The sequence below is a fragment of the Maribacter zhoushanensis genome, from assembly GCF_029350975.1.
GTDB lineage: Bacteria > Bacteroidota > Bacteroidia > Flavobacteriales > Flavobacteriaceae > Maribacter > Maribacter zhoushanensis.
The window spans coordinates 115344-173014 of sequence record NZ_JARKMR010000002.1 but is presented as its reverse complement, the minus strand read 5'-3'; the positions used below and the strand labels follow the sequence as shown (position 1 = coordinate 173014).

The following is a 57671-nucleotide window of genomic DNA, read 5'->3' as shown; positions in this document are numbered from 1 at the left end:
TTCTCCTTTTAATGTTACCACGTCAATTCTCCTTTAAATACTTGTTTTGCCTCACCCTTTAGAAAGATATTACTATAAACACCCTGCTCTTCTTGAAAAGTAACTTCTAGATTGCCACCTAATGCATTAATGGCAATAGTTTTATCTTGTGTATTTCCTAAATGGTACATACTTAATGCAACCGCCGTTACCCCTGTACCACATGAAAGTGTCTCATCTTCTACTCCACGTTCATAGGTTCTAATATCAAAAGCGCCATTGGCATTCGCTTCAACAAAATTGATATTACTACCTTTTTTGCCATAAATACCATATCGCATACGCGCACCTTCTTTTACAACATTAAACGACTTTAAACCTTCTACCAATTGTACGTGGTGCGGTGAACCCGTATTCATAAAAAGAGCATTTGACTTCTCTTTAATTTCGCTAACATCTGTCATCTTAAGACTAACGACATCACCTATGATAGTAGCTTCATGAAGCCCATCTACCGCTATAAAAACCGTATCCTTTTTAATGATATCTAAAAAATGGGCAAAAGCTACAATACACCTTCCGCCATTACCACACATACTTCCTTCATTTCCATCGGCATTATAATACACCATTCTAAAATCGGTATTACCGTCATTTTCCAACAAAATAAGTCCGTCAGCACCCACACCAAATCTTCTATGACAAATCTTGGCTATTAATTCTGTATCGTCCTTAGCAAATTGTTCGTTGCGATTGTCTATCATCACAAAATCGTTACCTGTACCCTGATATTTATAAAACGTATTTTCCATGTTATATTAAAGCCTCAAAGATAGTATATAATTAGGTTTTGCCTGGTAGTTAAAAACTAGTTAAACGCTTATGAAATAGCATAAAAACGAGTAATTTTGTTCAGAATACGTTAAATCTTTAATGAATATGAAAAGAATAGCAAGTCTCTTGTTGGTATCTGTATTTGCTGGTGCAATTACTTTGGGTGCTTACAAACTATTTTTCGAGAAGGAAAATTTCACCATTATTAGCCAAGAAAACAATGGTGGTGTTGTTAACGCAAGTTATACCCCAACCTCTGCCAGAGGTGCCGGTATCAATGAAGTTGATTTTACCATAGCTGCCGAGAATACGGTAAATGCCGTAGTACACGTAAAAAATATAACAATCAGCAAGACACCTACCACCATATTCGATGTATTTTATGGCACAGGCAGAAGTGCGGTACCACAAGTAGGAACTGGATCTGGTGTGATTATATCTTCTGATGGCTATATTGTAACCAACAACCATGTTATAAATAAAGCTACTCAATTACAGGTCACTTTGAACAATAACAGAACCTATAATGCCGAATTAATTGGGACCGACCCTAATTCTGACATCGCTTTAATTAAGATTGAACCAAAAGAAAAGTTACCCTATTTAGCTTTTGGAGATTCTGACCATACTAAAATTGGTGAATGGGTTCTAGCTGTGGGCAACCCATTCAATCTAACATCAACGGTTACAGCTGGTATTGTGAGCGCCAAAGCACGTAACCTTGGTAAAAATCAATCTTTTATACAAACCGATGCCGCAGTGAATCCAGGGAACTCTGGTGGGGCACTAGTAAATACAAACGGAGATTTAGTGGGCATCAACACCGCCATTACATCACAAACAGGATCCTATGTTGGTTACTCATTTGCAGTACCCAGCAATATTGCAAAAAAGGTTGTTCAAGATATCTTGGAATACGGTAATGTTCAAAAAGGGTTTATGGGTATTAGTCCTGCGCCGGTAAATACCAGAGATGCCATTGCAAAAGGCATCAATAATATTGACGGAGTATTCATTGAGTTGGTAGAAGAAGAGTCTGCAGCACAAGAAGCAGGAATCGTTGTCGGTGATATCATTAAAAAAGTCGATGAAATTGATGTGCATAAATATCCTGATTTAACCGGATATCTATCTACAAAAAGACCCGGTGACACTTTAGAATTTGTAATCGACAGAGACAAAGAGCTACTTAAATTACCGTTAGTACTAAAAGAAAGACAAGCTTTAGTTGTACCTGAAATGGGCTTAGAAGTAAGAAACCTTACCGAGCATGATAAGAAGGTATACAAAACAACATCTGGAGTTAAAATCACCGGCGTGCCTGAAAGATACAGAGGTTACGGTTTATCAGAAAAAGTAATTGTCAAGGTAGACGACCATGAAATAGGAAATATTGACGACGCCTACACAGCATTTGGCAGTATTTCTAAATACGGAAAAACTGTTATTGTAATGGTAGGTTCCAATGGCGAAAGAGACCGATTGATCTTTCAATAAAAAACCAAACAAAAAATACAGCCTTCGTAAAAACGAAGGCTTTTTTTTGAAAAATATTTATTTTAAGTGCTTAATTTTTCTAGTTTTGTGCGAATTCTAAAAATAATCAACTAATTATGGCTCCACAGACCACATTTGAAAAAGAGCTGGCATTTCAAGCAGATCGTAGAAAAGCTACGACAGAATTTATTAAAATCGTAAGTGATTTATGGTATGATAAATCTATTGAAATTGTCCTTTTTAAAAATCAGGTTATTGACAAAAATGTAAGCGACATTATACACTTACATGAATACGCAGGCGAATTTGTCCAAAAACCAATATCTATTTTTGATTCGGTAGAAATTCTTCGTTCCATATCAGATATGTCGCTGCCACCGTCTAAACTTGATATTGGTAAATTGACTTACGAATATCACTCTGACACCAATATTCTAAACAATGTAAAATCTTTTGTCATAGATAAATTAAAGTCTGCGCAAGACTTTAAAAGTATAGAGCCTAAAGATGTTGTCCTATACGGTTTTGGAAGAATCGGTAGATTAGTTGCCAGAGAGCTAATGTCCAAAACTGGAAAAGGAAACCAATTAAGATTAAGAGCGGTAGTTGTTAGAGGAAAACCGAGCATTGAAAATCTTGAAAAAAGAGCCAGTTTATTAAGAACAGATTCTGTTCATGGTATATTCAACGGTACTGTAAAAGTTGATTACGCCAACCTTAAACTTATTATCAACGGCACAACGGTACATGTTATATATGCAAACATGCCCGAAGAAATAGATTATACCGAATATGGTATAAACGAAGCACTGGTTATAGATAATACCGGTGCCTTTAGAACAAAAGAACAATTAGAAAGACACCTGCAGGCAAAAGGAGCATCAAAAGTGCTATTGACCGCACCTGGCAAAGAAGTAGCAAATATTGTTCACGGTGTTAACCATTTAGAATATAGCCCAGATGATACAGAAATCTTCTCCGCAGCGTCTTGCACAACAAATGCAATTACACCAATATTAAAGGCTATAGAAGAAACTTTAGGTATTGAAAAAGGACATCTAGAAACTATCCACGCATATACGAATGATCAGAATTTGGTGGACAACATGCATGGAAAATACAGAAGAGGTCGTGCAGCAGCATTAAATATGGTCATTACCGAAACCGGAGCAGGAAAAGCTGTTACCAAAGCATTACCATCTTTAAAAGGTAAATTAACCTCTAACGCAATTAGAGTTCCTGTACCTAATGGTTCTTTGGCAATTTTAAATCTTGATATAAATCAAAAAACATCTCTTGAGGGCGTTAATAGCATGATTAAAAAATATGCGCTTGAAGGTGACTTGGTTGAACAAATTAAATACTCATTAGATAAAGAATTGGTATCATCTGATATCATAGGTACCTCTGCCCCATCTATTTATGATAGTATGGCAACAATTGTATCAGAATCTGGTAAAAATATTGTTCTTTATATATGGTATGATAATGAGTACGGCTATTCGCATCAAGTTATTCGCTTGGCAAAATACATTGCTAAAGTTCGTCGTTTTACGTACTATTAATAGTCTTGTAGCAAAACATCTATTTAATGATTACTTACGTAATTAAATAAACAGTTTTATGCTTTGTACTTTTTTTTCATATTTCAAGAATTATAAAGTACTTTCGTCAACTCTAAATTATTCAAATTAACCTAAGAATCTATTACATGAAGTTTTATAGAATACTATTGTTGCTAGCCTTTCTTTTAGCTAGTAATGTAAATTTTGCACAAGACACTGAAGAAGAAGGAGATAAACTATCTCTTGACGAAGGTCCAATCAGTAATCAGTTCGATTATATTGCGAAGCGTTCAGGAAATTATAGAGCAGATGGTGTTAGGTATGAAGTGGTAAAAGAAACTAATCTTTTTAAAATTAGAAAGAATGTTTTAGATTCTATTGCCGCTATGAACAAAAAAACAGGCGAGCTAAAATCTACAATTGCAGAACATGAGACTACAATTACATCCTTAAATAAAAAACTAGAGGAAACTACTACTAATTTAGGTGCAGTCACGGAAGAAAAGGATAGTATGTCTTTTTTAGGCTTACCAGTTTCTAAAGGAACATATAATTTTGTTCTTTGGACTATTATAGGAGCGTTGTTTTTAACTCTAGGTTTGTTTATTTATAAATTCAGAAATAGTAATATTTTAACTCAAGAGGCTAAACAAAACCTATCTGAACTTGAAGTCGAATATGAGGATCATAGAAGAAGAGCCTTAGAGCGAGAGCAAAAAATAAGTAGACAGCTACAAGACGAGATTAATAAACAGAAGAAAACTAAATAATTAAAAGCTCCTTACGGAGCTTTTTTTTTGATATGATACGTATTAAAAGAATTACAATAGCAGAGATTAACGAAGTTGCTCCTCTTTTTGATGGATACAGAGTGTTTTACAAAATGGAATCTGATCTTGTTGCTGCTGCGGAGTTTTTGAAAAACAGAATTGCAAAAGAAGAATCTATTATTTTTGCAGCTTACGAAAATAACAAAGCGGTAGGTTTCACCCAGCTTTACTATACTTTTTCTTCCGTAAGCCTACAAAAATCTCTTATTTTAAACGATTTATATGTTGATGCCAATTATAGAAAACAATCTATAGGAGAACAATTACTATTGAAAGCACAAGAGTTTTGCAAAAAGAACACTTACAAAAGACTGGCACTAGAAACGGCTATTGACAATCCTGCCCAAAAATTATATGAGAAATTAGGATGGGAAAAAGATTTCCATGCTTTTCATTACTTTTGGCAGGTTAAATGATGATGCAAAATCAAAAGATGCGAATAGATATTATTACCGTATTACCTGAATTACTAACCAGCCCCTTTGAAGCCTCTATTTTAAAAAGAGCCATTGACAAAGGATTAGTCGAAGTTCATTTTCACAATATAAGAGATTACACCTCTACCAAGTACCGTAATGTAGATGATTATCAATTTGGTGGTGGTGCCGGTATGGTTTTAATGATAGAACCAATTGATAAATGCATAACCGAATTAAAATCGCAACGAGATTATGATGAAGTTATCTATATGACTCCTGATGGTGCTACCTTAAATCAGAAAATGGCGAATACACTTTCTATGGTAGAGAACATCATTATTCTTTGCGGTCATTATAAAGGTGTTGATCAGCGTGTTAGAGATGCATTTATTACTAAAGAAATTTCTATTGGTGATTATGTTCTTTCTGGTGGAGAGCTAGGAGCTGCAGTACTTTGTGATTCTATTATAAGGTTATTACCCGGTGTGCTGAACGATGAAACCTCTGCCCTAACAGATACTTTCCAAGACGGACTATTAGCTCCGCCCGTTTATACTAGACCTGCGGAATATAAAGAAATGAAAGTGCCAGAGATTTTACTAAGTGGTAATTTCGGAAAGATTGAAGAATGGCGTGAAAACAAAGCATATGAACGTACAGAAAAGCTACGTCCGGATCTACTTGAATAGCCTAAACATATATATTGAAGAAAATTCAAATAAATACTTGTGTGTTTTAATTTAAATATTATTTTTGCACCCTGTTAGAACAACCTCTGACGATAATCGTGAATGTTGCTTTAATTTAATTCCAATTAACTATACAATGGAATCATTAATAAAATTTGTACAAGACGAGTTCGTAACTAAAAAAGATTTTCCAAAATTTTCTGCTGGTGACACAATTACTGTGTACTACGAAATTAAGGAAGGTGAAAAAACAAGAACTCAGTTCTTTAAAGGTGTTGTAATACAACGTAGAGGTTCTGGTTCAACAGAAACTTTTACTATCCGCAAAATGTCAGGTACTGTAGGTGTTGAGCGTATCTTCCCTGTAAACTTACCTGCACTTCAAAAAATTGAAGTTAACAAGCGTGGTAAAGTACGTAGATCTAGAATTTACTACTTCCGTGAATTAACCGGTAAGAAAGCTAGAATTAAAGAGATAAGAGGATAAATTTCTCTTCCTTATAATATGAAGCATTGTATCATTTTTGATACAGTGCTTTTTTTATGAACAAAAGTGAATAACACATGTTCATAATGTGTTGATTAATAAAAGTTTACAATTTTTAATTTTGAATTGTATTTTTTCGTAAATTGTAGTGTAGTTAAAAAATTGGAAGGACGAAAAATCCAATTTTAGACTGCTACGGAGTTTACGTTCTGTCGTATTGTTGTTAGACCAAATCTTTTAATACTTATTAAAAGAGGTAAATCTTAAGTCTACAAGCTGTCGCTTATAGCCTTTAAGACAATTGAATTATAGAAAGACTATATACTAGGTTTCTATTTTACGATAAAGACAGCAAAAAGAAGTGATGTGTAGATGTTGGGTTACGTACCTGAGAATCGAAAAACATTTTATAACGTTGAATTAGTGAAGCGGGTGCAATCAAGGGTTGCCGTTCTAATGAAAAATTAGAACAAACTGTCCGTAAACTTTTTCTAAAAAGCCATATCATTGTATGCGTACATTGATATGGCTTTTGTTATTTAACAAAACTTCTTCCCAAGCCTGAAATATTAAGGCATTTGCACGTTTTAAAACTTTTAGAAAATCGTATATTTGTTCCGCTTAAATTAAAACAAACTGCACATGTCCAAAATTTTTTATACCAAAACAGACGAAGCGCCAGCTTTGGCAACGGAGTCTTTTTTACCTATTGTAAAAGCGTTTACTAAATCTTCAGGAATTGAAATTGAAACTAAAGATATTTCTTTAGCCGGTAGAATTGCCGCAACATTCCCTGAGTTGTTAACGAAAGAACAACAGGTGTCCAATGATTTGGAAGAATTGGGCAACATGGCTAAACAGCCAGAAGCTAACATTATAAAATTACCTAATATTAGTGCTTCTGTTCCTCAATTGAACGAAGCCATTCAAGAATTACAGTCTAAAGGCTATAAATTACCTAACTACCCAGACGAGCCTAAGAATGACGAAGAAAAAGAAATTAAGGCTAAATACGACAAAATTAAAGGTAGTGCAGTTAACCCGGTATTACGTGAAGGTAACTCTGACCGTAGAGCACCTAGAGCTGTAAAAAACTACGCAAAGCAAAATCCGCACAGTATGGGCGCTTGGAGCTCTAGCTCTAAAACTCATGTTGCTACAATGGGTAATGGCGATTTTCAAGCCAATGAAAAGTCATTGACATTGAACGATGCTACTTCTGTACAAATTAAACTAGTTTCTGAAGGAAGAGAAACTATCCTAAAAGATAAATTAGCTTTACTGAAGGGTGAGATTATTGACGCCACGGTAATGAGTAAAAAAGCTTTATTAGATTTCTTACAAAAGGAAATTAAAGATGCTAATGATAAAGGGGTTCTTTTCTCTGTGCATTTAAAAGCTACCATGATGAAAGTTTCCGATCCAATTATTTTTGGTCATGTAGTAGAAACTTTTTTGAAACCAGTTTTTGTAAAATACGCTGAAACTTTTGACACATTAGGCGTTAGTCCTAATGATGGTTTAGCTAGTTTATATCAAAAGATAGATAAACTTCCTGCTGCCGAAAAAGATGCTATCAATAAAGATTTAGATGAAGCTCTAGCAAACGGACCAGATTTAGCAATGGTTAATTCTGATAAGGGAATTACCAACCTTCACGTTCCTAGTGATATTATAATTGACGCTTCTATGCCAGCTATGATCAGAAACTCTGGTCAAATGTGGAACAAAGAAGGGAAAGCTCAAGATACTAAAGCCGTTATACCAGATAGTAGCTATGCAGGTATTTATTCTGCTACTATAGATTTCTGTAAGGAACATGGTGCTTTTGACCCAACTACAATGGGTACTGTACCAAATGTAGGTCTTATGGCTCAAAAAGCTGAAGAATACGGTTCTCATGATAAGACTTTCGAAATTAAACAAGACGGAAAAGTTCAAGTTGTTGATTCAACTACCGGAAAAGTTTTAATAGAACACGATGTTAACGATGGTGATATATGGCGTATGTGTCAAGTAAAGGATGCACCTATCGAAGACTGGGTAAAATTAGCCGTATCAAGAGCGAAAGCAACAAATGATCCTGCTATTTTCTGGTTAGACGAAAACAGAGCTCATGATGCCGAACTTATTAAAAAAGTAAATACTTACTTAGCAAAAGAAGACACTGCCGGGTTAGATATTCAAATAATGTCGCCAATTAAGGCTACTGAGTTTACACTTAAAAGAATGAAGGCCGGTAAGGATACTATTTCGGTATCGGGTAATGTATTAAGAGATTACCTTACAGATCTTTTCCCAATCTTAGAAGTTGGTACGAGCGCAAAAATGCTTTCTATTGTTCCTTTAATGAACGGTGGCGGACTTTTTGAAACTGGTGCAGGTGGTTCTGCTCCAAAGCATGTAGAGCAATTTTTAGAAGAAGGACACCTTAGATGGGATTCTTTAGGCGAATTCTTAGCATTAGGAGTTTCTTTAGAATTCTACGGAGAGAAAAATTCAAATGCTGCAGCTAAAGTTCTTGGTGACACCTTAGATAGCGCAACAGAGAAGTTTTTATTGAACGATAAATCCCCTTCTAGAAAAGTGAAAGAAATAGATACTAGAGGTAGCCACTTCTTTTTAGCTAAATATTGGGCAGAGGCTTTAGCACTTCAAGATGATAATGCAGAGCTAAAAGCTATATTTTCTAAAGTAAGCTCAGAAATTAATTCTAAAGAATCTCAAATTCTTACCGAATTAATAGATGCTCAAGGTTCTAAACAAGACGTTGGTGGTTATTACAAGCCAGATCCAACGCTAGTTGCCAAAGCAATGAGACCAAGCACAACGTTAAATGGCATTTTAAACTCCATTTAATCCTATAAATTTATATTACAAAATACCCTCAATGAAAATTGAGGGTATTTTTTTGTCTTTTAATTAGTTGTAGGAGTATCTCGTATTTCTAAGTATTTTTACTAAAAAAAATTGATGAAAGGATATTTACCGTTTATTCTTATTTCATTGCTTTGCTTCTCCTTTTCATCATGGGGACAACAAAAATATACTTTAAGTGGCTCTATTGCTGAATCTAGTAGTAATGAAACACTAATTGGGGTTACAGTTGCTATTCCTGAATTGAGTACGGGGGTCACCACAAATGAATATGGTTTTTATTCTATATCCTTACCTGAAGGTACCTATAAGGTACTTATTAGTTATTTAGGTTTTGAAGATATCATTCAAGAAATTGAACTTACCGAAAATAGACGTATAGATTTTTTATTAGAAGAAGAAGCTGAACAATTAGAGGAAGTTGTGGTTACCGAGAATGTGGAAAAAATGGATATCAGAAAACCACAAATGAGTGTCAATACTCTATCCGTAGGTACCATCAAGAAAATACCGGTAATATTAGGTGAAGCTGACGTCATCAAATCTATATTGTTATTACCCGGCGTTACCAATGCCGGTGAGGGCGCATCTGGTTTTAATGTGCGTGGTGGTGCCGCAGACCAAAATCTAATTTTGTTAGATGAGGCTATCATCTTTAATTCATCGCACTTATTCGGATTCTTTTCTGTTTTTAATCCTGATGCTATAAAAGATGTAAAACTTTATAAAGGTGGTATACCTGCACGTTACGGTGGTAGAGTGTCATCAGTATTAGATATTTTTCAAAAAGAAGGTAACAGTAAAGAATTTAAAATGAACGGTGGTATAGGTGCCGTTGCAAGTAGGCTTTTAATTGAAGGTCCTATTAAAAAGGATAAAGCTGCGTTTCTTATTGGCGGTAGAGCTTCATACGCCCACCTTTTTCTACCTCTATTCGATGTGGACAATACGGCTTATTTCTATGACCTGAACACAAAATTGAACTACAGGTTAAACGACAAAAACAACATTTTTCTTTCTGGCTATTTTGGTCGTGATGTCTTCGGTATCAATGATAGTTTTGTTAACACCTACGGGAATACTGTTGGTAATTTTAGATGGAACCATTTATTTTCAGACAAACTATTCTCCAACCTATCCCTAATTTACTCTGATTATTATTACGGCTTAAAATTAGATTTCGTTGGCTTCAATTGGAATTCCGGTATTAGAAATTTCAATATTAAATATGATCTTAAACACTATGCTACAGATAAATTACAAGTTAACTATGGTGTAAACAATGTCTACTACCAATTTAACCCTGGTAAAATAGAACCTAGTAATTCCGAATCAGGAATTGTTGAAGAACAACTTATTCAGAAATACGCTAACGAATTTGCCGCCTATGTAGATTTTGAACATCGGGTAACCGATAATCTTAGCCTTGGTTACGGATTACGTTTTAGCCATTTCACGAGACTAGGTCAAGATGAGCTAAACGTGTACGCCGATAACAATCCTGTTGAATTTGACCCCTTATTATTAATTTACAAAGAAGCTGACCCTATTGATGTTATTAACCCGGGTAGAGGCACTACACTTTCCAACTTCAGCAATTTTGAACCAAGAGCATCATTGTCGTACACGCTGAACGAGACCAGCTCAATTAAAGCTAGCTATACAAGATTGGCTCAATACTTACACTTACTTTCAAACACCAGCTCCCCTACTCCTTTAGATGTTTGGACACCAAGTGGACCTTTCACTAAACCTCAATTATTAGATCAATATGCCTTCGGTTATTTTAAAAATATAAATGATGGCGATTATTCATTTGAAACCGAAGCATTCTATAAAGACGTTCAAAATAGAATAGATTATATTGATGGAGCTAATTTAATTGCGAACAATACCATAGAACAGGTTATTTTAAATGGCGAAGCAAGAGCTTACGGATTAGAAGTTTTACTTAGAAAAAACGAAGGTAAACTGCAAGGTTGGCTAGCATATACCCTATCTAAATCTGAGCAGCGTACACCGGGCAGAACCTCTACCGCAGACAATGGTCGCAGCAATATTGAAACCGGAATTAATTTTGGTGACTGGTACAACACTCCGTATGACAAAACCCATGACGTTTCTATGTTCTTAAGTTATGACCTCAATGAAAAATGGAGCTTTGGCGGTAATTTTACTTACCAAACCGGGCAACCCACCAACTACCCTATTGGGCAATTTGAATTCGAAAATTTGACAGTACCTTATTACGGGCTGCGTAATACACAACGATTACCAGCTTACAATCGCTTAGACCTTTCTGCCACATTGACTCCCAGAAAGAATAAAACTAGAAAAATGAAGGGAGAATGGGTATTTAGCCTATACAATGTTTATAATAGAAGAAATGCTGCTTCAGTTAGTTTTAGACAGAACGATGATACCGGAGTAAACGAAGCGGTGCGAACATCAATATTCGGCATTGTTCCAGCAGTGACCTACAATTTTAAATTATAAGCCATGAAACGCTATTTAATAATTTTATTAGCCATATCATTTTTTACATCATGTGAAGATGTAATTGATGTAGAGCTTCCAGAAGATGTCAGCAGACTAATCATTAACGGAGTTATTAGAGTAGATGAGAACGAAGAGTACCTACCTATTGAAATAGTAGTTACCGAGAGTAGTTCCTTCTTTGAAGAAAACACGGTTGCATCTATAAAAAGTGCTATCATATATTACGGTACACCCAGAGAAGACGCACCTGAAATATTGGAGGGTGGCGGAATATCAAATTTAGCAGAAGTTGAACTTGGAAGCGGAAAATGGGTACCTGACCCATCATTTGATAGCGACCAAAGAATTAGGGTTAGCAATATTAATGAAGGTGATGTTTTTCAATTGTTGATCACCACTGATGACGAACAATATTTAGCTACAACTACCTATGTAAAATCAGTTCCCATCGACTCTTTAGAACAAGGCGACGAAACCTTGTTCTCTGGTGATGAAACAGAGGTCATTGTTTCATTTACCGACCCTGGCGATAGTGATGATTTTTATCTTCTAGATTTAGATTTTGGAGAATTTCTGGTAACTGAGGATGAATTTTACCAAGGGCAGACATTTGTATTCTCTTATTTCTATGATAATGAACTAGAATTGAATACCAGCTCTGTGGTAGACGTTAGCCTTATTGGAGTAGATGAACCCTTTTACAATTACATGAACCAGATTATAGTACAATCTGGTGGTGACCAAGGTCCTTTTCAAACACCTGCCGCTACCGTACGCGGTAATGTTATTAATATTACCGGTATTGATAATGATGAAGTTGTTGACAACGTAGAACGTACAGATAATTATGCTTTGGGATACTTTGCGATAGTAGAAGAATATAAAGACAGTATAACTATAACAGAGAATGAGACGAACTGATAAAGATATGCTTGTTACCGGTTTAAAAAAGCTGGCAATAACCGTAGTACTTATGTTTACGGCTCCTATAGTATTATGGCAAGCATTTAAAAATCAAGAGCACTTTTTATTCTGGCCCGTTTGCATTGTTGGGGTAATTCTTGCATTCTTTGCCGTAAGAACAGGGTTCAAAGGTATAATGACCATAATGGATTCAATGTTTGGCAAGAAACCTAAAAAATCTTAATCTTTAGGAATTTTTGTGGTCTTCTTCCATTTATTATACAACTGATCGTAGTCATAATCTAACACAGTTTCTTGTCGTTCTAATTTACCTTGAGAAAAAGCGCGTTGTAAAATATCTTCGATTAAATAATCCTCTTCGATCATATCAGGATGAAATTCTTCTTTGATACTTATACTAAACAGCTTGGCTGTGGTATTATACCAAAATGCACGCCAACCATTTCTTAAATCTTTTACCAAATCAAAAGCTGTTGTTCCTGTTTGCCTGTAAATTAACTTCACCAAAATTTGACCTTCTGTACGTGTTAGTTTTTTAAGTTCTTCAGAAAATTCTTCTTCAATAAACTTCTGTACTTTTTTGGTATACTTTTTTCGCTTTCTATTGTTTTTCATGTTTGCCAAACTATCGTTTAGCTCAACCAATCGCTCAGCCGCCATCTTTGCATACGGATACACTTTCTGAGTTTTTCTACGTAAAATATAATACCGCAATTTTTCATCATAAGATGAGAATTTGAGTTTACCAAATACATAAGCTTCTTGTAAGGCTATTGAACTTTGAACCAAAGAATCACCAGCAACTATAATCATCTTTTCTGTAATAGAATCAAGTTCCTGTTCTTCAACCTGGGCAGTACAAATAGAAACACCGCTGAAGAGTAAAAAAAGAAGTAAAAAGTTATATTTCATTACCATAGGCTTAACAAAAGTCCTGCCAAAATTAACGATTATTAAAGAAGGTTATTATTAATACAACGCTAATATTGTTAAGTTTGTATCTTAAACTTACATTGATGGCTGATAAAAAAATAATTACCAAAAAGTCACAAGACTTTTTTGAAAAATACTTGAATAATGCCGCTCCAACCGGTTATGAGTGGGAAGGGCAAAAAATATGGATGGACTACCTAAAACCTTATGTAGATACGTTCATTACGGACACATACGGTACTGCAGTGGGCGTTATAAACCCTGATGCCAAATATAAAGTAGTTATTGAAGGACATTCTGATGAAATTTCTTGGTATGTAAACTACATCACCGATAATGGTTTAATTCATGTCATTAGAAATGGCGGAAGTGACCATCAAATAGCTCCGTCTAAATGGGTAAACATCCACACTACTAAAGGTATTGTAAAAGGTATTTTTGGCTGGCCTGCAATACATACCAGAAAAGGACCTAAAGAAGAGACTCCAAAAATTGAGAACATCACGGTTGATGTTGGTGCTACAAATAAAGAAGAAGTTGAAAAACTTGGCGTTCACGTAGGTTGTGTAATCACTTACCCAGACGAGTTTCAAATTTTAAATAAGAATAAATACGTTTGTAGAGCAATAGACAACAGAGCTGGCGGATTTATGATTGCTGAAGTTGCTCGTTTACTTCATGAGAATAAAGTTGAGTTACCATTTGGACTTTACATCACTAATTCTGTACAGGAAGAAATAGGTTTACGTGGTGCAGAAATGATTACGCAGACCATTAAGCCAAATGTTGCTATTGTAACAGATGTTTGTCATGATACAACTACACCAATGATAAATAAAGCAGTACAAGGTCATACTGAAATTGGTGCTGGTCCGGTTATTTCATATGCACCTGCGGTTCAAAACAAATTGCGAGAACGTATTATTAAAACAGCTGAAGACAACAAAATACCATTTCAAAGAATGGCGGCTTCTAGATCAACTGGTACAGATACCGATGCTTTCGCATATAGTAATGGCGGAGTTGCTTCTGCATTAATTTCATTACCATTGCGCTACATGCATACAACGGTAGAAACAGTTCATAAAGACGATGTTGAAAATGTTATTCGTCTTATTTACGAAACATTGTTGACAATCAAAGAAGGAGAAACTTTTAGCTACTTCGAATAAATTTTAATAATCCCTCTTTCATCGGAGGGATTTTTTTTGTTTTATGGACGAATTAATTGACATTTTAGATGCTGATGGAATAATGACGAATACTACCGCTATGAAGTCGGAAGCACATAAAAATGGATGGTTTCACCAAACTGTTCATATCTGGTTCTATACTTCGGACGGAAAAATTCTAATGCAGCAACGAGGAAAGGATAAAGATATCTACCCTTTACTTTGGGATGTATCCGTTGCAGGACACATAGGTGCTGGGGAAGATATCATTACATCTGCTTTAAGAGAAATACAAGAAGAAATTGGATTAAAAGTATTCGCTTCAGATTTGAAAAAAATAGGCATTTTTAAATCTGTCAAAAATCATTCTGAATTATTGAAAGATTACGAGTTTCATCACACATTTATCGCTAAGCTAAAATCATCATTTAGCACACTTCAAAAGCAAGACAGTGAAGTTGAAGCCTTAAAACTGATTTCTATAAATGAATTTAGCAAAGCATTGAAAAATCCTATTAAATACAGCTATGTTCCTCATGATAATTCTTATTACAAGACTATACTTAAAGAAATACACAGTAAAGAAAACAATTTGTAAAAGCTATACTCTTCTTTAAAATCCAGATTCTTCAGCCATTTTTACAACGCCAACGGTTAAAATTAAATTTGCAAAACGTCTTTGCTCACCTGTCTGAATAATTAAGGTCGTATTTTGGTCTCTAATTTTATCATAAAAAGCCCATCGCTCCATTTCATCCCAAGTGACATCTCCAAGTAACTTTTTGTATGCATTATGAATCTCTGCATTTGCTTCAGCAGGTTTTTCCATAACTATAGCACCTTGTACAGGGCAAACTTCTAAAATTCCTTCTAAAACAGTTAGTGCATCTAATAATCCCGGACGAAAATTTAAATGTACCGTAGTAGAATTAGGACCCGTCATAGCCCCTACTGGTAAATTACCATCTGCAATGACCACTTGTGTAAAATGACCTGAGCGCCCAAGCGCCTCCATAATTTGTGGATGTATAACCGGAGTCTTAAGCATATGTATATTTTTTTTTAAAGAGTATGAGAATAAAACCCTAGTCAATTAAAAAAGTAAACTAGGGTTTCTATAAGTTTACGAGCTTCTACATATTGTAGACACCTCCATTAATATCAAGTGTAGCTCCTGTAATAAACCCATCATATTCAGATGCCAAATACAATACAGCTCTAGCTACGTCATCTGCATTACCTGCTCTTTGAATAGGAATTCCTTTAGTCGTTTCTGCCGCAGATTCTTTTGTGGTATGTGTATTATGAAATGAGGTACCTAAAATAAGTCCTGGCGCAACAGCATTAACCCTTGTACCCTGTGGTCCTAATTCTGACGCAAGAGCTCTCGTATAGGTTAATATAGCCCCTTTACTGGTAGAATATACCAAAGAACCCGGGTGACCTCCTTTACGCCCGGCCAATGATGCTAAATTAACTATACTGCTGTTTTCATGCTTTGCCAAATAAGATGCCGCCGCACGTGTAACAAACATCATTGATGTTAGATTAATATCCATGACCTTGTGCCAAAATTCTGTTTCCATTTCGCTAAGTAACTTTCTAGCAACTAAAGAACCGGCATTATTTACAAGAATATTTAGACCGCCTAAAGCTTCTACTGTTTTTTCAACTAAGGTATTAGCATCTTCTTCTTTAGTTAAATCTCCAGAAATTGCAATAGCTTTCAGCCTTTTATCTGTGGCATATTTCACCAATTCGTTTGCAGAATCTGCGCTAGAAAAATAATGAATAGCAACATTGGCTCCACTATCGATAAAATGCTTGGTAATTGATTCTCCAATTCCCTGAGCACCAGCTGTAATCAGTATATTTTTTCCAGATAATTTGTTACTATTTGTCATGATGTTTTTAATTATAAACTTAATTTAATTTTGATTTAAATGCATTTTAATCATACAATACAAATTGCACAACCAAATTGGTTAACCAAATATAATCAAAAATGACTCAGTAAAAATATATCTGATTTTGAATCTATTAGCTCAAGTTGCTTACAAAATCTGAAGCCTTATCCAAGCTATACTCCTTTTGCGTTCCTTCTTTCATGTTTTTGACAACGAATGAATTATTATCCAACTCTTGTTCACCTATTAGAATGACATAAGGCACATTACGATTATTAGCATATTTCATCTGCTTTTGCATCTTGGCGTTAGAAGGATAGATATCTGCCTTTACCCCAGATTTACGTAATTGAGTAACCAATTTTAAAGCAGCCAAAGCTTCTTTATCTCCAAAATTGACACATAATACTTGAAGAGATTGGTCAATTGCCTCTGGAAAAAGTTCTAAATCCTCTAAAACCAAATAGATTCTATCAAGACCAAATGAAATACCAACACCACTTACATTTTTTAAACCAAAAATACCTGTAAGGTCGTCATAACGACCGCCACCACCTATGGATCCCATTTTCACACCTTTTGGTGCCGCTACTTCAAAAATAGCTCCGGTGTAGTAATTTAATCCGCGGGCAAGAGTGACATCTATAGATAAATTTGCAGACCGAAGACCTAGAACAGAAATAGTCTCTAAAATAAAACGAAGCTCTTCTAGCCCTTTCTTACCTTCCTCAGAATCTTTTAATAAAGCATCTAAACGCTCTAATTGTTCATCGTTATTACCTTGTGGCAAAAATAGTGGAGACGCTTTTTCAATTGCTTCTTCGGTAATTCCTTTAGCGAGCATCTCTTTTTTAACACCCTCTTCCCCTATTTTATCTAACTTATCTAACGCAACAGTGAAATCTATCAATAAATCTTTAGCTCCGATAACTTCTGCTATACCAGCTAAAATTTTTCTATTGTTCATCTTAATGATAGCACCTTCCAATTTTAAATCAGAAAATACAGCATCATACAACTGAATTAATTCCACTTCTTGCAATAAAGAGTCTGATCCAACAACATCGGCATCACATTGAAAAAACTCTCTAAATCTACCTTTTTGAGGTCTATCAGCCCTCCACACGGGTTGAATTTGATAGCGCTTAAACGGAAAATCTAATTCATTTTGATGCATTACCACGTAACGGGCAAATGGTACGGTTAAATCGTATCGTAATGCTTTTTCGGTAATTTTAGGAGCTATACTATTAGCGTTTTTTTCAGCATAAGTAGTATCATCTACCTTTCTAAGAAAATCTCCAGAATTTAAAATCTTAAATATAAGACGGTCACCTTCTTCTCCATATTTACCCAATAGTGTATCTGAGTTCTCAAAAGAAGGGGTTTCTATGGGTTGAAAACCATAAGTCTGAAAGTTCTTTTTGATGATGTCAAATATATAATTACGCTTTGCAATTTCTGATGGATTAAAATCGCGAGTTCCTTTTGGTATAGATGGTTTCTGTGCCATTAATTTTTTTATTGTATTGCAAATATAACCTTCCATAAAGTAAGGCCATATTTTACCGGTATGGATTTTAGATTTTTAGAGTTTTATTTGGTAACGATGACTTTCTCGAACCATTTGTACAATTCACCCTTTGTTATTACCGCACCTTGTTGCAGCAGCAAAAACTTATCTAGGTTTTTATCTTCGGTATATGCCTTTGCAGCGGTCAAATATTCTACAAAATCAGATTGCCAGTTTCTCTTGAACCAATCAAAACCAATAGGCGTAGTCAAATCAATTTCTGGATTCATCACTTTCACCGATATCAGTTTCATCTCTTTATCGGTTAAATGAAATAGGTGCATTTGTTTATCTGAAATATTTTCTAAATAAGAAACTTTACTCAACACACCTTCCCATACCAAATCGCTAAAAACATCTAACTCCTCTTCTGCTACTTCTGGCTTATCTTTCTTTATGGTATCCCACTCATCACCAGTAATAGATTGTGTTGCCAGAAAGTTTATAAACTCTGGGTGCAATTCCTCTAATTGTTCTTTTGTAAGCCTCGTATATTTCATTTTGCAAAAATAAAAAGCCCTAACATATTTGCTAGGGCTTTTACAACTTAATTTTCTAAACTTAGAAGATATATCTTAATCCTACTTGTGCTTGCCATCTAGATAACAAGCTAGCATCATATCCAAAAGTTTCTGTTAATTCAGGATTGAACGTGTAAGTTGGTACACTTGAATCTGGATCAACCGTTACACCTACTGGCTGAATGTTGTTTGGCTGTTGAACCAATCCCCAATCAGAACTGATCATATTACCAATATTCAACACATCTACACTAAATTGAATAGTGTTTGTCTTACCTTCAGAAACAGTGATTTTATAATCTTGTAAGAATTTAACATCCCAACGACCTCTCCATGGTGTTAAAGCTCCGTAACGCTCTGCATACTGACCTCTACGACCACTTAAGTAATCATCTTGAGCAATATAAGAATCAAAAGCAGCGCCTTGACCAGCCCCTGAAAATTGCATTTGACCTATTTCAGCAGATGTTGGTACATAAATAAGATCGTTGATACCTGAGCCATCTCCGTTTATGTCTCCTCCATATGTATAATTGAATCTACCGCCTTGAGCATATTCAAAAAATGTTGACAAAGTGGTAGCCCATTTTCCATTACCGTACTCCCAATTTTTACTAGCCACACCAATAAATCTATGTTTATCACCATATTTTGATGGCGCTAAGATATCTGCATTAGCATCATTTACAATTGGGTTACCTGCAAAAGCATCTGAAGTAATCTCAGCTTCAATAGAATTTACATCTTTTGCATCTAAGTAGCTATAAGCCATCATTGCATATAAACCATTATTGAAATTTTTCTGAGCCTTTAAAGATGCATTCCAAATTCTACCTTTGTTAGAATTTGTAAAAACATATGGTCCGGCTCCTAAACCAAAACTATTTAATAAATCGCCTTCAGTATAGGTTGCTCTCGTATCTACACCAGATAAAATACCTGATGGAGATGTCAATGCCCAGTTTTGTACATGTGGTCCATTGATATCTTTAGTATAAGAAACATCCGCCGTAAGCACCATACCATTATCTAAACGTTTATCTGCACCCAAATTAGTTCTCCAAACCTGTGGAAATTTGTAATCTGGATCAACTGCCTGCAAGAAGAATACATCTGGAGAAGAAATCTGATTTCCTAACCACACGAATGGAAAACGACCTGTAAACAAACCTGAACCACCACGTAATTGTAATGATTTATCATCATAAACATCATAATTAAAACCTACTCTAGGTGATATTAACCAATCATTAGAAGGCATCTGCGTATTATCTATAAATACGGTTTCACCTGTATTTGGATTTTGGTATGGCTGATCTGCAATTACAAAACCTCTATCAATTACATCTTGTGCTTTTTCAGCAGAATCAAAAAACAACGGCTTATCAAAACGAACACCGTACGTTAATTTAAATTTTTCACTTACACTCCACTCGTCTTGCACATAAAACGCTAATTGACCAACATTAGTTTCTGCCAAGGCCCAACCTTCACCGTCTGGCACTGCATTATTTGCATTGAACGTAGCTTGTGGACCTGCAAAATCATATGTAGTTGCATCAAACTCATTAATATCTACACTCCCAAATTTGGAAAAACCATATGAAGTTAGATTAAATGAATTATCGAACATAAATTTCTCTAAAGAAAAACCTACGGTATATGTATGGTCGCCTTTGTAAAAATTTAAGTTATTCGTAATCTGAAACACTTTTTGATCTAACCTATTGTTAGCCGAAAATGGTTCGTGACCTGCTATGATATAATTAGAACCATCTTTTGAAATATTAATAGAAGGCGCAGGTGTAGAAAATGGATTTCTATAATCGTTAAAATGAGTATATCCTACTTGTAACTTATTTGAAGCTGTTTCAGATAGCGTTGAATTTAATTCAACTTGCACCGACCTAATCTCATTATTTATTTCATAACCAGAGTTTTGAAATTGCAATGTATTTGCATTAGGTCCTCTAAATTGTATTGCCGATGGGTGAGCCGGCTTTTGTTTAGATGCATTTAAAAAATTATAAATAACTGCTAAACGATTGTTATCATTTATATTCCAGTCTAATTTAAAAAGTCCTTTTGTAGATTCAGCATCATGCGTAAACCCTTCATATGCTCCCGGATCATAACCTACCGCCAATAATTGATCTCTAACAGCTATTAAATCGCTTTCTAGCACTCTAGATTCATTAATAGCACCAGAACCTGTGTTTGGAACCCATCCATTGGTTCCCAAATCTGTACGTTCATCTCTTTCAAAATTAGCGAAGAAGAAAAGTTTATTCTTTACTATTGGTCCACCGATACTAACGCCGTATTGACTTTGGTCTAATTTAGGCTTAACAATATCGTCTCCTTTAATCTTTCCTCCGGTCATATCTTCATTTCTGAAAAATCCATAAACCGTACCATGAAATTCATTACTACCACTCTTAGTTACAGCGTTCACTGAAGCCCCTGTAAATCCTGATTGGGTAACATCATATGGTGCAGTAGATACTTGAATTTGATCAATTGCATCTAATGAAATTGGTTGTGAATCTGTTTGACCACCAGGAGTAGCCGCATCTAAGCCGAAAGGGTTATTAAAAATTGCTCCATCCAATGAAAAGTTATTGAATTGGTCATTTCTACCACCAAACGAATTTCCACTAGCCGTTGGCTCTAAACGCGTAAAATCTGCAGCAGAACGTGAAATTGTTGGTAAGCGCGTTAATTCTCTTCTACCCACACTAGTTTCTGCACCGGTACGATCACTACTAAAAGTACCAGAACGATCAGATACTACGGTAACTTCGTCCAATGCCTGACTTTCACTTGCTAATTTAATATCAATATTGAACGTTTGCCCTAATGACAAATTAACATCGGTAAGTTCGTAAGGTTTAAACCCTACATAAGAAATTTCAACCTTGTAAGGACCACCAACACGAAGGTTAAGTAGGTTAAACCTACCATCTTCATTGGTAATAGACCCGTACTTAGTACCTGTTGGGGTGTGGACAGCAACAATATTTGCGCCAAATAGTGGTTGATCTTGATCGTCCATTACCAAACCTCTAATATTAGAGGTAGTAACTTGACCATAGGTTGCACTTACAAAAAGTAGCAACAGCAATTGAAAAAACAAGTTGTTTTTCATTTTTATTGGTTTTGAGTTATTTATGAGTTCTTTAACAAAAATACCAATAAAAAAAGAGCTATGCACGCATAGCTCTTTTAAATATATCTACTAGATAGTTATTTATTTTTGTTCCGCAACTACTTCGAAACCAAAATCAACAATCACCTCACGGTGTAATCTAATTTGTGCATTATAAGGTCCAGTTCTTTTAACTGCACCACCTTGAATGTTAATGAATTTTTTGTCAATTGAATGACCTTCTTTTTCAATTGCATCAGCTAAATCACCATTAGTAACAGAACCGAATAATTTATCGGCAGCACCTGTCTTAGCAGTAATTTTCAATTCTAAAGCTTTTAACGCTTCTTCTACTTTCTTAGCAGCGTCAACAACTTTTTTATCTTTATGTGCTCTTTGCTTTAGATTTTCAGCTAAAACTTTTTTAGCAGAAACTGTAGCCATAGTAGCTAAGCCTTGTGGTATAAGGAAATTTCTTCCGTAACCGTTCTTAACATTTACTACGTCGTCTTTAAAACCTAAATTTTGTACGTCTTCTTTTAATATAAGCTCCATGATTCTTTTCTTATTATTTTAATAAATCAGCAACATATGGCATTAACGCCAAATGACGAGCTCTTTTTACGGCTTGTGCCACTTTTCTTTGATACTTCAATGAAGTTCCTGTAAGTCTTCTAGGTAATAATTTACCTTGCTCGTTTACCAACTTCAATAAAAAATCAGCATCTTTATAATCTACGTACTTAATACCAGATTTTTTAAAACGACAATACTTCTTCTTAGTGTTGGTTTCAATGTTTAATGGAGTAAGATATCTGATCTCTCCATCTTTCTTTCCTTTTGCCTGTTGTTGTAATGTTGCCATAATACTTAAGCTTTAGCGGTTTTGTTTCTTGTTCTTCTTTTTTCTGCCCATGCAACAGCGTGCTTGTCCAACTTAACGGTCAAGAAACGCATAACACGTTCATCTCTTCTAAACTCTTGTTCGTAAGGTGTAACTACCTCACCAGAGTTCGTAAATTCAAACAAGTGGTAAAATCCACTTTTTTTGTTTTGAATAGGATAAGCTAACTTCTTTAGCCCCCAATTCTCTTTAGCTACCATTTTGGCGCCATTGTTAATTAAGAAATCTTCGAATTTCTTAACTGTTTCCTCTATCTGAACATCAGATAGAACGGGATTCAAAATGAAAACAGTTTCGTAATGGTTCATATTATATTTGTTTTTAAGGAGTGCAAAAATAGATATTTTTTTAAAATAAATATAAGAAATACGAATATTCTTCGTTATTGAAGGGTAATAACATTGAAAATTAATCCAAATCTTAAACATATCATCATTACCAATTACACGATCAACAGTGCATTGTTCACATCTTTTGTTGCAGTTCAGCTTGTTTTTTCGGTTCTTTGTCGATGATTTAACCCCACAAATCAACCCTTATGAAGTTAAGAAGTATCATCGTTGACGACTCATCTATGCAAAGGATGGCCGTTGCCAAGTTGGTAAACAATCATCCGAATTTAACTATGGTAGCCGAATACAGTAATGCTATCGAAGCTAAAAACGGAATCAAGAACCATGAGATAGATCTTATTTTTCTTGATGTTGAGATGCCAATTATCACAGGATTTGACCTACTCGAGTCCCTAGAAAACAGTCCTCAGGTAATTTTGATTACCGGTAAACCAGATTATGCACTTAAAGCATTTGACTATGATGTAACGGATTATTTACATAAACCGATTACCATGGCACGTTTTGATGCATCTGTTAAAAGAGCTGTAGCCAATTACGAACAATTGCACAGAGTCAATGAAGACGAAGAGCATATTTTTGTAAAGAGCAACCTTAAGAAAAGAAAGGTTATTTTAAATGATATTAAGTGGATAGAAGCACTTGGCGACTATATCAAACTAGTAACTGACGAAGCCAATATCGTAATCTTATCAACAATGAAATCTTTTGAAAAGCAATTACCAGAAGACAAGTTTTTAAGAATTCACAAATCTTACATCATTAACCTTGAAAAGGTTGAAAAGTTCAATAGTAAGAATGTAGAAGTTAGCGGTAGATCAATACCTCTAAGTAGAAATAAAAAGACAGAATTAGCCGAAGCGCTAAGTAACGTATAATATATGGTATAATTTTACTTTCAAAAAAGACCGCTTAATAGCGGTCTTTTTTATTTTATATATGGTCAACATTATAAATGACCCTAACACTTCTATACATCGCTACTGCTTTAAACGATTTTTCTATTCGTCTAATATTGGCCTTTGTCTGTGCCAATGAATGTACTTTTTGTACTTTGATAACGATATGTTTTAAATATTGATTTCTTATCCTTGCTACCGGCGGATATTCAGGCCCTAAAACCGTACCACCAAAATTAGTACGCAATGCACCTGCAAACCAATCTGCAGCTTCATTAAGCACATTATAATTTTTATGCTTGAACGTTACTTTGATAATTCTATTGACGGGCGGATATTTAAATTGCTCCCTTTCATACAACTGCTCAGTATACATACCCTCATAATCACCCGTTGTTACCTGTTTTAATATTTGGTGATATGGATTATACGTCTGAATAATTACACGACCTCTTTTTTTAGTACGCCCTGCCCTACCCGATACTTGGGTTAATAATTGATACGTTCTTTCATGAGCTCTATAATCTGGAAAATTCAATAAAGAATCTGCATTCATGACACCTACCAAATTCACATTTCTAAAATCTAGACCCTTGGTCAACATCTGAGTACCTACCAAAATATCAATTTCTTTTTGCTCAAAAGCAGTAATTATTTTTTCATAACCGTGTTTGCCACGGGTAGTATCCAAATCCATTCTACCAACTTTGGCTTCAGGAAATAAGCCAGACACTTCTTTCTCTATTTGCTCTGTTCCAAAACCTTTGGTATCTAACTCTGGGCTACCACATGCAAAGCAAACTTCTGGTAACGCTGTATGATGACCACAGTAATGGCAGCGTAATTGATTTCTATATTGGTGATATGTTAAACTAACGTCACAATTAGGACATTGCGGAGAATGACCACATGTTAAACACTCCATCAACGGAGCAAAACCTCTTCTATTCTGAAAAAGTATGATTTGCGCACCTTCATTCAACGTCTCTTCCATTTCCATAAAAAGGCGTTCAGAGAAATGACCTTTCATCTTTTTCTTTCTAGACGCCTCTTTTATATCTACCAATTCCATCTCTGGCATTAAGACATTACCATAGCGTCTAGTAATTTCTGCATAGCCATATTTACCTGTTTGAGCATTATAGTAACTCTCTACACTTGGTGTTGCCGAACCCAGTAGAATATTTGCTTTATGCAAATGTCCCAAAACTATTGCCGCATCTCTTGCATGATACCTAGGCGCCGGATCAAATTGCTTAAAAGAACTCTCATGCTCCTCATCTACAATTACCAACCCTAATTTACTAAAAGGTAAATACATTGCAGATCTAGCTCCAATAACCAATTGTGCCTTAGGTTTTGCCTGTAAAACATTTTGCCAAACTTCTACACGCTCTTGAACATTATATTTAGAATGGTAAATTGCTATTTTATCTCCAAAATATTCTTGAAGCCTACCAATTAGCTGTGTAGTCAACGCAATTTCAGGTAGCAAATACAATGCTTGTAAGCCTTTTTCCAGACATTCTTCTATCAACTTTACATAAACTTCAGTCTTACCAGAAGATGTAACACCTTTTAACAAGGTAACCTTCCCTGATTTGAACGATGATTTTATATCAACCAGTGCCGATTCTTGATATTCGTTTAAATCTTTAGTTTCAGAATTATCAGCTTCACCATCATAATTAACCCTATCGGTCTTAATAAAATACTCTTCTAAAACCCCTTTATTTACAAGTGATTTTATCACAGCTTTAGAAGTATTGCTAGATGCCTCAAGCTCTGAAACTTTAATAGGATTTTGACTTTTTCCCTGTAATTGAAACAGCGAAAGCACCACCTGACTTTGCTTTGGCGCTCTGGTCAAAGTTTTTAAAAGCTCTTCTAGTTTTTCGTCTGATGTATGTTCAGCTCCCAATTTAACGTACCTGACCAATTTTGGTTTGTACTGTTCATATACTTCTTCTTTTAATACAATTACTTTTTTCTCTAATAATCGCTGTAGAATTGGCAATACATTTTTACGCTCTATAATAGCAGAAACTTCTTGTACTTTTAATATTGCTTGATGCTGCAAAGCTTCGAACACCAAAAATTCATCGTCTAACAGGGTGCTTTCATCTATCTCATATTCGGTATTCCTAAGTACCAATGTCTCGCTCTCCAACAGAAATGCTCCTGGCAATGCACTACGCACCACTTCCCCTAAAGTACACATGTAATAGGAAGCTATCCATTCCCAATGTTTTAATTGAGTAGGATTTACAATAGGATAATCATCTAATAACTCATGAATTTCCTTTGCTTCATAGACCTCTGGCGGATTCTGGTGAACACCTTGAACTATACCGGTATATATCTTTGATTTACCAAAAGGTACCGCTACGCGCATACCTGGCCGAAGTAGTGCCGCTTCTTCAGCAGTAATACTATAAGTAAAACTTTTCTCTAGCGGAATAGGTAATATTACATTAATAAAGTTCGCCATAGTTAGCCTTCAACCCGTAGCCATGTTTGGGTTCTATAGATAAATGCCAAATAACCACGTACTTTCAACTCATCTGGATTATCTGGATTGAGCCAAATTTTAAAACGAAAGGTCATAGCCTGCTCAGGATCAAACAAACGCTTTCCCTTCCATTCTCCATCATCGTGCAACTCACCACCAGTAATGATTTCCATACCGGTTACCGGTTTATCTTTTAAGTCCCCATCACATTTATCACAAATTCTATCTTCTTGTCCTTCTTCCAAAATCTTTACGACCTTACCGTACATTTTGCCATCTTTCTTATAGATTTCAATAACACCCTTTGGCAACCCTGTTCGGTCATCTATTGTTTTCCATGTACCAAAGACAGATTGAGCAGAAATGCTCATTGAAACAAATACTATGAATAAAATACTTAGTTGTACGGTTTTATTTATCATTCTTTTTTAGTGATTTTACGTAAAGTATTGAGTGATGCGTTCAGCTCAAACCCAAGTAGCAATATATTAGAATTTAACCATATGTAGACCATTAAAATCAATAATCCTCCTAACGCTCCATATAATTCATTGTATCTAGCGAACTTTTCAACGTAAATTCCAAATAAATATGAGGTCAACAAAAACAATGTTGTTGTCATTAAAGCGCCAAAAGAAAAGAATTTTGCTTGCTTACCCTCTTGTGTACCAAAATAATATAGAATGGCTGTTGTAAAATAAGACAGAATTATAAAAAACAGCACTTTTGCTATTTGTACGCCCACCACTTCATCTTCACCCAATATATACCCGCCTCGTTTAGCCGCAAACTCTGACAAATAACCAAGTACATAAAACTCAAAGTAAATATAAGCTACAAAACCTACTATTATCAATATCGCCAAAATCAACCCTACCATTAAGGCGTATAAATATTGTCTAAAAAAATGTCTTGTTAATTCTATATGATAAGATGTTTCAAAGCCACCAAAAATAGAGTTAACCCCGTTAGCAATCAAAAAAATAGATAATAAAAAAGCCGATGACAACAAACCACCGCGTTTTTGATCTTTTATTTGCTGAAATACCTCACCAAAATAATCACCGGTGGCGCTAGGTAAAAAGGATTCTAAAAATAGCTGAAACTGAACATCGAAATCGCCATGTTCAATACTAATGTAAGACACTAAAAAAGGTACCAGGGTAACCATGAAAATCAATAACGGAAAGAGTGCCATAAATAAACTAAAAGCAATTGCACTGGCGCGTGTTGACAACGTACCTCTTAATATACCAAGTACATACATTTCAATAAGGTCATAAACAGAAAGCCCTTCAAAACCAGGTAGCCTGATTTGTTTTAACAACCTGACGAACCAATTTACAATAGGAATTTTTTCTAGCTTTTCTTCGACCTCTAAAGACATTAAACTGCTTTTAAACTCAAATCCAAATTATAAACCGAATGCGTCAATGCCCCTGAAGAAATATAACCCACTCCGCATTCCGCATACTCACGAATAGTTTTTTCATTTATACCTCCAGAAGATTCAGTTAAACAGGTGTCTCCTATTAATTTTACCGCAGTACGTGTATCTTCATAATTGAAATTATCTATCAATATACGATATACGCCTTCAGACTCTAAAATTTCTTTGATTTCATCTAAATTTCTAGCTTCAACGATGATTTTTAAATCACGACCTGTTTCTTCTAGATAGTTTTTAGTCTTATCTATTGCCTTGGTAATTCCGCCAGCAAAATCAATATGGTTATCCTTTAGCATGATCATATCATACAATGCGAATCTGTGATTTTCACCACCTCCAATTTTTACCGCCCACTTCTCTAACGCACGAATACCTGGTGTTGTTTTTCTAGTATCTAGAATCTTTGTACCCGTCCCTTGCAAAAGATTAACGAACATATTGGTTTTTGTAGCAATGGCGCTCATTCTTTGCATTGCATTTAATACCAGTCGCTCCGCCTTTAAAATACTTTGAGAGCTACCTTCTATATAAAACACTATATCACCGTGACTTACAGGTGTACCATCTTCTATTAATTTTTCTATTTTCAAATTTGGGTCAACAAAATAAAATACAAGTTCAGCAAAATCTACCCCAGCAATTATCCCTTCATCTTTTACCAACAATTTGGCCTTGCCTGTTGCAGTATCCGGTATACATGCCAGTGAACTGTGATCACCATCACCTACATCTTCTCTAATGGCATTTGCTATGATTAATGTAATCTCTTCTTTAAATTGTTCTTCTGAAATCATATATATTAAATCTATTGTATTGCTAATTTACAAATCCATTTGCGAAATTGATTTACTTTTGACGTATGACTATAAAACTTTTAGCCATTGGCAAAACCGATAGCTCTCAATTACAAGAACTCATTGAGGTATATCAAAAGCGATTAAAGCATTATATCAATTTTGAAATTGAATTGATTCCTGATCTTAAAAAGACCAAAAACCTATCTGAAGACCAACAAAAAGATAAAGAAGGTGAACTTATTCTTAAGAGGCTATCCTCTACAGATGTTTTAATACTTTTTGATGAAAAAGGAAAACAGTATACCTCTGTTGAATTTTCTACCTTTTTACAGAAGAAAATGAATTCTGGCATTAAGCAATTGGTATTTTTAATAGGAGGACCTTATGGATTTAGCAGTGAAATTTATGCGAAAGCTGCCGGAAAGATAAGTTTGTCTAAAATGACCTTTTCCCATCAAATGGTGCGCTTATTTATTACTGAGCAAATTTATAGAGGGTTTACTATTTTAAAAAATGAACCCTATCATCATCAATAAAACAAAGCATATGCACAATTATCTCTGATTAATCTTGCTTTTCAAGTGATCTTACCATGTTCTCAGAAACACCTTCCAAATCTGTAAGTTCTTCCATTAGAAAGGAGATGAGCTCTTCTTTATGGTCCAAATTCTTTTCAATTTTAAGAACATGATTATAATTCTTTATATTTTTCATGTGAGAATTAAAAGCATGTGTTTGGTGCCAAGCTATTTCTTTTAATTTCTGATTTTGAATTGTTATTTTCTTAATAGATGGATTGATAAAAAAGAATATTTCTACAATTAAAATCAATAAAGAAAAAACAGCCAATTCCAGCTCAATGATCATCAAGGTACTAATATCTTCTTCTGAAGCTTTTTGAAATTGATCTACAATAATATCCATGACCACAAGAAATTTATCGGCTTCAGCAGATAACCTTTCTAAATCTACCGATTCTAATTTTTGGAAGTTATTGGTTGTTTCTAAAATAAAATTTAAGTGTGGTTGCAACCTATCAAAGTTTTTTTGAATTTCATCATTATCTAACTTTGGAATTCCGGTGGCGTCATTGCCTTCTTGCAATGCTTTGTTGGCATTTGAAAATTTATTCATTGCCAAACGTAACTGCCCATAGTCACAGGTGCCAAATCTACATTCGTATATACTTTTAACAATTGACTGAGACAACATTCTTTGCCTACCTGCCACATTTATTCTTAAAGCATCTTGCTGTTGCCTAGCCAGAGAATACTGTATTATAGACTGTATTACTATCGTTAATACAATTACAGTAAAAACCAACAGGTAATAGTTATTGAAACTTTTACCAGATTTTAATTTCGATAAAATCTTTTTCCACATAGTTAAAGATATTTCCTACAAACGATAATTCTGTTACTATCATAACCTTTAAGAATTGGAAATGTTGTAAAACCTATTGAAAAATTAAACAAAAAAAGTGCAAGTTTTTCAACTTGCACTTTAGATATAAAAAATTATATGTCTACTAATTGCTACTCCATTAAAAGTAAACTAGTACAATACTCTAAACTTGATAGTATTTTCTACTTTTCTTAAAGCTTTAATTACATCTTTATTATACTCTTTATCTAAATCTGTTATCACATAACCTACCTCACTATCAGTAGAAAGATATTGACTTGAGATGTTTAATTCATACTCTGCTAAAACCTTATTTATTTTAGCCATTATACCAGGCACATTCTTATGAATATGTAAGAATCTGTGTGATTTATTCTGTTTTGGCAAACGAATATTTGGGAAATTAACTGCATCTACAGTGTTACCAGAGTTGATATAATCCATTATTTTATTAGGAACAAAATCAGCTATATCTCTTTGCGCTTCTTCTGTACTACCACCAACATGCGGAGTAAGAATTACGTTAGGAAAACCTTGCAATTTGGTTTTAAACTCACCATTACTTCTTGGCTCATCTGGATAAACGTCTACCGCTGCACCACCAACATGACCATCTTTTAACCCTTCTGCCAAAGCATCGATATCAACAACAAAACCTCTAGAAAGATTAATCAACATGGCACCTTTCTTCATTTGCTTTATTTCTCGTGCACCAATAAAGTTTTTGTTTGCCTTATTGTCGTCTATATGCAACGTAACCACATCAGACACATTTAACAAATCTTCTAAAGAATTACACTTAACCGCATTACCTAACGCTAATTTATCATCAACGTCATAGTAATATACGCGCATACCCATAGCTTCTGCCAAAACTGATAATTGCTTACCAATATTACCATAACCTACTATACCTAAATTCTTACCACGAACTTCCCTTGAGCCTGCTGCCGTTTTTTGCCATTGCCCTTCATGAATCTCCCTACTACGATCAAACACACTACGCATTAACATAATGATTTCACCTATGGCCAATTCTACTACAGACCTTGTATTGCTATACGGTGCATTAAAAACTACTACACCTTTTTTCTTGGCAGTTTCTAAATCTATTTGAGTAGTACCTATACAGAAAGCACCAACTACCAACAATTTATCAGCAGCGTCTAAAACCGTTTGTGTTACCTGGGTTTTAGAACGGATACCAAGAACATGAACGCCCTTAATTTTTTCTAACAGCTCTTCTTCAGATAAACTGTGCTTAATCAATTCAACGGAAAAACCGTCTTCTGATAAATTATCAAATGCAGCGGTGTGCACATTTTCTAATAATAGAACCTTAATTCTATTCTTTGGGTACGAGATATTTCTTGGCAACTTGTTCACAAATAAAAATTCATCTAAACTTGGTGTAACATAATCCGCATTATTAGCGGCTTTTTCTCTATGCACGTTTTCGGTATATGCAAAAAACTTATCTGCGATACCTGCTTCGCGCATTACATAATCACTGTAACCATCTCCAATCACTTGAACTTCTCCGTCCAAATTCATCTGTTTTAAGCAATCAATTTTGCCATTGTGCTGAGATAGTACATTCTTTTCATCAAAACCGATGATATTACCATCTTCGTCGAATTTAAACGTATTAGCATACACTCGATCAGATGGTATATTATATTCTTCTACAATAGGGTCTATAAACTCTTTAAATCCGCAGGATATTACATATATATCATCTGCATACTTTTCAAAAAACTCTTTATTGGCAGCGATAGACTTAGATATTTTATTTCTAAGGTTGTCTACCAAACCGTCTAAATCTTCCTTTTTAGCATGCAACAACTTAATTCTACGCTCTAACGACTCAGTAAACGAAATATCGCCATCTATACCTAGATTGGTTATTTTTTGAATTTCTTTAATAACCTCGTCTTTGTTGGATCGTCCTTCTAAAGTCATTTCGGCAAGGACATCTAATGCTTCTACCCTAGTCAACGTACTGTCAAAATCAAAAACGTATTTTCTACTAACTTCTACCATTATTCTCTTTTGGGTGGATAAGAATTTTTGTTATTAAAATAAGTAGCAAAAGTAAAAATTTAATTTATCCTGATAAATGATATCCTATAAATAAAACAAAAAGGTTATGTTATGATGCAAATTGACAAAATGACAATCTTTTAGTCTAAATATTGAAAAACCGATAATGAAAATTCTTTAGTTTTATAGGTACCATTATGATCACCGGGCACTCTTTTTAAACTCCCATTTTTGAACGCAGTACTTAACTCTTTAGAATTACCGTTATCATTATCCTCATCTCCACTAATCACCATAATGTCAATCTCTATTTTATTTAATTCATCAATTGAGGTTACCGGTTGAAACTTTTGCTGTAAATGCAACGAGCGTAAATCTGCATTTATAGATTTTGCGTAATCGACAGCTCCTTTGGTTTCATTATTGACATCGCCATTAAATGCTTTAGAGAACATAATTCTTCTATCCCAGTTGGGATTCGTAAAATCTATTCCCATTCCACCTAAAACAGCTTTTTTAATTCTAGAATCTTGGGTCAAAAGTTTTGCCAATACAATACTTCCCCTAGAATAACCAATAGCTTTATACCTGTCAATATTTAAATGATTCATCAACAGCACCAAATCTCTAACCTCGGCATTGTTTTGATATGCTTCTTCATTTTGCGGCTTGTCAGAGTCTCCGTTACCACGTAAGTCAGGAATGATTACTCGGTAACCGGCTTTAAGTAAATCTTGTTTTAATTCTGTTTTATCCCAAGATTTTCTAGAATTTATAAATCCGTGCAACAACAAAACAACCTCTCCCATACCTTCATCGGTATAGGCAATTTGTACACCATCAAACGACTGAAATTTATTGGATTGAGAATTAGCTTTTTGCAAAAAAGATACTAGTAACAAACAGATGAAAAAATACCTTGAAACCATTATACCTTTATTTGAGATGTATACAAAAGACCTGCCAAGATTGCCAAACCAAAGCTTACTAAAGTTCCTATTAAAATATACTCCGTCAGCTTTCTATTATTGCGTTCTTTAAGGTCATTGAATCTAAAAACAGATTTTGCCGCAATCAATAAACCAATAACTTCCCATCTACCGAGCACGATAAAAATCAAAACAAATAATCTTTCTATTATACCAATATACTTACCAGCATTTGGAAGCGATTTATGATCGGTTTCAATTTGATTGGACATTCCCTCTAAAATCATACCCATTATAATTGCCGCCGGATAGGTTACAAACACAATTGCCGTTATTAAATACCAATCTAAATTTTCAAAAAGTGATAAGGTATGAGCATATAAATCAGTGTAAAAAGCACAGCAATATATTACGAGTACGTGCAATATTTGATCTATAAAAAACGGAACGCTTTTACTCTTGAACCAGTCATTTGCATACAGTTTTAGCGCATCAATACCAAAATGTGCCACGGTTACCGTTAATGCTATTTTATAAAGTGACAAATCCCATAAGAGAAGCATATATAATGCAAAATGCAATAATACATGTATGTATAGAAATTTAGATTTTAGCTTATTTGCTTGCTTGTGAAGTACCCATCTTGTAGGTTGTAAAACAAAGTCTCCTATTAAATGGGCCAATATTAGTTTTATGAAAATCAACATATTTATTTATCGGTAATTAATTCTTTATAATATGACAATACATCTAAAACCAAATCTAATCTTGCTCTTTTTAAACGCTGACTTACAGCAGACTGTTTTATACCTAACTGTTGTGCAATTTCTTTTTGTGAGTAATGAGGATAGTCTAGAGACAGTATTACAATTTCTGCAGAAACAACGCTCCAATCATCCATAAAATCTAAAGCTAAACGCAACATTAAATTTAATGTACGGTCATGTGCCTTTTCTCCGGTTGCAATACTAAGATTTACTTTACTTTCTTTAAGAGTTTCAAAATTACGCCCAGATCTTTGGTATGCAGGTCCGTTAGATTCCGTTACACCGGTGCCAATATAGGTCTCTAAGCCTATACCAATACCCATTCTAACATCTAAGCCTTTAATTGTTTTTAGCATTGCCTTTATACGAATAGCCGTGAACAAAGCATTTTTTTCTGTAACCTTTAGCTGAAATTCATCACCTCTATAAATCTCCCAATTCATTGGTGATGCTCCAAATTGATTGAAATAATTCTTCAATAAATGCATCCATTGAGCACTAGGGTGGTTTTCAGAATTAATAATATCTCCGGTGATTATAGCTATCATGATTATTAGTTAAAACGCTAATATATTAAATTATAAGCAAATTAGATAATATTTATAATTATAAGCGCAGTCGGTAATGTGAAAAAAACAAAATCTGAATTAAAACCAGCGTCTGGTTAATATACAATAATCTTTGAAGGAACGCCCAAATTTATCTAAGAGAATTCGTTCTTCAGGTATAATCTGAAAACGATTCATATAGCTTACAAACCCAGCAGCGATCAACGTATTGAAAGCATTACCCAAGAATACACCTAAAGCCAACAACAAAAGAAGAAGCGCTAAGTACATTGGGTTTCTAGAATATTTAAAGATGCCGTTAACCACCAAGTTAGAAGCTTTATCTGGTTTTGTAGGATCTATGGTTGTACTTGCTTTTTTAAATTGAAATAAAGCAAAGAGTGCAATCACCACCCCCAGACCTATTAAAATCTTTGTTAATAATAGCTTTCCAAAGAAATCAAAATAACCAATTGGTAAAAATTTTGCCAATAGATACATCATCAATCCAAAACATAAAAACACTAAAGCAGGTGGTACTTTTAACTCCATTTTATAAAATTACTACTTTTGATGCTGTAAATTGACAAACCAGATTCCAAATTGTTTCCATGAAGCTAGTTTTTGCTACCCACAATCCTAACAAACTAAAAGAGGTTCAACCTTTGGTCCCATCCCAAATAGAACTCATAAATCTGGAAACCATAGGTTGTACTAAAGATATACCTGAAACAGCAACAACCCTTGAGGGTAACGCCAAACTAAAAGCAGATTTTGTAACCAACAACTATGACCTATCTTGTTTTGCAGATGATACGGGACTTTTAGTAAACTCCCTAAACGGAGAACCTGGTGTGTACTCTGCACGTTATGCAGGTCCCAACAATGATTCTAATGCAAACATGGACAAGCTGCTGACCAATCTTAATGGTAAAAAAGATAGATCAGCCCACTTCAAAACCGTAATTGCATTAAACCTAAAAGGTAAAACACATATATTTGAGGGAAAAATTGAGGGCATTATAACAGAAACGAAAAGAGGTGAAAACGGTTTTGGTTACGACCCTATTTTTCAACCAAATGGATATTCGAAAACATTTGCAGAATTACCTTTATCCATTAAAAACGAGATAAGCCACAGAGCACAGGCTTTTAAAAAATTGATTGCATATTTAAACAATATTCATGTTACAGGGTAAAAAAAATAATGAAACCGTAGAAGTATCAGTTGCATCTGAACGCGCAGAAGCTATTGGTGGTGTACTGATCGCATTATTTGCCGCTCTTATGGCAATATCGCAAATGGTAAACGGCGAGCTAGAAGAAGAAATGATGATTGCACACAACAATGTGGTGAGCTACTCTAGTTGGTACCAATCTAAAAGTATTAAAGAAAGCCTTAAAGAAAGTGAACTTGATTATCTAAAGGCTTTAATTGAAAGCGGTATAGTCACCGGTGACAAAATTGCGGCCATTGAACTTAAAATGGCCAATGTTGAAAAAAAGATTTCTAAATATGAATCTGAGAAAACAGAAATTCTACTAGGCTCTTCTGAAGTAGGTGAAGAAAACTGGGTACAAGATATAGAAGGAAAAATGGGTGTGATCACAGGAGTTAAACAATGGGAGAAATTGACACAAACCTATGATTATGCCACCAAAAGGTTTGACTACGCTTTACTATTTTTTCAAATCTGTATTGTTCTTGGAGCCGTATGTATTATTATTTACGACAGTCCAGTGCTACAAAAAGGGCTTATAGTGTTAATGATCATCTTTGGTATTACAGGCACTTTTCTTTCTATATATGGTTATACGTTGGCACCGTAAGATTACTTTTTCAATTAAATTATACTGATTCAATTATTAGCAGTACCTTTGCCGCTTAATTAACGCCGCTGGTATAGCATGTGTTGCCCTGAGTCTAAATAGGTTATATACGATAATCGCTCTATGCAACATTCATATTTGCGATTTAGTATAACATATTTATGACAAAGTTTGAAGCACTGGGACTACAGAAGTCCTTATTAGATGCTATTACTGATATGGGTTTTGAAACCCCATCAGAAGTACAAGAAAAAGCAATCCCAATTTTATTGGAAAGTGAAACCGATCTAGTTGCCCTAGCGCAAACAGGTACGGGAAAAACCGCAGCATTTGGTTTTCCATTAATTCAAAAAATTGATAGTAACAGTAGAACCACACAAGGTTTAATACTATCTCCTACTCGTGAGCTATGCTTACAGATCACGAAAGAAATGCAAGCGTATTCAAAATACGAACGTAATATCAATGTAGTTGCCATTTATGGTGGTGCAAGTATTACAGAACAAGCAAGACAAATTAAAAGAGGTGCTCAAATTATTGTAGCTACCCCAGGTAGAATGAAAGATATGATCAGCAGACGTCTTGTTGATATTTCTAAAATTGACTATTGTGTTCTTGATGAGGCAGATGAAATGCTGAACATGGGCTTTATGGAAGATATTAAAGAAATTCTTTCTGGTACGCCTAATGATAAATCTACATGGTTGTTCTCTGCAACTATGCCTAGAGAAGTTGCAACTATTGCCAAGAAATTCATGCACTCGCCACAAGAAATTACAGTGGGAGCAAAAAATTCTGGTGCTTCTACCGTACAACATGAATACTATGTTGTTGGTGGTAGAGATCGTTACCCTGCTCTAAAAAGATTGGCAGATACCAATCCTGATATCTTCTCGGTAATTTTCTGTAGAACAAAACGCGATACTCAAAAAGTTGCTGAAAAATTAATTGAAGACGGTTATAATGCAGGTGCATTACACGGAGATTTAAGTCAAAACCAAAGAGATTTGGTAATGAACTCTTTCCGTAAAAAGCAAATTCAAATGCTTGTAGCTACTGATGTTGCTGCACGTGGTATTGATGTTGATGATATTACACACGTTATCAATTACCAATTACCAGATGAGATCGAAACTTACACGCACCGTAGTGGTAGAACCGGTAGAGCCGGTAAATCTGGTATTTCTATGGTTATCGTTACTCGTAGCGAACAACGTAAGATTAGAGCTATTGAGAATAAAATCAATCAGAAATTTCTAGTGAAAAAGATTCCTACGGGAATGGAAATCTGTGAGATTCAATTATATCACCTAGCCAATAAAATAAAGGATACTAAGATTAACGAAGATGTTGATGCTTATCTACCTGCTATCAATGATGTTTTAGAAGGTATTGATCGTGAAGAATTGATCAAAAAAATAGTTTCTGTTGAGTTTACAAGATTCTTCAACTACTACAACAAATCTAAAGATTTAAATTCTTCTGATAACGGTAGAGATCGTGGCGAAGGAAGAGATAGAGCTGAAATACCAACAAGTGGCGCCGTACGTTACTTCGTTAATGTTGGTGAAAGAGATGGTTATGATTGGATGTCCTTAAAAGACTTCATTAGAGATACTGTTGGCTTGGGTCAAGAAGATGTTTTTAAAGTTGATGTAAAAGAGAGTTTTTCTTTCTTTAATACAGAGGCTGAAGTAACCCAAAAAATTCTAGATAAATTTACCGACTTTAAAGTTGACGGTAGATTTGTAAACGTTGAAGTTTCTAAAAACCCTGGCGGCGGCGGTAACCGAAGAAGAAGCGGCGGCGGTGGCGGCGGCTTTAGAGGTAAAAGAAGCGGTGGCAGAAGAGATGATGACCGTGGCGGAAGAGGCAGAAGAGATGGCGGTGGCGAGTCTAAAGGTAGAAGACGCGACCGTAGTGAATCTAGCAGTCCTAACTCCGGAAAAAGACGTAGCAACAAAAGAAAGGGAGATTTCTTTTAGTTAATTGTATATTAAAAATACGCTTCGGCGTATTTTTTTTGTTTTGTTTGTAACCTAATTACGCTGTTAGTACAATGAAATACTTTTTATCGCTCACATTTATATTGTTATCTTTTATAGGTTTCTCTCAAGAAACAGAGGAAGGTCAACGCTTGAACGCCGTTGTTATAAACGCACAATCTAATGAACCGCTAGAAAGTGTTCACGTAGTAAATCTTAATCAAGTTTTTGGAACTATTACCAATGAAAAAGGAGAGTTTTCAATTACCGCAGCAGTAAACGACACCTTATATTTTTCTTTTCTAGGATTTAAATCGCAAAAAATTAGGGTAACCAATGACATGTTCAAGTTTGAAAAAACCGAAATAGCATTGACTGAACTTGCTTATGCTCTTGAAGAAGTTATTGTTAGACCTTATCAGCTTACAGGGTATCTTGAAATCGACGTTAAGAACCTGCCTATTAACAATGCTTACCAATATAGTATCTCTGGCTTAGGCGTAAGCTATGAAGGCGGCAATAAAAACCCAAGTGCCGTAACAAAGGTTTTGGGAGCCATTTTAAACCCCGCAGACTTACTGCGAAACCTCTTTGGCAAAAAACCTGCACAAATGCGCAAGCTTAGACAAATGAGAGAAGATGATGATATTCGCAATCTTCTTGCTTCAAAATTTGACAGGGAAACGCTTACAGAGTTCCTTCAATTAGAAAAAGTAGATATTCAAGACATTTTAAATAACTGCAATTATTCTAAATCATTTATAACTACAGCCAATGATCTTCAGATACTTGACGCCATAAGTAGTTGTTATGAGGAGTACAAAGTTCTCAATAGAAAAAAATAATATTTTTTAAAGTGAAATCCTTGTTATAGCTTTATTGCAAATAACTGGGAAATGAAAAACGTATTTTTACTAGGGCTATTTTTTATAGCGTTGATTTCTTGCCAACCTAAGGGCAAGGAAAAATCAGAAACTATTGCCGTAGCTAAAGACTCAATTGAAGTTTCTAAAAAGAACCCCAATTTTCAATGGGAGGCCGCTACTGTATATTTTCTTCTTACCGACCGTTTTAACAACGGAAATACAACTAATGACCTAAATTTTGAGCGTGATGAAGAAACCGGAAAACTAAGAGGATTTTTAGGCGGAGATATTCAAGGAATTACGAACAAAATTAATGAAGGTTATTTTACGGACCTTGGTGTAAATGCTATTTGGTTTACGCCCGTGGTAGAGCAAATTCATGGCGCTACAGATGAAGGTACGGGTAACACCTACGGCTATCATGGTTATTGGGCTAAGGACTGGACAGCACTTGACCCAAATTTTGGTACTAACAAAGACCTTGACACACTAATAAAAACAGCCCATAAAAACGGAATTAGGATTTTATTGGACGTTGTCTTAAATCATACCGGACCCATAACAAAAGAAGATCCCGTATGGCCAGATGAATGGGTACGCACCTCTCCTACTTGTGAATTCACTACTTATGAAAATACTACAGCCTGCACATTGGTAGCAAACTTACCAGATATACGAACCGAATCTGATGCTGCCGTAAATTTACCTGATGCCTTACTTGCCAAATGGAAATCTGAAGGTAGATTAAGCGAAGAGCTAGATGAACTTGAATTATTTTTTGATCGGACTGGTTACCCTAGAGCACCTCGTTTTTATATTATTAAATGGCTTACAGACTACGTAAACAAATATGGTGTGGATGGTTTTAGAGTAGATACGGTAAAGCACGCCAATGAAAATTCCTGGGCAGAATTATACAAAGAAGCTGCTTTGGCATTTGAACTTTGGAAAAAGAAAAATAAAGACAAAGTTTTGGACAATAACCCTTTTTATATGGTTGGCGAAGTTTATAATTATGGCATTTCTGGTGGACAAGAATTTGACCTTGGAGACAAGAAAGTCAACTACTTTGATAACGGATTTAAAAGTCTTATAAATTTTGAATTAAAGACAGATGCCGAAAAGGATTATGAAACTATTTTCACCAAATACAGTAAACTATTACATACTACGTTTAAAGATAAGAGCGTATTAAACTACCTTACCTCTCATGATGATGGTCAACCTTTTGACCAAGAGAGAGCAAACCCCAAAAGAGCGGCTAACGTTTTACTGCTGACCCCTGGAGCCTCTCAAATTTATTATGGTGATGAAACTGCTCGTAGTTTAGTCATTGAAGGTACTGAAGGAGACGCCACATTACGATCTTTTATGAATTGGGAAGAATTAGATAGTTTGCCAAAAACAAAAGCAACACTGGCACATTGGCAAAAACTAGGAACTTTTAGAAATGACCACCCAGCCATTGGCGCAGGTATTCATAAAAGAGTCTCAAAAGCTCCTTACGTTTTTAGCAGGTATTTTGCTAAAGATGAATATGTAGACAAGGTCGTAATAGGTTTGGATCTTCCAAAAGGAAAAAAGACACTTTCTGTAAAAGGCATTTTTGGCGATGGCACTAAATTGTATGACCGCTACTCAAACACAGGAGTTACGGTCAAAAATTCTAAAGTTATTTTAGAAAATGATTTTGATGTCGCCTTATTAGAGTTGCAGGACTAAAGACTTGAAAAAATCAGGTATTTGAATGCACAGCTATTCTATTGCCTTCCGTATCTTTTAAAAGCCCCATAAATCCATGTCCTTCACCTATTTCTGTTTTAGGCTGTAATACTTGTCCGCCTGCTTTTTCAACCTTGTCCAAAATCGTGGCTGCATCTTCACATGCAAAATAAACAAGTACACCGGCTGTTGAACTAGGTACGTAATGCTCGTGCTGTACTAGAGCCCCACTTGCCTGCCCTATGCTTTGTTTGTCAGGAAACAAACCCATTATAAATTCTCCGAAATTATTTACCGTAATTGAGACATCTAAAATAGATTCATAAAATTTTTGTGCCCGCTCCATATTTGCTACAGGAATTTCAAACCATGCTATCATAACTATTTATTTAAATTAGTTTTTAGATTCTCCAATCCCGCTTCAAAATCCTTGCCCACCATTTTATCCATTGACATGAACAACATCATAATACTCATTGGAAACTTGTTGTTTCCTGCAAATCCCCAAGTTACCTTACTCCTATTCCCTTCTAATGATTCCAGATTCATATAGCAATCGGACTGAGACTTATAAGGCTTTAAAAATCGTAAATCTTGTTCAATTCGTTCACCTTCTACAATTCTTGTAATTTCTTGTTCTCCTTCACCTACTTCCTTATTACCATTCCAGTGGCTGGTAGCCCCTACTTCACCATCAATTCCGGTAAAAATAAGCTCCATATCAGGATCTTTTCTTGCCCATGGTGACCATTGTTGCTGTTTCTTTAAAAACTTTAAATGAGGCCATATCTGTTCTGGCGGATGCTCTAATTCTATACTTCTAGATACTTGATAACTTTTAGGTGCTATTAACGCTAGTATAATGACCAATGCCACTATCACTCCAAGAATTATTAATACGGTATACATGTTCAGTTAATTAGTTGTTGATTAACAAGTTAAATAAAAATTAATTATCAGACTTATATCTTTCCAAAATATCATCAATACTCTTGATCGATTTTTTAGTCCAATCTAACCTTCTTTCCAACATTTCTTCTTCTGTTAACATCCACGCTACATCCGAAGCTTTTAATTGCGAAGTTAAATGTTGCAGAATAATAGCCGCGGAAACAGATATATTAAGACTCTCGGTAAAACCTACCATTGGTATTTTTAAATAGGCATCTGCATTTTCTAGTACATAATCACTTAACCCACTTTTCTCTGTACCAAAGAACAAAGCTGTTTTACCATCTAACTTAAAATCTCGTAATAAAGAACTATCCGCATGCGGGCTAGTAGCTACGATTTTATATTCCTGCTCCCGTAACGTATCAATTACTTGTTTTGAACTTCTATAGCGTTTAATATCTACCCATTTCTGAGCTCCCATGGCAATTTCCTCATCTAAATGTTGACCATTTCTATCTTCTATCAAATGAGCGGTCTGCACACCAAAGGATTCACAACTTCTTACCACCGCACTGGTATTGTGCATTTGAAATACATCTTCAACCGCAACGGTCAGGTAATTTGTTCTTTCCGCCAATATATCAACAAACCGTTGTTTTCTGTTTTCAGAAATAAATTCTTCTAAATATTCTAAAAGCTTCACATCAATCATACGCCCAAGATAAGAAAAGTATATTTTTATACAGATTTAGAATTTTAACATGAAAAACATCGTCGTATTAACAGGAGCGGGAATTTCTGCCGAAAGCGGATTAAAAACATTTAGAGATGCCAACGGACTATGGGAAGGGCATGATGTTATGGAAGTTGCTACGCCAGAAGGATTTCAAAAAAATCCGGAATTAGTATTAGAATTTTACAATCAAAGAAGAAGGCAATTACTTACCGTTGAACCCAATGCGGCACATAAGGCTTTAGTTGATTTAGAAGCAAATTTCAACGTTCATATCATCACCCAAAATGTAGACGATTTACATGAACGTGCAGGTAGTTCTCAAGTACTTCATTTACATGGTGAATTATTAAAAGCTAGAAGTATAAATTCTACCAAAGAAATCTTTGAGCAGAAGAATGATATTTTATTGGGTGACACCTGTAAAAACGGATATCAATTGAGACCACACATTGTATGGTTTGGTGAAGCTGTGCCTCTTTTAGAAGATGCAATCTCAATAACCGAAAAAGCAGATTATTTGATTATAATAGGCACTTCAATGCAAGTATACCCAGCAGCGAGTTTAATTGATTTTGTAGATGGCACAACGCCCATCTATTTCATAGACCCAAAACCTGCCATATCAAATACTCATAAAAACAACTTGACCATTATTGAGAAAACTGCAGTAGAAGGCACTCCTAATTTGGTTGCTTCCCTAGTTGATAAATAATTCTAGTCTGCCTTACCCACTCCACTAACTCAACTACCTCATTTGCGGTAAGCTCTGTATCTTTATGAAACAGGGTATATTGTGATAATGGCATATTACCATCAACGACTTCCTCTTCTATTTCTTCTAACAGATGATCCTTTTTATCTAAAGAATAATTTTCCCACTCAGAAAAATTTAAATGCTCTTTACCCTCTTTAACATGATCGGCAAGCAAATATGATATAGGAGCTATATTATTGTACCATGGGTAATCTGTATTGTTGCTATGACAATCATAACATGAGGTCTCAAACAGGTTCTTAAGTTCTGGCGAAGGATTTGTTTGCGCTATAAAAGCTTCCGTATGGTTGCCTGCAGCAATATTTTTGGTAGGACTGAAAAATTGCATGGCTATAAATACAACAACTACACCTAGGCTAATTTTTTTTAGTAATTTCATATTTGGGGGGAAATGAAAAATAAAGATACAATTTTATGACAAAGGAAGAGCTTAAAGAAGCATTGAATTATGTTAGTGCTTCTAGAGAAAACCGTAGTAAAATGGCATCTAAAATTGAAGGAAACCCAAAGCTAATTCCTATTCTTATTGAAATAATAAAAGATGATACCGAACCCATTTCGTGCAAAGCAGCTTGGGTATTAGAATACATAGCTAGAAAAGATTTGCAGCTCATTTATCACCATATTGATTCTTTCCTTAATTCTTTAAACCATATTTCTTTAGAATCTTCAATCCGTCCCGCTTCAAAAATTTGTCAATTATTGGCTTTAAATGAGTTTCCCAAAAAGAATAGAACATCTCCACAGACTTTATCTGTTAGTCAATTGAACATTATTACAGAATCTGCATTTGATTGGCTTATAGGAGAACACAAAGTTGCACCAAAAGCATATTCTATGACAACATTACTTTTAATAGGAAAAAAGATCAAGTGGATTCACCCAGAACTTGGTCAAATACTTAAACAAAGCTATGAAAGTGGCAGTGCCGCATACAAGGCACGTGCAAGAATGACATTGAAGGTATTGGAGAAATGAACAAAGAAATCAATTACCAGCTCTCATTGTTCATTAAATGCCTTTTTTTGAACATAACTTAAAGGTAATAAGGTTTTAAACTTTAATGTGATTAGGTATATTTGCCCCTTAATAATTTAACCATTGTCTATGTCTCTTAACGCACTAAATGCCATATCACCAATTGACGGTCGTTATAGCTCTAAAACCAAATCATTATCCGCTTATTTTTCTGAAGAAGCTTTAATAAAATATAGAGTTAGAGTAGAAATAGAATACTTTATTGCACTTTGTGAGATTCCTTTACCACAACTTTCTAATTTCGATACTTCAAAGTTTGATACGCTTAGAAAAATATATACTGATTTTTCTACCGCAGATGCTCAAGAAATCAAGGAAATAGAAAAAACTACCAACCATGATGTTAAGGCTGTTGAATACTTTATAAAAAAGGCGTTTGATGCATTAGGCATATCTGAATTTAAAGAGTTTATTCATTTTGGGTTAACTTCTCAAGATATTAACAATACTGCTATTCCGCTTTCTATAAAAGAAGCAATGAATGACGTCTATGTACCTCAGTATTTTGAATTGGTAGAGAAACTAGATGTATTGACTTTAGAATGGTCAGATATACCCATGTTGGCAAGAACACACGGGCAACCGGCTTCACCTACTCGTTTAGGTAAAGAGGTTATGGTATTTGTAGCGCGTTTAAAGGAGCAATTCAATTTATTGAACAATATACCTAGTGCTGCTAAATTTGGTGGAGCTACTGGTAATTTCAATGCTCATTTAGTAGCTTACCCATCTATAGACTGGAAATCTTTTGGACAAAATTTCGTTCAAGAAAAATTAGGACTTCAACATTCGTTCCCAACTACGCAAATAGAACACTATGACCACTTAGCTGCTTTATTTGACGGTCTAAAACGTATTAATACAATCATTTTAGATTTAGATCGCGATTTCTGGACATATGTTTCTATGGATTATTTCAAGCAAAAAATTAAAGCCGGAGAAGTTGGTTCTTCTGCAATGCCACACAAGGTTAACCCAATAGATTTTGAAAACTCTGAAGGTAACCTGGGCATAGCAAATGCTATTTTTGAGCACTTAGCAGCTAAACTACCAGTTTCTAGATTGCAAAGAGATTTAACCGATAGTACTGTGCTTAGAAATGTTGGTGTTCCTTTTGCTCATACCATTATCGCTTTTCAATCTACTTTAAAAGGATTGAACAAATTACTTTTAAATAAAGAGAAATTTGAGCAGGATTTAGAGAACAACTGGGCTGTAGTAGCAGAAGCTATTCAAACCATATTGAGACGTGAAAGTTACCCTAACCCTTATGAAGCCCTAAAAGGTCTGACACGTACAAATGAAAAAATCAATAAAAACTCAATCGCAAATTTCATAGATACACTAGAAGTTTCTGACGAAATAAAGAACGAGTTAAAACAAATATCTCCTAGTAATTATACTGGTATTTAAGCCAGTTTTAATGCATTAAAAATTTTCTTTAATTCAAATACTTCATATCGCCCGTTTAGGGCGATATGCATTTTAGATTGTGCCTTGCATCATATATATTACAAGTGAACACAAATCTAAAATTACATGCAAACAAATTTCTCAGTTGAAGAATCAGTAAGTAGTCTATGGGATAAATTAGATGGTTGGTTAGAAGCTATCGTCTTAAAATTACCAAATCTCGCAATGGCGATTTTGGTAATGGTTCTATTTTATTTTCTGGCTAGGGGAATACGCAAACTTCTTAAAAGAACTATTTTAAGAAAAATATCACAAGTCTCTATTCAGGAAATAATAGCAAAAGTAATATTTGTAACCATTATTTTAATCGGGTTCTTTATTGCCCTTGGTGTCTTAGATTTAGATAAAGTACTAACAAGTATACTTGCAGGTGCAGGTGTTGTAGGTCTTGCCGTTGGTTTAGCACTACAAGGTACGCTTAGTAATACATTTGGCGGACTTATACTATCATTTATGCCACAGCTTAAAATCAATGATTTTATTAATGCTGATGGCGTATTAGGCTTTGTTACCGAAATAAGTCTAAGAAATATTATTCTTAAACAGCCTGACAACAACGTAGTGGTTATACCAAATTCTAAATTTATAGACGGGTCTTTCACCAATTACTCAATGAATAAAAGAAATAGAATTTTTGTGAATTGCGGTGTTGGCTATGAAAGCGATTTACAAATGGTAGAAGATTTAACCGTAAAAATTATTACAGATAATTTTAAACAAAACGATGATGAAGATGTTGAATTCTTTTTTACAGAGTTCGGAGATAGTTCAATAAACTTTATGGTACGTTTTTGGGTTGACTGTATTAATGTAAAACAAGAACATGCCGCAAGACATAAAGCAATAAAAATCATTAAGAAACACTTTGATGAACGCGATATCAATATTCCTTTCCCAATTAGAACATTGGACTTCGGAAAAAATAACCTGCAGATTGCAAGAGACTAAAAATCTATTAACGAATAAAATCAAAAAAGCCCGTTGAGCAAGTTCAACGGGCTTTTTACTAACTAACTAGACTAATTTATTTACTAATATTAACTTCGTGTGGGTAAGGAATTTCAATACCTGCACTATCCAATGCTTTCTTAGTTCCTTCAATGGTAGCAAAGTACACATCCCAGTAATCCTCTGGCTTACAGAAAGGACGTACAGCTAAGTTTACAGAACTATCTGCCAATTCAGATACGTTAACCGATGGAGCAGGATCCTGCAACACTTTAGGATTTGCTTTTAACATTGCCAATAACACATCTTTTGTTTTTTGAAGATCAGAACCATAATCTACACCTACAATAGTATCAACTCTAATTTTACCTTCTGCAGTATAGTTTACTATGTTGCCGTTCGCCATTGCACCATTAGGAACAATCGCTAACTTATTTTCTGGTGTCACCAATTTAGTTGTAAAAATCTCAATCTCTTTTACACTACCAAGAACCCCTTGAGCTTCAATTAAATCTCCTATTTTATAAGGTTTGAATATGATAAGTAAAACACCACCTGCGAAATTAGATAAAGACCCTTGCAATGCAAGACCAATTGCCAAACCTGCTGCTGCAATAACTGCTGCAAAACTTGTAGTTTCAACACCTAATGTTGATATAACCGTTATAATCAGGAAGATTGTAAGTGCCCATTTTGCTAAGTTCAGCAAAAACTTTTTTAGCGACTCGTCATAATTTTGCTTGGTCATGCTTTTATTAACAACTCCTATCAATTTCTTGATGATCCATGAACCAATAATGTAAATTAAGATTGCACCTATAACTTTAGGTCCAAATTCTACAACAAAGTCAATCCCTTTGTCAATCCATACTTCTGCGTTTTCCATTTTTAAATTTTGTTTAGGTTGTTTGTATATATTCTCACTTATTATGACACCTATTTTCTTGATTGGTCACATAAAAAAAGAGGTATACTACAATTTCAATAAACAAAAAGCCCGTTACAATTACGTAACGGGCTGTATTTAAATTAGATAGACCTTTAACTCAACCTTTTATTAAATCTCCAAGTTGTTCCAATCCTTTTCCTTTATAATCAGATTTTTCTATGGTTTTAATTAATTTCATTAAATGAACCGGATTCATATTATCTCCTAACACCCTAACTAAAACCAAGCCTTTTTCATCATTGTCCCCATAAATAACAAGTTCATCAATGCTATCATCATCACCTTTTAATTGTATAGTCGCTTTTCCAAAAGGGGTATTCATTTTCATTAACTCACTAAAATCATCGCCTTTTAGTATTGATTTAATCGCATTTTTTTGAACTAAATAATCTGCCTCGTTCTCAGGTTTTTTCTGAAATGCTAGAATATTTAGCTTTTTTAATGACGACGCAGCTTCTTTCTCAGACTCTGTCAAATTCGCGGTTTCTAAATCTAAAAGACTGGAGGGCAAATCAAAAGACATAAAATTAGGGTTCTCTGCATTTGCAATATAATATTGCTGTAGACTCTGTTCTGATGAGCATGATGTAATGGTAAAACCAATTACCATCATTATTACCCAATATACATTTTTCATACTATGTTTTTAAAATTAGAAAAAGGTCTCCTAATTAAAGGAGACCTTTATATATCATTATTACTTTCCTGATGCCTTGTTCAAATCTTTAGGCAAATCCATTTTACTAGTCAATGTTCCAATTTTATTTAAATCGATATCACCGGTAAGACTTACTAAAACTGTTTCCAGCTTTCTTCCGTTATGCCCTACTTCTACATTTTCCAAACCACTAACAAACATTAGTAATTCTGATACATGATCCTTCTTTTTACCATCTTTTACATAAAATTTTACATTGACATCTTCATCTTTTACACGCATTAATTCCTCTAATTTAGAAGACTTAAGGTATTTCTTAACTGTTGAAGACATATCTGCAGAAACTGATGAATCTTCGGTCATAAAGACCTTTACGTTTCGTAATCCGCTGGCTACTTCTATGAATTCTTGCGCCTCAGCATCGTCACTCATTCCGCCAAATTTAGAAACAAGGTCGATCATACTTTTGTTTACGATTACAGACCCCACGTTATCCATATCTTCATATTTATCGAATACAGATTGTGAAAAACCCAATGCGGGTAAAATTGCCATTAAAATTACTACTGCTACTTTTCTCATGATTGTTGATTTTAGTGCCGCTACCTAATTAAGGTTTTGGCGATTGATGAATTAATAATTATTTTTTTAAGTGTCGAAATTAAAATCGACACTTATATATTTAGTTTTCCTTTTGTGCCGCTTTACCTAATTGATCACCACCTGGTAAATCCATTTTATCGGTTAACTTAGATACAGACCTTAAATTGATATCTCCGGTCAGGGACAACAAGACGGTTTCTAATTTTTTTCCATTAACATCTATGTCCATATCCTTTAATCCGGTTACGAACATTAAAAGTTCTTTTACATGGTCACTATCCTTACCTTCTTTGACGTAAAACTTTACATTAGAACTGCCGTCACGAACCCTCATTAGTTCTTCGAACGACGAGCTTTTTAGTCTGTTCGTTACCCAACCATCTACATCTTTAGATATTGCGGCATCTTCAGTAGTTATCACTTTAAAACTGGTAATAGAGTTCACGAGCTCAAAAAATTCTTTTGCTTCTGGATCATCTGAACTTACGCTCATTTTACCCAACATTTGAAACATTTTTGGCTGCATGGCAACAAACGTCACCTTATCATTATCCTCATATTTCTCAAATATATCTTGAGCATTAGTGATTACAGGGGCTAACACCAAAAGTGCCAATACTAATATCTTTTTCATTTTAATTATTTTTCGTTAAAAATTTATTCGTTGTTTTTTCAAATTCCTCTAAATGGTTTAATTGCTCTGTACCTTTATTGAAATTCATTGCTAATAAGGCTAATGCCTCTTTTGCAGATGCTATCTCCTCTGGTGTATACTCATCTGCTAAAGTAACCGGAGCCGGTGTAGGTTGATAAAAATATAAACCCACCATAAAGACTGCTATTGCAGCAACGGACACCCATTTCAAATAATTTTTTCTAGGTTTTATTGGTACCTGCTTTGTAAAGCGTTCTTCTTTTGCTTGTGTAAAGTAATTAAACAAGGGCGCATGCTGTTCTAAATGAGGAGCAATGTCATCCCCTGAAAAATACGTTCTAAGCGTTTCTTCTTCTGCAACCGTTGTAGTTGCTTCAAAATATTTTTCTATTAATTTATCTATGTTATGCAATTCCATAATTATGCTTTTCCATTAATTTTTCCCTAACGGTTTTTCTAGCTCTTGATAAAGCTACCCGTATGGCCGTTGGTTTCATACCCAACAATTTTTCTATTTCATCATATTCATACTGTTCTACATCTCGCAATTGTAATACCATTTTTTGTTGCTCTGGTAATTCTGCCATTATTTTCTCTACCCAGTTGATGCTATCTTTAGCTTCTAACTGACCTTGTAAAGATGTGTTTGTATCCGTATAATTCGTATGTACCAATTTTAAATTCCCGGCTTGCTTGGACTTCAACCTATCCAGACAAAAATTCTTGGTCATCGTCATGGCAAATGCTTCTACATTGTTATAGCTCTCCATTTTATTTTTCTTGGACCACAACTTAATTAAAATCTCTTGTGTTGCATCTTCGGCTTCTTCCGTTGAAACCAATAATCTTTTGGCCATACGGAATAATTTATCCTTAAATGGTAGTACAGTATTTAAAAACTCCGCTTGTTTCATTTTGGTTTGGCTGTTCGTAAACTTTCTTAACGGTTTACAAAAAGAAGACGATAGTGAACGATTTTTGTTACAATTAATTTTTATTTAATTGACTTGTAAGTAAATTTAACATCCTTATACTAATTATATACGTACTTACTTAAACGTTTGTTTTCGGTACAAAGATGAATGTTCTAATATTTGTATATTCATTATTAAAATTAAAAAAAGCTATGAAAAAATTTTTCTTGTCCCTTCTTTGTTTAGGATTTGTTGTTACCTCTTGTAATAACGATGATGATACTATTATTGAAGAAGAAGTTGAAACCCCCGAAGAGGAAGTCGCAGAAGTTGACATTGAGGTCCAAAACTTTTTTTGGCAGACTTTAAATCTATATTATTTCTGGCAAGGTGATGTGCCAGATTTGGCAGATGACCGTTTTGATACACAAACAGCTTATGAAGAATATCTAGCAGAAAATGAAGATCCCGAGGCTTTTTTAGAGAATAAACTATTATTTTCTGAAGACCGATTTACCTTTTATAGCGATGATTATACCGAATTAGTAAATAACTCTGCAGGTGTATCTAAAAGTAACGGATTACAATTTGGTTTGGGACGTATAAGTGGTACCGATGATTTATTTGGCTTTGTGGAATATATTGTTAAAGATTCTGATGCATCTAATCAAGATATAAAAAGAGGCGATTTGTTCATTGGTGTTGACGGACAAACAATAACAGTTGATAATTATATTGAATTACTTTTTGGTGAAAATGACACCTATGCATTGAATATGGCTGATATTGTTAATGGAGGTATTAGCCCAAGTGATAAAAAAGTTACTTTGACAAAAACTGAAGGCTTGGTTGAAAACCCTATTCATGTAAGTAATGTAATAACTTCTGGTGATAAAAAAATTGGTTATTTAATGTATAATCAATTTGTATCTGGCTCTGAAGACGCCATGAACGCTATTTTCGCCGACTTTTTATCGCAAGGTGTAAATGAAATGGTATTAGATTTAAGATATAACCCTGGTGGCAGAGGTTCAACAGCTGCTGTTTTGGCAAGTTTAATAAAAGGGACAAACACTTCAGACCTACTATACAAAACAGTTTACAATGCAAAGTTACAGGCACAGTTCGAAGCTAGTTCCACAGAGAATTATTTTGTTAGTACCACAGGGACTTTCGATGGAAACTCTGATGCTCCCCTAAACACCTTAAACCTTAGTACAGTTTATATTATAGCTACAGAAAGCTCTGCTTCTGCAAGCGAATTGGTTATGGTTGGTTTAGAGCCTTACATGAATGTAATTCACATTGGCGGCACTACTGTTGGTAAAAATCAAGGTTCAGTATTATTTGTTGATGATCCAGAAGGTGGAAATGTTTACGACCCTGAGCGAGTGGATAATATTAACTCTAATGTTCAATGGGGATTACAACCTATTATTAGTCAAGTTGAAAATAGTGCTGGTTTCTCTGATTATGTAGATGGTCTTATACCAGATATTGAACTTTCAGAAGATATAACCAATTTAGGCGTGCTGGGTAACGCTAACGAACCATTACTTGCTAGGGCAATTCAAGAGATAAATGCAGTTAGCGGAAAAAGTAACTTTGATGTGGTAATACCAGCAAATGTAGTTTCAAGCTCTAAACTCTTTAACCCAAGAAACACTACGTTACTGTTAAACAATTGTGTTCCCGTTACCAAAATTCCTGTAGCTGATAAAGAATAAATTGAAAACATTTCAGTTTCCCTAACTATGAAGAAGATATTTATATTATTTGTTGCTGCAATAGCATTCTCGTGCTCTAAAGATGATGATTTAACTTTGCCTAATACGGTAGACCCAGATGGTTCCGCAGATGTTGAAGTCCAAGACTTTATGTGGAAAGCCATGAACTTTTGGTATTTCTGGCAAGCAAGTGTCGATGATTTGGCAGATGACCGTTTTGAAAATACTGATGAAGGTAAAGCTGAATATACCGCTTTTTTGGATTCTGAAGATGACCCTGCTGCTTTCTTTGAAAACAAACTACAGTATACTCAAGATAGATTCAGTTTCTACAACGAAGATTACCGTGAACTAACCAATTCATTAGCTGGTATTTCAAAAAGTAATGGATTAGAATTTGGGCTTGTTCAGTTTCAAGATAGTGAAGATATTTTTGGTTTTGTTCGTTATATTATACCAAACTCAAATGCTGCAACGGTTGATATTCAACGTGGAGACCTTTTTACCGGCGTTGACGGACAAACACTGACTACATCCAATTATATTAATTTACTTTTTGGAGAAAATGATACCTACACCTTAAATATGGCAGATTTTAATAATGGTAGCTTTACACCTAATGATGTAGAAATTACGCTTACCAAAGAAGAAGGTTTAGCTGAAAATCCTGTTTTACTTTCTAAGTCATTTACAATTGGTGGTGAGAACATTGGGTATATCCTATACAATCAATTTACTAATGAGTATGATGACGACCTTTATGCTGCTGTTAAAGATTTAAAATCTGCAGGCATTACTAATTTGGTAATGGACCTACGCTATAACCCAGGTGGATCAGTAAATACTACACGTCTATTGGCCAGCATGATTTACGGTACCAACACGTCTGACTTGTTTTTGAGAAAAAGATATAATGATAAACTTCAAGAGCAGTTTAACGATAGCCAGTTAGAGGTCTATTTTGCAGATAAGGTAAACGGAGAAACTATAAACTCATTAGGCTTAACAAAACTATACGTAATTACTTCCGCTAGTTCAGCTTCTGCAAGTGAATTGTTGATCAATAGTTTAGAACCTTACATGGATGTGATTCAAATAGGAGATGTTACAAGAGGTAAAAATGAATTCTCCACTACCCTAGTTGATGATCGTGATAATTCTTATTTGTATACACCATCAAGAGTTAACAATATTAATCCTGATAATCAATGGGCAATTCAACCCCTAATAGGTAGAAATGAAAATGCCGATGGTTTCTTTGACTTTACAAGCGGTCTACAGCCAGATTATGAGCTAAAAGAAGATTATAGCAACCTTGGTATTTTAGGAGAAGAAAACGAGCCTTTATTAGCAAAAGCAATTGAAGTAATTACAGGTGCTACAGGTAAACGTGATTTTACAGTTCATTACCCTATCAATATTTTGAGTAGCTCTAAAGAAAATAGCCTTATGAGCGATAAAATGGTAGATGATACCGTGTATGACTTAGAGTTTTAAATTGAAACTAAATTCATTATTTAGAAAGAAGGCTACAATATTGTACTTATCAAAATAAGTTTTCTTAAAGCCATAAAACGATTCAAACAAAAAGCTGGACAATTTAACATTGTCCAGCTTTTTTAATTATTATATTTTACAATAATCTGTTATTTAGACTATTGAAAATTGTATGTTTTAATCAGATTTTATCTTGCTGCCGTTTCATTTAAATATATACCTCCTGGAATAATAGAAACTGTTTTAGAAGCCAATAAGGTATTATCGGATAAATCATAAACTTCCAAAGAACCATTACTGACAAAATCTTTGGCATCTACCCCATAAAGCTTACCATCAATTACAGCCATATCATAAAAACTAAGACCTTCAATTTCTGCTGTTGTAGGCAATACATTTGCTGTAGTATCCATAGCATAAACAGAACCACCAAAGTAATAATAAAGAGTAGCTCCATCAATTTCTAAATTACCTGGATGTTCTGTAACCGCATAATTTATGGTTGTTGTAACTGTATTATCCGTAGTATTAATATTATCTATTTGTCCGGCAGTCTCATTTCCGGTCCAAGATGGATTTCCACTTGATAATACCCAAAGATTTCCACTAGCATCTAATTGCATTGAATTAGGGCGATCTCCAACTGTTATGGTCGTAGTAACCGTATTCGTAGTAGCATCAATTACAGTAACCCCGTTATTTTGATTGAACCCACCTTGGAGCGCGACATAAATGGTATTATCCTTCGCTATAATTTTCTCTGGCCCTTCCGCTACTGAAATAGTAGATTCAACCGTATTTGTTTCTAGGTCGATCACGGCAACATAATCATCATCAGGATTAGAACCGTCTCCCCAATTTGTAACATATCCTTTGCCGTTAGCTATGGCCATATAACGAGGGTTTAAAAAATCTGTCTCGCTTGGTCCTCCAATTGTTGCAACAGATTCAAAAGTATAACGATTTACAACTTCTATCTTCTGGGAACCATTCATTATTATGTAAGCCCTATTTTCATAAAAAGACATACTCTGTGCATTGTCCCCTAATACATCTGCATCATTTACAGTTTTAAAAATATTATTTTCCACTGTCGTTAAATCATCTGAAACAAAAGAAATAGAAGCATTTCCTTGCATAAAATTACCTTCATGAGAAACCAATATCCCATTTTCAAATGGGTAAGAATCATTATCCGTAATTGTTACTATTAAAGAACTATTAGCTCCTATAATATCCTCTTCATTACTAGTAGATGTGATAGTAAAAATTACCTCTTCAGAAGATTCTACCTCTGTATCGTCAATTAAAATTAAACTCTCTTGTACTGATGTTTCCCCTGCCGGTAAAACTACAGAGCCTGATAATGATTGATAGTCCTCCCCTTCTGTGGCTGTTCCTGTTACTTCATAACTAATGGTTACATCCATAGCATTTACGCTTGTAGTACTTATGGTTATTCCTACTGTTCCATCTCCCTCATCATAGCTATCTTCTGTTGTAGCTATCGCTATTGTTCCTGGTGTTGGCATATCATCATCATCACTACAAGATGTAAGTATAAATGAGGCGAAAGCCGCTGTTAACATAAAGTGTTTCAATTTCATTTTTAAAAATTTAGTATTAATTGTGTTTGTATATTTCTGTTGGGCATAGGACGTAATGCTACGTTTTCGTAATATGTATTAAACACATTGTTAATAGTAACTCCTATGGTATATTTTAAATCTTTTTTCAATATATCTGCTGTATAAGTCGCACCAAAATTAGCTACTTGATATTCTTTCAATTCACCTCCAACAATAGATACAGAACCATTAAACAAATGCTGGTAAAACAAATTTAAGTCCGCTATTCTATATTCTAATGAACCGTTTGCCGTATGGAATGGCACATAAATTAACTGTTCATTAGTACTCTTATCTTCTGAGACGGTATAGGCATAATTTGTCTTAATGCCTAGTTCTTGGTTTTTACCTAAAGAATAATTTGCTTCTATTTTGGCCTCCGCTCCGTAAATTTCCACATCGTCTATATTTATAGGAGACCAAAACCCTTCATTATTAGGTAACCATTTAATCATATCTTTTGTTGAAATATAATACCCGTTATATTGCATAGAAACAGCGCCAATTTTTAAAACATTCCCAAAATCTAACTGGTATGATTTTTCAGGAACAAGCTCTAAATTTCCACCAGGTTGCCAGTACAAATCATTAAAGGTGGGCGTCCTAAAATTTTTAGATGCATTTATCTTAATATCATAACTGTCCGTAAGACTATAACTACCATCGAACGAAAAAACCAACGGACTCGAGAAATCTGAAGAAAAGTCTTGCCTAACACTCACATTGTAGGCTATTTTAGATGAAATAATATGTTTTAATAGGGCTGTTGCAGAAAAATCATCCCTTTTTGGATTTCCAAAACTATCTCCCGCGCCTTTGTAGTTATTATACTCCAGAAAAGAGTTAAGTCTAAAAAATTTGGAAAGCTTATAATCCAGAGAATATCTCGCTAAAAAATTAGACACCTTCCCAAAAGAAAAAATAGCTGCATCTTTATTCTCAAAATATTTATATTCCTCTTGCAAGTAGGCTAATTTTACTTTAGATATCGCTTTGGTTCCAAAACGCCCCCACTCTACTTGTGTTCTGTAATGGTTATCTATATACTTACTTCTACCTAAAACCACCAAGTTTCCCGACAAATTTCTATCACCGATAAAAGTCTGATGGTATAATTTCAACATTTGATTTTCGGAAAGAACATAACCTATATTCCAATTTAAATTTAGATTATTAAACTCGCCATTCTTATTCTCTTCGTTGGTATTTAAATACTTATAGTTATTATCTGATGCATTATAATTAACCCCTAAACTGTAGGAAATTAATCGGCGCCCATACGTTTGATTAAAATTTATTTTTTTTGTGTCATAACTTCCATAACCAATAGAAACCTGATTATCAAAGTGTTCTTTAAATAGTAAATCATTATTTAAATGAATACTACCTCCTATAGCCCCTGAACCATACTGCACACTTCCACCACCACTACGAATACTTACTGAGTTATAGTTAAAAGGGTTTATTGTATTAAAATCTACTTGTCCGTTTAACTGTGAGTTTATATTAATACCATTCCATACAACTGCGGTATGCGAGGCATTGGTTCCGCGAAAGGCAGGAGAAGAAACCATTCCAAATCCATTTTCCTTAAAATAAATGTTAGAATTAAAAGCCAGTAACGTAGTAAGAAGTCCGTTGGTACGTTGTATAACACTATCTTGTAATACCGTTACCTTATACCCCTCATTATACTGCTTAATTTTACTATCAGATACAACAACTTCATCCAACTTTAAAATGGAATCTCGTTGTGCATACCCTATTGTAGCACAAAATACCAGTACTATTGAAATTAACTTTTTCATCACTACAACGACTTTTTACCCGAAAGTCCATCGAATCTATATTAAAAACATGGCAGGTCTCCTGACTTACGTACTACTATTCACCTTCCCATTAAACTAATAACAGTGGTATTGAAGAAATAGTAGCCATCTTTATAACAAAGACTAAGCTTACAGTTGCGGGAACAGCTCTAGATTTTCACTAGATTCCCTTTTAATTTCATTACAAAAAATAATGAAAACCAAAATTCATGGCGAAAGTAAACATTTAGTTTTATCTTTCTAAGTAAACTTTTATAATACTACTTTTGAAAAATAGACCATTTAAGAACATGTTCAAACGCTTACTTTTTATAAGTTTCCTTTTTTTGTTATGCGAATGCAAGCAGGATAAAAAAGATGTATTCCCCAACCAAACAGCCACTAGTAGTACATCTGTACAATATGCCAATGGTTTTGAAATAAAAACTCAGAGCAACGAAATTACGATTGTTAAAGTCTTAAAACCTTGGGCAAATGCTGAAAC

Annotated in this window: 59 protein-coding genes and 1 riboswitch (2 of these 60 cut by a window edge); of the genes, 26 read left to right on the top strand and 33 right to left on the bottom strand. The window is 34.6% G+C overall.

From position 1 onward, the window contains the following. Both PXD56_RS07250 and dapF read right to left on the bottom strand, forming a co-directional pair. Positions 1 to 21, bottom strand: partial view of a GNAT family N-acetyltransferase gene (locus PXD56_RS07250; RefSeq protein WP_276492672.1) — the 5' portion only. 504 nt of this gene lie to the left of the window's left edge; only the first 21 of its 525 coding nucleotides appear in the window; it begins with the start codon at positions 19 to 21; its stop codon lies beyond the left edge, outside the window. After that, positions 15 to 791, bottom strand: a complete 777-nt coding sequence (gene dapF, locus PXD56_RS07245; protein WP_276492671.1) for a diaminopimelate epimerase — start codon at positions 789 to 791, stop codon at positions 15 to 17. The genes PXD56_RS07250 and dapF overlap by 7 nt, the downstream gene beginning before the upstream one ends. A gap of 127 nt (positions 792 to 918) precedes the next feature. On the opposite strand from dapF, the gene PXD56_RS07240 reads away from it, so the two are divergent. From PXD56_RS07240 to PXD56_RS07195, 10 genes are all read left to right on the top strand, one after another. Next, the gene (locus PXD56_RS07240; RefSeq protein ID WP_276492670.1) at positions 919 to 2310 is read left to right on the top strand and encodes a S1C family serine protease; all 1392 of its coding nucleotides are present in this window, start codon (positions 919 to 921) and stop codon (positions 2308 to 2310) included. 116 nt (positions 2311 to 2426) lie between these two features. Continuing rightward, positions 2427 to 3875 carry a glyceraldehyde-3-phosphate dehydrogenase gene (locus tag PXD56_RS07235; protein WP_276492669.1) on the top strand — a complete coding sequence of 483 codons (1449 nt, stop codon included), beginning with the start codon at positions 2427 to 2429 and terminating at the stop codon, positions 3873 to 3875. Positions 3876 to 4021: 146 nt separating this feature from the next. Continuing rightward, the gene (locus PXD56_RS07230) at positions 4022 to 4645 is read left to right on the top strand and encodes a tRNA (guanine-N1)-methyltransferase (RefSeq protein WP_276492668.1); all 624 of its coding nucleotides are present in this window, start codon (positions 4022 to 4024) and stop codon (positions 4643 to 4645) included. Between the two features lie 32 nt (positions 4646 to 4677). Further along, complete coding sequence (locus PXD56_RS07225) at positions 4678 to 5121, top strand: GNAT family N-acetyltransferase (RefSeq protein ID WP_276492667.1); 444 nt, start codon at positions 4678 to 4680, stop codon at positions 5119 to 5121. A gap of 17 nt (positions 5122 to 5138) precedes the next feature. Beyond that, positions 5139 to 5813 carry a tRNA (guanosine(37)-N1)-methyltransferase TrmD gene (gene trmD / locus PXD56_RS07220; RefSeq protein ID WP_276492666.1) on the top strand — a complete coding sequence of 225 codons (675 nt, stop codon included), beginning with the start codon at positions 5139 to 5141 and terminating at the stop codon, positions 5811 to 5813. 136 nt (positions 5814 to 5949) lie between these two features. Then, positions 5950 to 6300, top strand: coding sequence for a 50S ribosomal protein L19 (gene rplS / locus PXD56_RS07215; protein ID WP_076548108.1), 351 nt, complete (start codon positions 5950 to 5952; stop codon positions 6298 to 6300). Positions 6301 to 6942: 642 nt separating this feature from the next. Then, entirely contained in the window at positions 6943 to 9159 is a 2217-nt protein-coding gene (locus PXD56_RS07210; RefSeq protein ID WP_276492665.1) for an NADP-dependent isocitrate dehydrogenase, read from the top strand. A gap of 114 nt (positions 9160 to 9273) precedes the next feature. After that, positions 9274 to 11673 (top strand): TonB-dependent receptor, encoded by a 2400-nt coding sequence (locus PXD56_RS07205; RefSeq protein ID WP_276492664.1) that lies wholly within the window; start codon positions 9274 to 9276, stop codon positions 11671 to 11673. Positions 11674 to 11676: 3 nt separating this feature from the next. Beyond that, positions 11677 to 12597, top strand: coding sequence for a DUF4249 domain-containing protein (locus tag PXD56_RS07200; RefSeq protein ID WP_276492663.1), 921 nt, complete (start codon positions 11677 to 11679; stop codon positions 12595 to 12597). Continuing rightward, positions 12584 to 12823: a DUF6095 family protein gene (locus PXD56_RS07195; RefSeq protein ID WP_276492662.1), complete on the top strand. Its 240-nt coding sequence runs from the start codon at positions 12584 to 12586 to the stop codon at positions 12821 to 12823. The genes PXD56_RS07200 and PXD56_RS07195 overlap by 14 nt, the downstream gene beginning before the upstream one ends. Here the strand turns inward: PXD56_RS07195 and PXD56_RS07190 are convergent. Continuing rightward, a complete protein-coding gene (locus PXD56_RS07190) occupies positions 12820 to 13512 on the bottom strand; it encodes a DUF4294 domain-containing protein (RefSeq protein WP_276492661.1) in 693 nt (230 codons plus the stop codon). The genes PXD56_RS07195 and PXD56_RS07190 overlap by 4 nt on opposite strands. Positions 13513 to 13616: 104 nt before the next feature. Between PXD56_RS07190 and PXD56_RS07185 the strand changes: the two genes are divergently transcribed. Beyond that, positions 13617 to 14705: a M42 family metallopeptidase gene (locus tag PXD56_RS07185; RefSeq protein WP_276492660.1), complete on the top strand. Its 1089-nt coding sequence runs from the start codon at positions 13617 to 13619 to the stop codon at positions 14703 to 14705. Between the two features lie 43 nt (positions 14706 to 14748). After that, a complete protein-coding gene (locus tag PXD56_RS07180; RefSeq protein WP_276492659.1) occupies positions 14749 to 15303 on the top strand; it encodes an NUDIX hydrolase in 555 nt (184 codons plus the stop codon). 15 nt (positions 15304 to 15318) lie between these two features. Here the strand turns inward: PXD56_RS07180 and PXD56_RS07175 are convergent, their stop codons facing one another. The 8 genes from PXD56_RS07175 to rpsF all read right to left on the bottom strand — a co-directional run bounded on the left by PXD56_RS07175 (position 15319) and on the right by rpsF (position 23066). Next, entirely contained in the window at positions 15319 to 15753 is a 435-nt protein-coding gene (locus tag PXD56_RS07175; RefSeq protein ID WP_276492658.1) for an RbsD/FucU family protein, read from the bottom strand. An 85-nt stretch (positions 15754 to 15838) separates the two neighbouring features. Next, a complete protein-coding gene (locus tag PXD56_RS07170; RefSeq protein WP_276492657.1) occupies positions 15839 to 16609 on the bottom strand; it encodes an SDR family NAD(P)-dependent oxidoreductase in 771 nt (256 codons plus the stop codon). Between the two features lie 136 nt (positions 16610 to 16745). Then, entirely contained in the window at positions 16746 to 18125 is a 1380-nt protein-coding gene (gene hisS, locus PXD56_RS07165) for a histidine--tRNA ligase (RefSeq protein ID WP_276492656.1), read from the bottom strand. A gap of 83 nt (positions 18126 to 18208) precedes the next feature. Continuing rightward, positions 18209 to 18685, bottom strand: a complete 477-nt coding sequence (locus tag PXD56_RS07160) for a DUF6495 family protein (protein ID WP_276492655.1) — start codon at positions 18683 to 18685, stop codon at positions 18209 to 18211. A 61-nt stretch (positions 18686 to 18746) separates the two neighbouring features. After that, entirely contained in the window at positions 18747 to 21854 is a 3108-nt protein-coding gene (locus tag PXD56_RS07155) for a TonB-dependent receptor (RefSeq protein WP_276492654.1), read from the bottom strand. Positions 21855 to 21956: 102 nt separating this feature from the next. Further along, on the bottom strand, positions 21957 to 22409 hold the full coding sequence (gene rplI / locus PXD56_RS07150) for a 50S ribosomal protein L9 (RefSeq protein ID WP_276492653.1): 453 nt from the start codon (positions 22407 to 22409) through the stop codon (positions 21957 to 21959). A gap of 13 nt (positions 22410 to 22422) precedes the next feature. Then, positions 22423 to 22719 carry a 30S ribosomal protein S18 gene (gene rpsR / locus PXD56_RS07145; RefSeq protein ID WP_027067300.1) on the bottom strand — a complete coding sequence of 99 codons (297 nt, stop codon included), beginning with the start codon at positions 22717 to 22719 and terminating at the stop codon, positions 22423 to 22425. Between the two features lie 5 nt (positions 22720 to 22724). Then, positions 22725 to 23066 carry a 30S ribosomal protein S6 gene (gene rpsF, locus PXD56_RS07140; protein WP_076548096.1) on the bottom strand — a complete coding sequence of 114 codons (342 nt, stop codon included), beginning with the start codon at positions 23064 to 23066 and terminating at the stop codon, positions 22725 to 22727. Between the two features lie 230 nt (positions 23067 to 23296). On the opposite strand from rpsF, the gene PXD56_RS07135 reads away from it, so the two are divergent. Continuing rightward, positions 23297 to 23989 (top strand): LytR/AlgR family response regulator transcription factor, encoded by a 693-nt coding sequence (locus PXD56_RS07135; protein WP_027067302.1) that lies wholly within the window; start codon positions 23297 to 23299, stop codon positions 23987 to 23989. A gap of 55 nt (positions 23990 to 24044) precedes the next feature. Here the strand turns inward: PXD56_RS07135 and priA are convergent, their stop codons facing one another. The 4 genes from priA to nadC are packed head-to-tail and all read right to left on the bottom strand — an operon-like array spanning position 24045 to position 28766. Next, the gene (gene priA / locus PXD56_RS07130) at positions 24045 to 26501 is read right to left on the bottom strand and encodes a replication restart helicase PriA (protein WP_276492652.1); all 2457 of its coding nucleotides are present in this window, start codon (positions 26499 to 26501) and stop codon (positions 24045 to 24047) included. Positions 26502 to 26503: 2 nt separating this feature from the next. Next, entirely contained in the window at positions 26504 to 26944 is a 441-nt protein-coding gene (locus tag PXD56_RS07125) for a DUF2147 domain-containing protein (protein ID WP_276492651.1), read from the bottom strand. Then, the gene (locus PXD56_RS07120; protein WP_276492650.1) at positions 26941 to 27909 is read right to left on the bottom strand and encodes a YihY/virulence factor BrkB family protein; all 969 of its coding nucleotides are present in this window, start codon (positions 27907 to 27909) and stop codon (positions 26941 to 26943) included. The genes PXD56_RS07125 and PXD56_RS07120 overlap by 4 nt, the downstream gene beginning before the upstream one ends. Beyond that, complete coding sequence (gene nadC / locus PXD56_RS07115; protein ID WP_276492649.1) at positions 27909 to 28766, bottom strand: carboxylating nicotinate-nucleotide diphosphorylase; 858 nt, start codon at positions 28764 to 28766, stop codon at positions 27909 to 27911. Before nadC ends, PXD56_RS07120 begins: the two co-directional genes overlap by 1 nt. Positions 28767 to 28831: 65 nt before the next feature. On the opposite strand from nadC, the gene rlmH reads away from it, so the two are divergent. Further along, positions 28832 to 29305 carry a 23S rRNA (pseudouridine(1915)-N(3))-methyltransferase RlmH gene (gene rlmH / locus PXD56_RS07110; RefSeq protein ID WP_276492648.1) on the top strand — a complete coding sequence of 158 codons (474 nt, stop codon included), beginning with the start codon at positions 28832 to 28834 and terminating at the stop codon, positions 29303 to 29305. 28 nt (positions 29306 to 29333) lie between these two features. On the opposite strand, the gene PXD56_RS07105 is transcribed toward rlmH, so the two are convergent. From PXD56_RS07105 to PXD56_RS07080, 6 genes are all read right to left on the bottom strand, one after another. Then, positions 29334 to 30152 (bottom strand): type IV pili methyl-accepting chemotaxis transducer N-terminal domain-containing protein, encoded by an 819-nt coding sequence (locus tag PXD56_RS07105; protein WP_276492647.1) that lies wholly within the window; start codon positions 30150 to 30152, stop codon positions 29334 to 29336. A 171-nt stretch (positions 30153 to 30323) separates the two neighbouring features. Then, positions 30324 to 32216, bottom strand: coding sequence for a phosphoglycerate dehydrogenase (gene serA / locus PXD56_RS07100; protein WP_276492646.1), 1893 nt, complete (start codon positions 32214 to 32216; stop codon positions 30324 to 30326). A 140-nt stretch (positions 32217 to 32356) separates the two neighbouring features. Continuing rightward, positions 32357 to 33100 (bottom strand): alpha/beta fold hydrolase, encoded by a 744-nt coding sequence (locus PXD56_RS07095; RefSeq protein ID WP_276492645.1) that lies wholly within the window; start codon positions 33098 to 33100, stop codon positions 32357 to 32359. 44 nt (positions 33101 to 33144) lie between these two features. Continuing rightward, positions 33145 to 33852, bottom strand: a complete 708-nt coding sequence (locus PXD56_RS07090) for a DUF3307 domain-containing protein (RefSeq protein WP_276492644.1) — start codon at positions 33850 to 33852, stop codon at positions 33145 to 33147. 2 nt (positions 33853 to 33854) lie between these two features. Beyond that, positions 33855 to 34460, bottom strand: coding sequence for a SatD family protein (locus PXD56_RS07085; RefSeq protein WP_276492643.1), 606 nt, complete (start codon positions 34458 to 34460; stop codon positions 33855 to 33857). Between the two features lie 99 nt (positions 34461 to 34559). Continuing rightward, a complete protein-coding gene (locus PXD56_RS07080; protein ID WP_276492642.1) occupies positions 34560 to 35012 on the bottom strand; it encodes a methyltransferase family protein in 453 nt (150 codons plus the stop codon). Between the two features lie 59 nt (positions 35013 to 35071). Here PXD56_RS07080 and PXD56_RS07075 point away from each other — a divergent pair, with 59 nt between their 5' ends. The 5 genes from PXD56_RS07075 to PXD56_RS07055 all read left to right on the top strand — a co-directional run bounded on the left by PXD56_RS07075 (position 35072) and on the right by PXD56_RS07055 (position 40863). Further along, entirely contained in the window at positions 35072 to 35659 is a 588-nt protein-coding gene (locus tag PXD56_RS07075; RefSeq protein ID WP_276492641.1) for a non-canonical purine NTP diphosphatase, read from the top strand. Beyond that, positions 35646 to 36290 (top strand): DUF4337 domain-containing protein, encoded by a 645-nt coding sequence (locus PXD56_RS07070; protein WP_276492640.1) that lies wholly within the window; start codon positions 35646 to 35648, stop codon positions 36288 to 36290. Before PXD56_RS07075 ends, PXD56_RS07070 begins: the two co-directional genes overlap by 14 nt. Before the next feature lie 161 nt (positions 36291 to 36451). Further along, complete coding sequence (locus tag PXD56_RS07065) at positions 36452 to 38275, top strand: DEAD/DEAH box helicase (protein WP_276492639.1); 1824 nt, start codon at positions 36452 to 36454, stop codon at positions 38273 to 38275. A gap of 74 nt (positions 38276 to 38349) precedes the next feature. Continuing rightward, a complete protein-coding gene (locus PXD56_RS07060; RefSeq protein ID WP_276492638.1) occupies positions 38350 to 39120 on the top strand; it encodes a carboxypeptidase-like regulatory domain-containing protein in 771 nt (256 codons plus the stop codon). 51 nt (positions 39121 to 39171) lie between these two features. Continuing rightward, positions 39172 to 40863 carry an alpha-amylase family glycosyl hydrolase gene (locus PXD56_RS07055; protein WP_276492637.1) on the top strand — a complete coding sequence of 564 codons (1692 nt, stop codon included), beginning with the start codon at positions 39172 to 39174 and terminating at the stop codon, positions 40861 to 40863. 13 nt (positions 40864 to 40876) lie between these two features. Here the strand turns inward: PXD56_RS07055 and PXD56_RS07050 are convergent, their stop codons facing one another. The 3 genes from PXD56_RS07050 to PXD56_RS07040 are packed head-to-tail and all read right to left on the bottom strand — an operon-like array spanning position 40877 to position 42469. Continuing rightward, entirely contained in the window at positions 40877 to 41242 is a 366-nt protein-coding gene (locus PXD56_RS07050; RefSeq protein WP_276492636.1) for a VOC family protein, read from the bottom strand. A gap of 2 nt (positions 41243 to 41244) precedes the next feature. After that, positions 41245 to 41772 carry an SRPBCC family protein gene (locus tag PXD56_RS07045; protein ID WP_276492635.1) on the bottom strand — a complete coding sequence of 176 codons (528 nt, stop codon included), beginning with the start codon at positions 41770 to 41772 and terminating at the stop codon, positions 41245 to 41247. Positions 41773 to 41812: 40 nt separating this feature from the next. After that, positions 41813 to 42469 carry a TrmH family RNA methyltransferase gene (locus PXD56_RS07040; protein ID WP_276492634.1) on the bottom strand — a complete coding sequence of 219 codons (657 nt, stop codon included), beginning with the start codon at positions 42467 to 42469 and terminating at the stop codon, positions 41813 to 41815. Positions 42470 to 42518: 49 nt separating this feature from the next. Here PXD56_RS07040 and PXD56_RS07035 point away from each other — a divergent pair, with 49 nt between their 5' ends. Continuing rightward, a complete protein-coding gene (locus tag PXD56_RS07035) occupies positions 42519 to 43205 on the top strand; it encodes an SIR2 family NAD-dependent protein deacylase (protein ID WP_276492633.1) in 687 nt (228 codons plus the stop codon). Here the strand turns inward: PXD56_RS07035 and PXD56_RS07030 are convergent. Then, complete coding sequence (locus tag PXD56_RS07030; protein ID WP_276492632.1) at positions 43174 to 43647, bottom strand: heme-binding domain-containing protein; 474 nt, start codon at positions 43645 to 43647, stop codon at positions 43174 to 43176. The genes PXD56_RS07035 and PXD56_RS07030 overlap by 32 nt on opposite strands. Before the next feature lie 35 nt (positions 43648 to 43682). On the opposite strand from PXD56_RS07030, the gene PXD56_RS07025 reads away from it, so the two are divergent. From PXD56_RS07025 to PXD56_RS07015, 3 genes are all read left to right on the top strand, one after another. Next, positions 43683 to 44246 carry an adenylosuccinate lyase gene (locus tag PXD56_RS07025; RefSeq protein ID WP_276492631.1) on the top strand — a complete coding sequence of 188 codons (564 nt, stop codon included), beginning with the start codon at positions 43683 to 43685 and terminating at the stop codon, positions 44244 to 44246. 129 nt (positions 44247 to 44375) lie between these two features. After that, on the top strand, positions 44376 to 45719 hold the full coding sequence (gene purB, locus PXD56_RS07020) for an adenylosuccinate lyase (protein WP_276492630.1): 1344 nt from the start codon (positions 44376 to 44378) through the stop codon (positions 45717 to 45719). Positions 45720 to 45845: 126 nt separating this feature from the next. Further along, positions 45846 to 46727: a mechanosensitive ion channel family protein gene (locus PXD56_RS07015; protein WP_276492629.1), complete on the top strand. Its 882-nt coding sequence runs from the start codon at positions 45846 to 45848 to the stop codon at positions 46725 to 46727. Positions 46728 to 46803: 76 nt separating this feature from the next. On the opposite strand, the gene PXD56_RS07010 is transcribed toward PXD56_RS07015, so the two are convergent. From PXD56_RS07010 to PXD56_RS06985, 6 genes are all read right to left on the bottom strand, one after another. Further along, on the bottom strand, positions 46804 to 47613 hold the full coding sequence (locus PXD56_RS07010; RefSeq protein WP_276492628.1) for a mechanosensitive ion channel family protein: 810 nt from the start codon (positions 47611 to 47613) through the stop codon (positions 46804 to 46806). 160 nt (positions 47614 to 47773) lie between these two features. Continuing rightward, a complete protein-coding gene (locus PXD56_RS07005; protein WP_276492627.1) occupies positions 47774 to 48313 on the bottom strand; it encodes a DUF4252 domain-containing protein in 540 nt (179 codons plus the stop codon). A 60-nt stretch (positions 48314 to 48373) separates the two neighbouring features. After that, positions 48374 to 48916, bottom strand: coding sequence for a DUF4252 domain-containing protein (locus PXD56_RS07000; protein WP_276492626.1), 543 nt, complete (start codon positions 48914 to 48916; stop codon positions 48374 to 48376). 100 nt (positions 48917 to 49016) lie between these two features. Next, positions 49017 to 49571 (bottom strand): DUF4252 domain-containing protein, encoded by a 555-nt coding sequence (locus PXD56_RS06995; RefSeq protein ID WP_276492625.1) that lies wholly within the window; start codon positions 49569 to 49571, stop codon positions 49017 to 49019. A 1-nt stretch (position 49572) separates the two neighbouring features. Beyond that, the gene (locus tag PXD56_RS06990) at positions 49573 to 50010 is read right to left on the bottom strand and encodes a hypothetical protein (protein WP_276492624.1); all 438 of its coding nucleotides are present in this window, start codon (positions 50008 to 50010) and stop codon (positions 49573 to 49575) included. Then, on the bottom strand, positions 49997 to 50506 hold the full coding sequence (locus tag PXD56_RS06985; RefSeq protein ID WP_276492623.1) for an RNA polymerase sigma factor: 510 nt from the start codon (positions 50504 to 50506) through the stop codon (positions 49997 to 49999). Before PXD56_RS06985 ends, PXD56_RS06990 begins: the two co-directional genes overlap by 14 nt. 212 nt (positions 50507 to 50718) lie before the next feature. On the opposite strand from PXD56_RS06985, the gene PXD56_RS06980 reads away from it, so the two are divergent. Both PXD56_RS06980 and PXD56_RS06975 read left to right on the top strand, forming a co-directional pair. Next, positions 50719 to 52233 carry a S41 family peptidase gene (locus PXD56_RS06980; protein ID WP_276492622.1) on the top strand — a complete coding sequence of 505 codons (1515 nt, stop codon included), beginning with the start codon at positions 50719 to 50721 and terminating at the stop codon, positions 52231 to 52233. A gap of 27 nt (positions 52234 to 52260) precedes the next feature. Continuing rightward, positions 52261 to 53730: a S41 family peptidase gene (locus PXD56_RS06975; RefSeq protein ID WP_276492621.1), complete on the top strand. Its 1470-nt coding sequence runs from the start codon at positions 52261 to 52263 to the stop codon at positions 53728 to 53730. 188 nt (positions 53731 to 53918) lie between these two features. Here the strand turns inward: PXD56_RS06975 and PXD56_RS06970 are convergent, their stop codons facing one another. Both PXD56_RS06970 and PXD56_RS06965 read right to left on the bottom strand, forming a co-directional pair. Further along, the gene (locus PXD56_RS06970) at positions 53919 to 55337 is read right to left on the bottom strand and encodes a DUF5074 domain-containing protein (protein WP_276492620.1); all 1419 of its coding nucleotides are present in this window, start codon (positions 55335 to 55337) and stop codon (positions 53919 to 53921) included. A 2-nt stretch (positions 55338 to 55339) separates the two neighbouring features. Then, the gene (locus PXD56_RS06965) at positions 55340 to 57166 is read right to left on the bottom strand and encodes a TonB-dependent receptor plug domain-containing protein (RefSeq protein WP_276492619.1); all 1827 of its coding nucleotides are present in this window, start codon (positions 57164 to 57166) and stop codon (positions 55340 to 55342) included. Positions 57167 to 57200: 34 nt separating this feature from the next. Next, positions 57201 to 57407: riboswitch (cobalamin riboswitch) on the bottom strand. Positions 57408 to 57477: 70 nt separating this feature from the next. On the opposite strand from PXD56_RS06965, the gene PXD56_RS06960 reads away from it, so the two are divergent. Beyond that, a protein-coding gene (locus PXD56_RS06960; RefSeq protein WP_276492618.1) for an ABC transporter substrate-binding protein crosses the window boundary here: on the top strand, positions 57478 to 57671 show its 5' portion. The gene runs 955 nt beyond the window's last position; only the first 194 of its 1149 coding nucleotides appear in the window; the start codon lies at positions 57478 to 57480; its stop codon lies beyond the right edge, outside the window.

Excerpts from the sequence above, each read along its gene's own strand:
- dapF (WP_276492671.1), bottom strand. The coding sequence starts at position 791 with ATGGAAAATACGTTTTATAAATATCAGGGTACAGGTAACGATTTTGTG.
- PXD56_RS07240 (WP_276492670.1), top strand. The coding sequence starts at position 919 with ATGAAAAGAATAGCAAGTCTCTTGTTGGTATCTGTATTTGCTGGTGCA.
- PXD56_RS07235 (WP_276492669.1), top strand. The coding sequence starts at position 2,427 with ATGGCTCCACAGACCACATTTGAAAAAGAGCTGGCATTTCAAGCAGAT.
- PXD56_RS07230 (WP_276492668.1), top strand. The coding sequence starts at position 4,022 with ATGAAGTTTTATAGAATACTATTGTTGCTAGCCTTTCTTTTAGCTAGT.
- PXD56_RS07225 (WP_276492667.1), top strand. The coding sequence starts at position 4,678 with ATGATACGTATTAAAAGAATTACAATAGCAGAGATTAACGAAGTTGCT.
- trmD (WP_276492666.1), top strand. The coding sequence starts at position 5,139 with ATGCGAATAGATATTATTACCGTATTACCTGAATTACTAACCAGCCCC.
- rplS (WP_076548108.1), top strand. The coding sequence starts at position 5,950 with ATGGAATCATTAATAAAATTTGTACAAGACGAGTTCGTAACTAAAAAA.
- PXD56_RS07210 (WP_276492665.1), top strand. The coding sequence starts at position 6,943 with ATGTCCAAAATTTTTTATACCAAAACAGACGAAGCGCCAGCTTTGGCA.
- PXD56_RS07205 (WP_276492664.1), top strand. The coding sequence starts at position 9,274 with ATGAAAGGATATTTACCGTTTATTCTTATTTCATTGCTTTGCTTCTCC.
- PXD56_RS07200 (WP_276492663.1), top strand. The coding sequence starts at position 11,677 with ATGAAACGCTATTTAATAATTTTATTAGCCATATCATTTTTTACATCA.
- PXD56_RS07195 (WP_276492662.1), top strand. The coding sequence starts at position 12,584 with ATGAGACGAACTGATAAAGATATGCTTGTTACCGGTTTAAAAAAGCTG.
- PXD56_RS07190 (WP_276492661.1), bottom strand. The coding sequence starts at position 13,512 with ATGAAATATAACTTTTTACTTCTTTTTTTACTCTTCAGCGGTGTTTCT.
- PXD56_RS07185 (WP_276492660.1), top strand. The coding sequence starts at position 13,617 with ATGGCTGATAAAAAAATAATTACCAAAAAGTCACAAGACTTTTTTGAA.
- PXD56_RS07180 (WP_276492659.1), top strand. The coding sequence starts at position 14,749 with ATGGACGAATTAATTGACATTTTAGATGCTGATGGAATAATGACGAAT.
- PXD56_RS07175 (WP_276492658.1), bottom strand. The coding sequence starts at position 15,753 with ATGCTTAAGACTCCGGTTATACATCCACAAATTATGGAGGCGCTTGGG.
- PXD56_RS07170 (WP_276492657.1), bottom strand. The coding sequence starts at position 16,609 with ATGACAAATAGTAACAAATTATCTGGAAAAAATATACTGATTACAGCT.
- hisS (WP_276492656.1), bottom strand. The coding sequence starts at position 18,125 with ATGGCACAGAAACCATCTATACCAAAAGGAACTCGCGATTTTAATCCA.
- PXD56_RS07160 (WP_276492655.1), bottom strand. The coding sequence starts at position 18,685 with ATGAAATATACGAGGCTTACAAAAGAACAATTAGAGGAATTGCACCCA.
- PXD56_RS07155 (WP_276492654.1), bottom strand. The coding sequence starts at position 21,854 with ATGAAAAACAACTTGTTTTTTCAATTGCTGTTGCTACTTTTTGTAAGT.
- rplI (WP_276492653.1), bottom strand. The coding sequence starts at position 22,409 with ATGGAGCTTATATTAAAAGAAGACGTACAAAATTTAGGTTTTAAAGAC.
- rpsR (WP_027067300.1), bottom strand. The coding sequence starts at position 22,719 with ATGGCAACATTACAACAACAGGCAAAAGGAAAGAAAGATGGAGAGATC.
- rpsF (WP_076548096.1), bottom strand. The coding sequence starts at position 23,066 with ATGAACCATTACGAAACTGTTTTCATTTTGAATCCCGTTCTATCTGAT.
- PXD56_RS07135 (WP_027067302.1), top strand. The coding sequence starts at position 23,297 with ATGAAGTTAAGAAGTATCATCGTTGACGACTCATCTATGCAAAGGATG.
- priA (WP_276492652.1), bottom strand. The coding sequence starts at position 26,501 with ATGGCGAACTTTATTAATGTAATATTACCTATTCCGCTAGAGAAAAGT.
- PXD56_RS07125 (WP_276492651.1), bottom strand. The coding sequence starts at position 26,944 with ATGATAAATAAAACCGTACAACTAAGTATTTTATTCATAGTATTTGTT.
- PXD56_RS07120 (WP_276492650.1), bottom strand. The coding sequence starts at position 27,909 with ATGTCTTTAGAGGTCGAAGAAAAGCTAGAAAAAATTCCTATTGTAAAT.
- nadC (WP_276492649.1), bottom strand. The coding sequence starts at position 28,766 with ATGATTTCAGAAGAACAATTTAAAGAAGAGATTACATTAATCATAGCA.
- rlmH (WP_276492648.1), top strand. The coding sequence starts at position 28,832 with ATGACTATAAAACTTTTAGCCATTGGCAAAACCGATAGCTCTCAATTA.
- PXD56_RS07105 (WP_276492647.1), bottom strand. The coding sequence starts at position 30,152 with ATGTGGAAAAAGATTTTATCGAAATTAAAATCTGGTAAAAGTTTCAAT.
- serA (WP_276492646.1), bottom strand. The coding sequence starts at position 32,216 with ATGGTAGAAGTTAGTAGAAAATACGTTTTTGATTTTGACAGTACGTTG.
- PXD56_RS07090 (WP_276492644.1), bottom strand. The coding sequence starts at position 33,852 with ATGTTGATTTTCATAAAACTAATATTGGCCCATTTAATAGGAGACTTT.
- PXD56_RS07085 (WP_276492643.1), bottom strand. The coding sequence starts at position 34,460 with ATGATAGCTATAATCACCGGAGATATTATTAATTCTGAAAACCACCCT.
- PXD56_RS07080 (WP_276492642.1), bottom strand. The coding sequence starts at position 35,012 with ATGGAGTTAAAAGTACCACCTGCTTTAGTGTTTTTATGTTTTGGATTG.
- PXD56_RS07075 (WP_276492641.1), top strand. The coding sequence starts at position 35,072 with ATGAAGCTAGTTTTTGCTACCCACAATCCTAACAAACTAAAAGAGGTT.
- PXD56_RS07070 (WP_276492640.1), top strand. The coding sequence starts at position 35,646 with ATGTTACAGGGTAAAAAAAATAATGAAACCGTAGAAGTATCAGTTGCA.
- PXD56_RS07065 (WP_276492639.1), top strand. The coding sequence starts at position 36,452 with ATGACAAAGTTTGAAGCACTGGGACTACAGAAGTCCTTATTAGATGCT.
- PXD56_RS07060 (WP_276492638.1), top strand. The coding sequence starts at position 38,350 with ATGAAATACTTTTTATCGCTCACATTTATATTGTTATCTTTTATAGGT.
- PXD56_RS07055 (WP_276492637.1), top strand. The coding sequence starts at position 39,172 with ATGAAAAACGTATTTTTACTAGGGCTATTTTTTATAGCGTTGATTTCT.
- PXD56_RS07050 (WP_276492636.1), bottom strand. The coding sequence starts at position 41,242 with ATGATAGCATGGTTTGAAATTCCTGTAGCAAATATGGAGCGGGCACAA.
- PXD56_RS07045 (WP_276492635.1), bottom strand. The coding sequence starts at position 41,772 with ATGTATACCGTATTAATAATTCTTGGAGTGATAGTGGCATTGGTCATT.
- PXD56_RS07040 (WP_276492634.1), bottom strand. The coding sequence starts at position 42,469 with ATGATTGATGTGAAGCTTTTAGAATATTTAGAAGAATTTATTTCTGAA.
- PXD56_RS07035 (WP_276492633.1), top strand. The coding sequence starts at position 42,519 with ATGAAAAACATCGTCGTATTAACAGGAGCGGGAATTTCTGCCGAAAGC.
- PXD56_RS07030 (WP_276492632.1), bottom strand. The coding sequence starts at position 43,647 with ATGAAATTACTAAAAAAAATTAGCCTAGGTGTAGTTGTTGTATTTATA.
- PXD56_RS07025 (WP_276492631.1), top strand. The coding sequence starts at position 43,683 with ATGACAAAGGAAGAGCTTAAAGAAGCATTGAATTATGTTAGTGCTTCT.
- purB (WP_276492630.1), top strand. The coding sequence starts at position 44,376 with ATGTCTCTTAACGCACTAAATGCCATATCACCAATTGACGGTCGTTAT.
- PXD56_RS07015 (WP_276492629.1), top strand. The coding sequence starts at position 45,846 with ATGCAAACAAATTTCTCAGTTGAAGAATCAGTAAGTAGTCTATGGGAT.
- PXD56_RS07010 (WP_276492628.1), bottom strand. The coding sequence starts at position 47,613 with ATGGAAAACGCAGAAGTATGGATTGACAAAGGGATTGACTTTGTTGTA.
- PXD56_RS07005 (WP_276492627.1), bottom strand. The coding sequence starts at position 48,313 with ATGAAAAATGTATATTGGGTAATAATGATGGTAATTGGTTTTACCATT.
- PXD56_RS07000 (WP_276492626.1), bottom strand. The coding sequence starts at position 48,916 with ATGAGAAAAGTAGCAGTAGTAATTTTAATGGCAATTTTACCCGCATTG.
- PXD56_RS06995 (WP_276492625.1), bottom strand. The coding sequence starts at position 49,571 with ATGAAAAAGATATTAGTATTGGCACTTTTGGTGTTAGCCCCTGTAATC.
- PXD56_RS06990 (WP_276492624.1), bottom strand. The coding sequence starts at position 50,010 with ATGGAATTGCATAACATAGATAAATTAATAGAAAAATATTTTGAAGCA.
- PXD56_RS06985 (WP_276492623.1), bottom strand. The coding sequence starts at position 50,506 with ATGAAACAAGCGGAGTTTTTAAATACTGTACTACCATTTAAGGATAAA.
- PXD56_RS06980 (WP_276492622.1), top strand. The coding sequence starts at position 50,719 with ATGAAAAAATTTTTCTTGTCCCTTCTTTGTTTAGGATTTGTTGTTACC.
- PXD56_RS06975 (WP_276492621.1), top strand. The coding sequence starts at position 52,261 with ATGAAGAAGATATTTATATTATTTGTTGCTGCAATAGCATTCTCGTGC.
- PXD56_RS06970 (WP_276492620.1), bottom strand. The coding sequence starts at position 55,337 with ATGAAATTGAAACACTTTATGTTAACAGCGGCTTTCGCCTCATTTATA.
- PXD56_RS06965 (WP_276492619.1), bottom strand. The coding sequence starts at position 57,166 with ATGAAAAAGTTAATTTCAATAGTACTGGTATTTTGTGCTACAATAGGG.